Annotated in this window: 47 protein-coding genes and 3 pseudogenes; 28 read left to right on the forward strand and 22 right to left on the reverse strand. The window is 72.8% G+C overall.

All coding sequences use genetic code 11. From position 1 onward, the window contains the following. Nucleotides 1–202: 202 nt before the first annotated feature. Nucleotides 203–571, forward strand: coding sequence for a hypothetical protein (locus tag ACEPPI_RS19435; protein WP_371680567.1), 369 nt, complete (start codon nucleotides 203–205; stop codon nucleotides 569–571). A 51-nt stretch (nucleotides 572–622) separates the two neighbouring features. Here the strand turns inward: ACEPPI_RS19435 and ACEPPI_RS19440 are convergent, their stop codons facing one another. Beyond that, nucleotides 623–1,561, reverse strand: a complete 939-nt coding sequence (locus ACEPPI_RS19440) for a D-alanyl-D-alanine carboxypeptidase family protein (RefSeq protein WP_373916492.1) — start codon at nucleotides 1,559–1,561, stop codon at nucleotides 623–625. Between the two features lie 289 nt (nucleotides 1,562–1,850). Between ACEPPI_RS19440 and ACEPPI_RS19445 the strand changes: the two genes are divergently transcribed. Both ACEPPI_RS19445 and ACEPPI_RS19450 read left to right on the forward strand, forming a co-directional pair. Next, a complete protein-coding gene (locus ACEPPI_RS19445) occupies nucleotides 1,851–3,026 on the forward strand; it encodes a hypothetical protein (protein ID WP_373916493.1) in 1,176 nt (391 codons plus the stop codon). A 105-nt stretch (nucleotides 3,027–3,131) separates the two neighbouring features. Continuing rightward, nucleotides 3,132–4,223 (forward strand): hypothetical protein, encoded by a 1,092-nt coding sequence (locus tag ACEPPI_RS19450; protein WP_373916494.1) that lies wholly within the window; start codon nucleotides 3,132–3,134, stop codon nucleotides 4,221–4,223. 50 nt (nucleotides 4,224–4,273) lie between these two features. Here ACEPPI_RS19450 and thpR read toward each other — a convergent pair whose 3' ends face one another. Further along, nucleotides 4,274–4,894: an RNA 2',3'-cyclic phosphodiesterase gene (gene thpR / locus ACEPPI_RS19455; protein WP_373916495.1), complete on the reverse strand. Its 621-nt coding sequence runs from the start codon at nucleotides 4,892–4,894 to the stop codon at nucleotides 4,274–4,276. Nucleotides 4,895–5,111: 217 nt separating this feature from the next. Between thpR and ACEPPI_RS19460 the strand changes: the two genes are divergently transcribed. The 3 genes and pseudogenes from ACEPPI_RS19460 (at nucleotide 5,112) to ACEPPI_RS19470 (ending at nucleotide 7,284) form a co-directional block, all read left to right on the forward strand. Beyond that, nucleotides 5,112–6,050: a hypothetical protein gene (locus ACEPPI_RS19460; RefSeq protein WP_373916496.1), complete on the forward strand. Its 939-nt coding sequence runs from the start codon at nucleotides 5,112–5,114 to the stop codon at nucleotides 6,048–6,050. Between the two features lie 59 nt (nucleotides 6,051–6,109). Next, nucleotides 6,110–6,790, forward strand: a complete 681-nt coding sequence (locus tag ACEPPI_RS19465; RefSeq protein ID WP_373916497.1) for an HAD family hydrolase — start codon at nucleotides 6,110–6,112, stop codon at nucleotides 6,788–6,790. A gap of 102 nt (nucleotides 6,791–6,892) precedes the next feature. Further along, nucleotides 6,893–7,284, forward strand: a pseudogene (locus ACEPPI_RS19470) (amidase family protein). 47 nt (nucleotides 7,285–7,331) lie between these two features. Here the strand turns inward: ACEPPI_RS19470 and ACEPPI_RS19475 are convergent. Then, a complete protein-coding gene (locus tag ACEPPI_RS19475) occupies nucleotides 7,332–8,363 on the reverse strand; it encodes a trans-acting enoyl reductase family protein (protein WP_373916498.1) in 1,032 nt (343 codons plus the stop codon). 98 nt (nucleotides 8,364–8,461) lie between these two features. Here ACEPPI_RS19475 and ACEPPI_RS19480 point away from each other — a divergent pair, with 98 nt between their 5' ends. After that, nucleotides 8,462–9,418 (forward strand): helix-turn-helix domain-containing protein, encoded by a 957-nt coding sequence (locus ACEPPI_RS19480; protein WP_373916499.1) that lies wholly within the window; start codon nucleotides 8,462–8,464, stop codon nucleotides 9,416–9,418. A 313-nt stretch (nucleotides 9,419–9,731) separates the two neighbouring features. Beyond that, the gene (locus ACEPPI_RS19485; RefSeq protein ID WP_030230186.1) at nucleotides 9,732–9,935 is read left to right on the forward strand and encodes a cold-shock protein; all 204 of its coding nucleotides are present in this window, start codon (nucleotides 9,732–9,734) and stop codon (nucleotides 9,933–9,935) included. Nucleotides 9,936–10,001: 66 nt separating this feature from the next. Here ACEPPI_RS19485 and ACEPPI_RS19490 read toward each other — a convergent pair whose 3' ends face one another. Continuing rightward, nucleotides 10,002–11,216, reverse strand: a complete 1,215-nt coding sequence (locus ACEPPI_RS19490) for a cytochrome P450 (protein WP_373916500.1) — start codon at nucleotides 11,214–11,216, stop codon at nucleotides 10,002–10,004. A gap of 229 nt (nucleotides 11,217–11,445) precedes the next feature. Between ACEPPI_RS19490 and ACEPPI_RS19495 the strand changes: the two genes are divergently transcribed. Then, nucleotides 11,446–12,426, forward strand: coding sequence for a TAXI family TRAP transporter solute-binding subunit (locus ACEPPI_RS19495; protein WP_373916501.1), 981 nt, complete (start codon nucleotides 11,446–11,448; stop codon nucleotides 12,424–12,426). A gap of 4 nt (nucleotides 12,427–12,430) precedes the next feature. On the opposite strand, the gene ACEPPI_RS19500 is transcribed toward ACEPPI_RS19495, so the two are convergent. From ACEPPI_RS19500 to ACEPPI_RS19510, 3 genes are all read right to left on the reverse strand, one after another. Next, a complete protein-coding gene (locus ACEPPI_RS19500) occupies nucleotides 12,431–13,825 on the reverse strand; it encodes an ATP-binding protein (RefSeq protein WP_373916502.1) in 1,395 nt (464 codons plus the stop codon). Beyond that, nucleotides 13,822–14,637: a response regulator transcription factor gene (locus ACEPPI_RS19505; protein WP_373916503.1), complete on the reverse strand. Its 816-nt coding sequence runs from the start codon at nucleotides 14,635–14,637 to the stop codon at nucleotides 13,822–13,824. Before ACEPPI_RS19505 ends, ACEPPI_RS19500 begins: the two co-directional genes overlap by 4 nt. An 84-nt stretch (nucleotides 14,638–14,721) precedes the next feature. Next, complete coding sequence (locus tag ACEPPI_RS19510; RefSeq protein ID WP_373916504.1) at nucleotides 14,722–16,146, reverse strand: MFS transporter; 1,425 nt, start codon at nucleotides 16,144–16,146, stop codon at nucleotides 14,722–14,724. Between the two features lie 244 nt (nucleotides 16,147–16,390). Here ACEPPI_RS19510 and ACEPPI_RS19515 point away from each other — a divergent pair, with 244 nt between their 5' ends. The 4 genes from ACEPPI_RS19515 to ACEPPI_RS19530 all read left to right on the forward strand — a co-directional run bounded on the left by ACEPPI_RS19515 (nucleotide 16,391) and on the right by ACEPPI_RS19530 (nucleotide 20,106). Then, nucleotides 16,391–16,771, forward strand: coding sequence for a hypothetical protein (locus tag ACEPPI_RS19515; RefSeq protein ID WP_373916505.1), 381 nt, complete (start codon nucleotides 16,391–16,393; stop codon nucleotides 16,769–16,771). Nucleotides 16,772–16,832: 61 nt separating this feature from the next. Beyond that, entirely contained in the window at nucleotides 16,833–17,477 is a 645-nt protein-coding gene (locus ACEPPI_RS19520) for a TetR/AcrR family transcriptional regulator (protein WP_373916506.1), read from the forward strand. Beyond that, nucleotides 17,474–18,898: a carotenoid oxygenase family protein gene (locus ACEPPI_RS19525; protein WP_373916507.1), complete on the forward strand. Its 1,425-nt coding sequence runs from the start codon at nucleotides 17,474–17,476 to the stop codon at nucleotides 18,896–18,898. Before ACEPPI_RS19520 ends, ACEPPI_RS19525 begins: the two co-directional genes overlap by 4 nt. Before the next feature lie 83 nt (nucleotides 18,899–18,981). Then, nucleotides 18,982–20,106 (forward strand): PP2C family protein-serine/threonine phosphatase, encoded by a 1,125-nt coding sequence (locus ACEPPI_RS19530; RefSeq protein ID WP_373916508.1) that lies wholly within the window; start codon nucleotides 18,982–18,984, stop codon nucleotides 20,104–20,106. 134 nt (nucleotides 20,107–20,240) lie between these two features. On the opposite strand, the gene argG is transcribed toward ACEPPI_RS19530, so the two are convergent. Next, a complete protein-coding gene (gene argG / locus ACEPPI_RS19535; RefSeq protein WP_280916087.1) occupies nucleotides 20,241–21,689 on the reverse strand; it encodes an argininosuccinate synthase in 1,449 nt (482 codons plus the stop codon). 519 nt (nucleotides 21,690–22,208) lie between these two features. Here argG and ACEPPI_RS19540 point away from each other — a divergent pair. Then, nucleotides 22,209–22,685, forward strand: coding sequence for a hypothetical protein (locus tag ACEPPI_RS19540; RefSeq protein ID WP_373916509.1), 477 nt, complete (start codon nucleotides 22,209–22,211; stop codon nucleotides 22,683–22,685). 25 nt (nucleotides 22,686–22,710) lie between these two features. Here ACEPPI_RS19540 and ACEPPI_RS19545 read toward each other — a convergent pair whose 3' ends face one another. After that, entirely contained in the window at nucleotides 22,711–23,013 is a 303-nt protein-coding gene (locus ACEPPI_RS19545) for a muconolactone Delta-isomerase family protein (protein ID WP_373916510.1), read from the reverse strand. Nucleotides 23,014–23,390: 377 nt separating this feature from the next. On the opposite strand from ACEPPI_RS19545, the gene ACEPPI_RS19550 reads away from it, so the two are divergent. Both ACEPPI_RS19550 and ACEPPI_RS19555 read left to right on the forward strand, forming a co-directional pair. Then, complete coding sequence (locus tag ACEPPI_RS19550) at nucleotides 23,391–24,452, forward strand: chitinase (protein WP_373916511.1); 1,062 nt, start codon at nucleotides 23,391–23,393, stop codon at nucleotides 24,450–24,452. Between the two features lie 72 nt (nucleotides 24,453–24,524). After that, the gene (locus tag ACEPPI_RS19555; protein ID WP_373916512.1) at nucleotides 24,525–27,041 is read left to right on the forward strand and encodes an MFS transporter; all 2,517 of its coding nucleotides are present in this window, start codon (nucleotides 24,525–24,527) and stop codon (nucleotides 27,039–27,041) included. Between the two features lie 16 nt (nucleotides 27,042–27,057). Here ACEPPI_RS19555 and ACEPPI_RS19560 read toward each other — a convergent pair whose 3' ends face one another. Further along, entirely contained in the window at nucleotides 27,058–27,714 is a 657-nt protein-coding gene (locus ACEPPI_RS19560; RefSeq protein WP_373916513.1) for a TetR/AcrR family transcriptional regulator C-terminal domain-containing protein, read from the reverse strand. A 40-nt stretch (nucleotides 27,715–27,754) separates the two neighbouring features. Here ACEPPI_RS19560 and ACEPPI_RS19565 point away from each other — a divergent pair, with 40 nt between their 5' ends. The 3 genes from ACEPPI_RS19565 (at nucleotide 27,755) to ACEPPI_RS19575 (ending at nucleotide 32,277) form a co-directional block, all read left to right on the forward strand. After that, entirely contained in the window at nucleotides 27,755–29,218 is a 1,464-nt protein-coding gene (locus ACEPPI_RS19565; RefSeq protein WP_373916514.1) for an FAD-dependent oxidoreductase, read from the forward strand. 38 nt (nucleotides 29,219–29,256) lie between these two features. Further along, nucleotides 29,257–29,847 (forward strand): HAD family hydrolase, encoded by a 591-nt coding sequence (locus ACEPPI_RS19570; protein ID WP_373916515.1) that lies wholly within the window; start codon nucleotides 29,257–29,259, stop codon nucleotides 29,845–29,847. A 384-nt stretch (nucleotides 29,848–30,231) separates the two neighbouring features. Next, a complete protein-coding gene (locus ACEPPI_RS19575; RefSeq protein WP_373916516.1) occupies nucleotides 30,232–32,277 on the forward strand; it encodes a hypothetical protein in 2,046 nt (681 codons plus the stop codon). Nucleotides 32,278–32,656: 379 nt separating this feature from the next. Here ACEPPI_RS19575 and ACEPPI_RS19580 read toward each other — a convergent pair whose 3' ends face one another. From ACEPPI_RS19580 to ACEPPI_RS19590, 3 genes and pseudogenes are all read right to left on the reverse strand, one after another. Then, nucleotides 32,657–33,235: a YidB family protein gene (locus tag ACEPPI_RS19580; protein WP_373916517.1), complete on the reverse strand. Its 579-nt coding sequence runs from the start codon at nucleotides 33,233–33,235 to the stop codon at nucleotides 32,657–32,659. 2,778 nt (nucleotides 33,236–36,013) lie between these two features. Continuing rightward, nucleotides 36,014–36,343 (reverse strand): annotated as a pseudogene (locus tag ACEPPI_RS19585) (helix-turn-helix domain-containing protein); the annotation flags it as partial. A 4-nt stretch (nucleotides 36,344–36,347) separates the two neighbouring features. After that, nucleotides 36,348–36,872, reverse strand: coding sequence for a tyrosine-type recombinase/integrase (locus ACEPPI_RS19590; protein WP_373916518.1), 525 nt, complete (start codon nucleotides 36,870–36,872; stop codon nucleotides 36,348–36,350). Here ACEPPI_RS19590 and ACEPPI_RS19595 point away from each other — a divergent pair. Together ACEPPI_RS19595 and ACEPPI_RS19600 are read left to right on the forward strand one after the other, a co-directional pair. Next, a pseudogene (locus ACEPPI_RS19595) lies at nucleotides 36,753–37,130 on the forward strand (NUDIX hydrolase); the annotation flags it as partial. The gene ACEPPI_RS19590 and the pseudogene ACEPPI_RS19595 overlap by 120 nt on opposite strands. Before the next feature lie 141 nt (nucleotides 37,131–37,271). Further along, entirely contained in the window at nucleotides 37,272–37,676 is a 405-nt protein-coding gene (locus ACEPPI_RS19600) for a hypothetical protein (protein ID WP_373916535.1), read from the forward strand. A 90-nt stretch (nucleotides 37,677–37,766) separates the two neighbouring features. Here ACEPPI_RS19600 and ACEPPI_RS19605 read toward each other — a convergent pair whose 3' ends face one another. Then, a complete protein-coding gene (locus tag ACEPPI_RS19605; protein WP_373916519.1) occupies nucleotides 37,767–38,756 on the reverse strand; it encodes a hypothetical protein in 990 nt (329 codons plus the stop codon). 224 nt (nucleotides 38,757–38,980) lie between these two features. Here ACEPPI_RS19605 and ACEPPI_RS19610 point away from each other — a divergent pair, with 224 nt between their 5' ends. Next, nucleotides 38,981–39,190, forward strand: a complete 210-nt coding sequence (locus tag ACEPPI_RS19610) for a hypothetical protein (protein WP_373916520.1) — start codon at nucleotides 38,981–38,983, stop codon at nucleotides 39,188–39,190. 98 nt (nucleotides 39,191–39,288) lie between these two features. Here the strand turns inward: ACEPPI_RS19610 and ACEPPI_RS19615 are convergent, their stop codons facing one another. Next, the gene (locus tag ACEPPI_RS19615) at nucleotides 39,289–39,576 is read right to left on the reverse strand and encodes a hypothetical protein (protein WP_373916521.1); all 288 of its coding nucleotides are present in this window, start codon (nucleotides 39,574–39,576) and stop codon (nucleotides 39,289–39,291) included. Nucleotides 39,577–39,765: 189 nt separating this feature from the next. Between ACEPPI_RS19615 and ACEPPI_RS19620 the strand changes: the two genes are divergently transcribed. Then, nucleotides 39,766–40,236 (forward strand): DUF6328 family protein, encoded by a 471-nt coding sequence (locus tag ACEPPI_RS19620; protein ID WP_373916522.1) that lies wholly within the window; start codon nucleotides 39,766–39,768, stop codon nucleotides 40,234–40,236. Here the strand turns inward: ACEPPI_RS19620 and ACEPPI_RS19625 are convergent. Then, the gene (locus tag ACEPPI_RS19625; protein ID WP_373916523.1) at nucleotides 40,233–40,529 is read right to left on the reverse strand and encodes a hypothetical protein; all 297 of its coding nucleotides are present in this window, start codon (nucleotides 40,527–40,529) and stop codon (nucleotides 40,233–40,235) included. The two genes, ACEPPI_RS19620 and ACEPPI_RS19625, sit on opposite strands and share 4 nt — an antisense overlap. Nucleotides 40,530–40,705: 176 nt before the next feature. Between ACEPPI_RS19625 and ACEPPI_RS19630 the strand changes: the two genes are divergently transcribed. Then, nucleotides 40,706–42,322: a PQQ-binding-like beta-propeller repeat protein gene (locus tag ACEPPI_RS19630; RefSeq protein WP_373916524.1), complete on the forward strand. Its 1,617-nt coding sequence runs from the start codon at nucleotides 40,706–40,708 to the stop codon at nucleotides 42,320–42,322. Continuing rightward, nucleotides 42,319–43,365 (forward strand): alpha/beta hydrolase, encoded by a 1,047-nt coding sequence (locus tag ACEPPI_RS19635; RefSeq protein ID WP_373916525.1) that lies wholly within the window; start codon nucleotides 42,319–42,321, stop codon nucleotides 43,363–43,365. Before ACEPPI_RS19630 ends, ACEPPI_RS19635 begins: the two co-directional genes overlap by 4 nt. A gap of 82 nt (nucleotides 43,366–43,447) precedes the next feature. On the opposite strand, the gene ACEPPI_RS19640 is transcribed toward ACEPPI_RS19635, so the two are convergent. From ACEPPI_RS19640 to cseB, 5 genes are all read right to left on the reverse strand, one after another. Then, a complete protein-coding gene (locus ACEPPI_RS19640; RefSeq protein ID WP_373916526.1) occupies nucleotides 43,448–43,693 on the reverse strand; it encodes a hypothetical protein in 246 nt (81 codons plus the stop codon). A 170-nt stretch (nucleotides 43,694–43,863) separates the two neighbouring features. After that, nucleotides 43,864–46,413 carry an FtsX-like permease family protein gene (locus ACEPPI_RS19645; RefSeq protein ID WP_373916527.1) on the reverse strand — a complete coding sequence of 850 codons (2,550 nt, stop codon included), beginning with the start codon at nucleotides 46,411–46,413 and terminating at the stop codon, nucleotides 43,864–43,866. 73 nt (nucleotides 46,414–46,486) lie between these two features. Further along, on the reverse strand, nucleotides 46,487–47,293 hold the full coding sequence (locus ACEPPI_RS19650) for an ABC transporter ATP-binding protein (RefSeq protein ID WP_373916528.1): 807 nt from the start codon (nucleotides 47,291–47,293) through the stop codon (nucleotides 46,487–46,489). Nucleotides 47,294–47,442: 149 nt separating this feature from the next. Continuing rightward, a complete protein-coding gene (locus ACEPPI_RS19655; protein ID WP_373916529.1) occupies nucleotides 47,443–48,753 on the reverse strand; it encodes an ATP-binding protein in 1,311 nt (436 codons plus the stop codon). A gap of 5 nt (nucleotides 48,754–48,758) precedes the next feature. Beyond that, a complete protein-coding gene (gene cseB / locus ACEPPI_RS19660; RefSeq protein WP_373916530.1) occupies nucleotides 48,759–49,511 on the reverse strand; it encodes a two-component system response regulator CseB in 753 nt (250 codons plus the stop codon). Nucleotides 49,512–49,882: 371 nt separating this feature from the next. Here cseB and ACEPPI_RS19665 point away from each other — a divergent pair, with 371 nt between their 5' ends. Both ACEPPI_RS19665 and ACEPPI_RS19670 read left to right on the forward strand, forming a co-directional pair. Next, nucleotides 49,883–50,128: a hypothetical protein gene (locus tag ACEPPI_RS19665; RefSeq protein ID WP_373916531.1), complete on the forward strand. Its 246-nt coding sequence runs from the start codon at nucleotides 49,883–49,885 to the stop codon at nucleotides 50,126–50,128. Between the two features lie 152 nt (nucleotides 50,129–50,280). Continuing rightward, the gene (locus tag ACEPPI_RS19670) at nucleotides 50,281–51,081 is read left to right on the forward strand and encodes a RimK family alpha-L-glutamate ligase (RefSeq protein WP_373916532.1); all 801 of its coding nucleotides are present in this window, start codon (nucleotides 50,281–50,283) and stop codon (nucleotides 51,079–51,081) included. A gap of 36 nt (nucleotides 51,082–51,117) precedes the next feature. On the opposite strand, the gene ACEPPI_RS19675 is transcribed toward ACEPPI_RS19670, so the two are convergent. Further along, nucleotides 51,118–51,561, reverse strand: coding sequence for a MarR family winged helix-turn-helix transcriptional regulator (locus tag ACEPPI_RS19675; RefSeq protein ID WP_373916533.1), 444 nt, complete (start codon nucleotides 51,559–51,561; stop codon nucleotides 51,118–51,120). A gap of 125 nt (nucleotides 51,562–51,686) precedes the next feature. Between ACEPPI_RS19675 and ACEPPI_RS19680 the strand changes: the two genes are divergently transcribed. Continuing rightward, the gene (locus ACEPPI_RS19680; RefSeq protein ID WP_373916534.1) at nucleotides 51,687–53,294 is read left to right on the forward strand and encodes an MFS transporter; all 1,608 of its coding nucleotides are present in this window, start codon (nucleotides 51,687–51,689) and stop codon (nucleotides 53,292–53,294) included. The last annotated feature ends 142 nt before the right edge of the window (nucleotides 53,295–53,436 follow it).

Raw genomic sequence — 53,436 nt, forward strand, 5'->3', positions numbered from 1 at the left:
CGCGCTGACGCCGGCCGGCCGCTCGCGCGGCAGCGGGGCAGCGGGCGGCGCCGTCGTGGGCACGGCCGTACGTACGGTCGTCCGCGGCTGGATCGATGTGGTGCGTTGTGGGCTGGAAACCTCCTGTCGGGAACGGATGTTCGGGCCGTACTAATTGCTCCTGGCCCGACCGGCCGTCCACCACCCGAAGGAGTCACGACCCATGACCCGCCTCCGCACCACCGGCATGGCCCTGGCCGGCGCCGCAGCGATGTTCGCCCTGACCGCGGCCCCCGCCCAGGCGGCCCCCGGGGACGTCACCACCTCCTGCGCGAGCGTGGTCACGCCCACCGGCTACGTCGACGTGAGCTGGGGGTACAGCGCGAGCTGCGGCACGCAGAGCTTCAACCCGAACATCAAGCAGATCAAGCAGCTCACCGGCCTCCCCGTCGGGACGGTCGTCCAGGCCTGCGCCTCCACCTACCAGCCCGTCGGCTGGATCCAGACCGGCTCGTACTACAGCGGCAGCTGCGTGTACGCCGCGAACGGCGGCTTCAACAACAACGCCTGGACGTTGAAGCGCGTCTCCTGACCGCCGACGCGCGGGGCGGGCGCGGAGGGTGTCCGCTCCGCGCCGTCCCGGTCAGTCGCGGACGTCCGGGACCGGCTCCGAGCTGCTGCGCTGGAGCGCGGTCTTGGAACCGGCGGCCGGGCCGAGGGCCCAGTCGGAGAGGGCCATGGAGTCGGCGTAGCGTTCCTCGTCGTTCAGCAGGACGCCGATGACCGTCTTGCCGTTGCGGTTCACCGAGAAGACGAGGCACTTTCCCGCCGCCGTGCCGGTGCCGGTCTTGACTCCGATCGCACCCGGGTAGCCGTATCCGGTGGGGCGCGGCTGCACCAGGAGGTTGGTGTTGCTCCAGGTGCCGAGGGCGGAGGTGCCGCCGCTGCTGTACGAGGTGGTCTTCACCAGGGTCTGGAACAGGGTGTTGGTCATCGCGTACCGGGTGAGCGTCGCGAGGTCGCGCGGGGTGGTGCGGTTGTTCCCGGTCGGTGAGATGCCGTCGAAGGTGTCGTAGAGGGTGTTGGTCATACCCAGCGCCTTCGCCTTGGCGTTCATCTTCGCGATGAAGTCCGCCTTGCGGGCGGCGATGGTGGAGCCCGAGCCGAACGTGTCCGCGAGCGCGTAGGCCGCGTCGCAGCCCGAGGGCAGCATCATGGCGTAGAGCAGCTGACGGACCGTCGGGGTCGCACCCGCCTTGAGCTGGGCCGAACTCGCCCCCTCCCGGTAGACGTAATCGAGGTACTCCTGTTTGACGGTGACCCTCCGGTCGAGGTTGAGGCCGGGCAGGGTGGTCACCACCGCCGCCGTCATGATCTTCGTGGTGCTCGCCATCTGGCGCCTGGTGTCGGGGGCCTTGGAGGTGAGCGTGGCCCCGGTGGACGCGTCGAGGAGGAAGGCGCCGGCGGCGGTGAGGGGCGGCGCGGCGGCGGCGTGGGCCGGCACGGACACCGTGAGCAGGGCTCCGGCGGCGACGGTGACGGCGAGTGCCCCGCGTGCGCGGCGGAGCAGATGTGTGATCAAGTCGGCCCCCGTGGTGGGAGAAGAGATGGAGGGGCGGAGCGCCGCTGCGCCCGCGCCCACCGGGAGGGTACGCAGTCGGACGCGGCCTTGGGCATACCGCTGCACCCGCGGATCCGGATCGGGCCCCCGCGGAGGCCCGTTCGCCGAAAGGGCGACCGCTGTCCGCATGAACTTTCGGGATGTCCGGACCGGGATGCCAAGGGCCCGCGCGCGCGGCCGGTACCTCTGGTCCGTCGTGACGGTGGCTGCCCGGCAGCCGGTCCTGGAACCGAGGATGAGGGAACCGCACATGAAGAACCGACTCCTGCTCGCCGGATCCGCCGTGGTGGCGGGCGTCGGCCTGTGTGCCGCGACGGCCCCCGCCGCCGCGGCGCGGGCCCCGCTGGGCATCAGCGTGGCGTGCGGTGACACCGCGGGACTCGTCACCGCGGTCAACCGGGCGAACGCCCGGCCCGAAGGCGCCACGATCACCCTGGCGGAGAACTGCGCCTACCGTTTCGAGGACGGCTACGGGAACTCGGGCACCGCCCTGCCGGCCGTCACGGGCAGGATCTCCCTCATCGGCGAGCACACGACCCTGATCCGCTCCGTACGCGGGGGAGTGCCCCGCTTCCGGATCCTCGCGGTGAACGAGCGCGGCCGGCTCACCCTGAAGGGCGTCACCGTGACCGGCGGCCACACCGACGGCGACGGCGGCGGCATCGCCAACGAGGGAACGCTGTGGGTGGAGAACAGCAAGATCGTCGGCAACCGGGCCGGTGGGGACGGCGGCGGCATCTCCAACGAGGGCGGCCAGGTCACGCTCGTCCACAGCGAGGTGCTCACCAACGTGGCCACCTCCACCGCCACTTCCGCATCGTCCGGATCCGGCCACGGCGGCGGCCTCGACAACGGCGGCACCGGCCTGCTCACGCTCAGGAAGAGCATCGTCGCGGGCAACACGGCGGACGGGGACGGTGGCGGCATCCGGAACCGGGGCACGCTGATCGTCGAGTCCAGCCACTTCAAGCAGAACGAGGCCCGCGACGCCGGCGGCGCCATCGGCAACCTGGGCTCCGCCCGGATCGAGGACAGCAGGCTCCTGGAGAACCGTGCGGGCCTCGACGGCGGAGCTGTGGACAACGGCGGGATCGCGACGCTGGAAGTCCACGGGACGGCCTTCACCGACAACAAGGCGGGCAGGGACGGAGGCGCCATCGGCAACGAAGGCGCCGCGATGCTGAAGGAGAGCGAGGTCGAGGGGAACCAGGCCGGCCGGGACGGCGGAGGCATCCACAACGCGCAGGAAGAGGGCTCCGTGTCCGCGCGCCTGACGCTCGACCACACGAACGTCTCGGAGAACCGCGCCGCCCGCACCGGCGGCGGCACGCACAACTCGGCCGGGGCCGAGGTGGTCCTCACGGAGAGCGACATCACCGGGAACGCGCCGGCGAACTGCGCCGGCACGGTACCCGGCTGCTCCTGACGCCGGCCCGGGGCAACCGGCTCCTCCGGGGCCGCCGTTCCGGGGCCGCCGTGCCCCGGCGCGGAACGGCGGGTTAACGTATCCCTTCATTCGAGGGGGACAGTGATGTCGCACAACACGGGGTGGGAACACCACCACCCGGGACAGCCCGCACCGCAGTGGGGAGGCGGCTGGATGCCGCCTCCGCCGCAACCGGGCATCGTACCCCTGAGGCCGCTCGGGGCGGGCGACTTGCTCGGCGGAGCCTTCTCCGCCTTCCGCCGCTGCTGGAAGCCCCTGACCGGGGTCATCCTCGGCGTACAGGGCATCGGGATCCTGCTGGTGGCCGCCGCGATCGGGTTCGCCGCCCTCGGCGCGGGCACCCGGTTCGACGCCGTCTTCGACCTCGGACCGGACGAGCGGCCCGCGGGCGCCGACGTGATGGCCCTGCTGGTGTACTTCGTACCGGCCGTGGTGCTCATGCTGGTCACCATGATGCTGGGCATGGCGCTGATCGCAGCCTTGTGCCCCGCGCTGATCCAGGAGGCGGTGCTCGGCCGCCCCACGACCGTCCGCGCGATGTGGCGGCGGTCCTGGTCCCGACTGCCGTCCGTACTCGGCGTCGTCCTGCTCATCGGGCTGATCGCGGGCGGTCCGATCATCGTCCTCTATGCGATCTGCTTCCCCCTGATCATCATGGGCACGGACGGCTCCGGCCCACCGCCCGCCGTGTTCCTGCTGTTCCTCGGCGCGCTGCTCTGGACGCCCGTGTCGGTCTGGCTCACGATCCGGTTCAGCCTCGCGCCCGCCGTGGCCGTGTGCGAGGGGCTCGGCCCCGTCGCCGCGCTGCGCCGCTCCACCCGCCTCGTCAGCGGCGGCTGGTGGCGCGTGTTCGGAGTCTCGCTGCTCGCGTACCTCATGGCGACCGTCGTCGGCTACATCATCCAGCTGCCGTTCACCCTGATCGGCATGTTCGCGCTGTTCCCGGCCATGCTGGCGGCGGGCGACGAGGGCTCGGACGCCACCACGCTGATCATCGGCATCGTCGTGTACGCGCTCTTCGTGATGCTCGGCGTGGCGATCAGCGGGGTGTTCCAGTTCGGCTACCCCCAGTTGGTCCTGTCCCTGCTCTACGTGGACCAGCGGATGCGCAAGGAGAACCTCGCCGAAGGCCTCATCGCCTCGGTCCACGCGGCTCCGGAGCCCGGCCGGGGCTGACGCCGGGCACCGCTCGCCCGCCCGGGAACAACGGTCCCGGGCGGGCCGGTTCAGTCCTGCCCGTCGAAGCTCCAGGACTCGATGTCCCGGTAGTGGATCGGCCCCGGACCGCGCCCGATGTTGCTGCCGACCAGGTGCAGGCGTTCGGCCGGCCACGGGCGGCCGGTGAAACCGGTCAGCCCGGCGGCGGCCTCCACGGCGGAGGAGTGCGCGCCCCGCCGCGACCGGGCGAGCGTCAGGTGGGGACGCAGCGGCCGTTCCCGGAAGTCGATCCCGCACTCCCGGACCAGAGCCCGCACGTCGGTGGCGAGCCCGTGCAGTCCTTCGAGCTCCCCGTCGATCCCGGTCCACAGCACCCGCTCGTCGAAGTGCCCTCCGCCGCGCAGGGCCAGCCGCAACGGCCGTCGTGCGGCCGCCAGTGCGGCGAGCGCCGGCCGCAGGGGCGGCACGGCCGCCACCGGGAGCTCTCCCAGGAACGCCAGCGTGATGTGCCAGTCCTCGATCCGGTTCCACCTCATGCGCGGGTGGGCGTGGTAGGCCGGACCCAGTTCCCGCTCCAGCTCTTCCTTCGCCTCGTCGGGCGGGGCGAGGGCGATGAACACGCGGACGGTCGGGGCCGGCGCCCGTCCGTCCGCCGGGGACTGTGTCGCATGCTCGGGCGTTTCGGTCATCTTCTGTTCCGTACGTGCGGTGCGGCCGGGGCCGGGCAGCGCGGTGCCCCCGCGTCCCCAGGCGGGGAGCCTACCGGGGCCCCCGGACCCCGTACGTGCCGGGGCCGCCCGCCGGGGGGAGCGGAGCGGTGGCCGGGTCCCGCCGGTGCCCCTTCCGTCCTGGGACGCCGACGGCTATTGCTTGACGCGACACGGCGGCGGGGGAGGACGGTGCGCGATGACACGACCGGCGAACACCAGCGGGAACGGCATGCGGCACGGCGGAGAGGGAGGCCGGGAGGCGGACCGGGAGGAGGACCGGGAGAAGGCGCCGGACGGGCCCGCGATGACGTCGTTCGACGAGATCTACGACCGGCCGGACCCGAGGGACTTCTTCCGCGGCCTCGGCCGCTGGCGGTACCGGACCCCGCACCACGCGCAGGACGTCTTCCGCCGCCTGACCGCCGCACGCCGCCGGGCCGCCGCCTCCGGGCCCCCCGCCGTCCTGGACATCTGCTGCTCCTACGGGATCAACGCGGCCCTCCTCAACCACGACCTGACCCTGGACGACCTCTACGCCCACTACACCTCGCCGCGGGCGGCCGCGCTCACCACCGCGGAGCTGATCGAACGGGACCGCGCCTTCTACGCGGCCCGGCGGCGCCCCGACGCCGTGCCGGTGATCGGGCTCGACCCGGCCGCCGGCGCCATCGCCTACGCGTGCTCCGTCGGCCTGCTCGACGAGGGGTTCGCCGTGAACCTGGAAACGGAGCCTCCCGGCGCCCGCCTCCTGGCCGCCGTACGCCCGGTGGGGCTGATCACCATCACCGGCGGTGCGAGTTTCCTGTCCCCCCGCACCTTCCGGCCGCTCCTCGGCGCCGCGCGGGAGGAGGTGTGGGTCGCCGCGTTCGTCCTGCGCACCGGCTCGTACCGGACCATCGCCGACGGGCTGGCACCCTTCGGGCTGATCACCGAGAAAGTGGCGGAACCCACCTACCCGCAACGCCGGTTCACGAGCGCCACCGAGCAGCGGCACGCCGTCGACGCGGTGACCGCCCTCGGTGAAGACCCCCGCGGCAAGGAGGACGCCGGCTGGTTCCACACCGCCTTCCACCTCTCGCGGCCCTCACCGGACACCACGGCCGTCCCGCTCTCCACCTTCCTGCGCGACGTCTGACCCGGCGCCGGGCCCGCCGGCCCGCCTGCGCCCCGGACGGACGATGGCATGATCGGCCCGTGATCAACGAGCGCAACGGGCCCACCGGCCGCCGGACCCACGTCCTGTTCGACGTCGACGGCACACTCATCGACGCCCTGGACAACCAGCGCCGCGTCTGGCGGACGTGGGCAGAGCGCCACGGACTGGATCCCGACGAGGTCCACCGGGTCGCCCTGCGGACACGGCCCGTGGAGACCTTCGCTCAGGTCGCTCCGGACCGCGATCCGCGGGCGTGCCTGGCGGCCCTGCACGAACTGGAGGACGAGGACGTCCGGTCCGGCGCCTACACGGCGTTCGACGGTGCGGCCGAGCTGCTCTCCCGTCTGCCGTCCGGATCCTGGGCGTTGGTGACCTCGAACTACGAGCACCGGGTGCGCGGCCGCTTCGCCCGGACCGGCCTGCCCGTCCCGGCCCTGATCGTGGACGCGGCCGCCGTCGAGGAGGGCAAACCCTCTCCGGCCCCCTACCTCGGTGCCGCCGCCCGGCTGGGCGCGGACCCGGGGGACTGCCTGGTCGTCGAGGACGCGCAGTCGGGAGTGCTGTCGGGACTGCGTGCCGGGATGACGGTGTGGGGCGTCAACACCCCGGCCGCGGTGGAGGGGGCACACCGCCACTACCCGACCCTGCGCGAAGCCGTCCCCGACATCCTCGCGTTCGCCTCCGGAGCGCGCGGGCAGGCGCCGCGCCCCGCACGGTAGCCCGCCGGCCGCCCGCGGGGCGGCTCAGCCCGTGAAGAGGGCCGTGAGATGGGCGCCGTCCCCGTCGGGCACACCAACATCCCGACCCTGATCCTCCCCGGGATGCACACGCGCAGCGAGGTGTTCGGGGACACGGTCAACCCCTGGGACCCCGCCCGGCCCCCGGCGGAAGCAGCGGGGGCGAGGGGGTGACCGTCGCCACCGGCATGGCGACCCTCGGGCTCGGCAACGACTCCGGCGGATCGGTGCGCATCCCCGCCCGGTTCTGCGGGGTGGCCGCGCTGAAGCCGACCACCGGCGCTTCCCGGCCGACCGGCGCGTCCTCGGCCCGGACGACCCCGGTCCCGCCTCCCGGTTCCTGGTCACCGACGGCCCCCTGGCCCGCAGTGTCGCCGACCTGCGGCCGGCCTACGAGGTGCTGGCCGGCCCCGATCCGCGCGACCCGCAGGGTCAAGGAACGGCTCGGGAGCCCGGCCCCGATCGATCCGCGGTAGCGGCTCCCGGCGGAGGCCGCGCTCCTACGGGTACCGGCCCCGGCCGGTCAGTGCGGGAGGTCGACCGACACGTACGGCGCCAACGCCCGCAGGAAGTCCGCCGCGTCGAACACGGCGCCCGCCGAGGCCACGCCCGTGGTCCGCGTCCGGCCGCTCAGGAGGCGCTGGACGGCCTCCACCGCCAACGGGGCGGTGACCGCGTAGATGTCCTGCCCGCGGGCCGCGGCCCGCCGCTCGACGCCGTCCGCGCGGACCAGCACGTCGACGGCGAAGAGCTGGTCCGAGCGCCCCAGCGCGTCCACCGCCTCGGGGGCGGGCGTGTCCTGTGCGGCCAGGTCCCCGGCCGCCTCGACGCTCATGTACGTGCGCACGTCGGGCACCTCCAGGTGGCTCGGCACGGTGACGACATCGGCCATCGTGAACTCCGCGATCACCGACCGCCGCCCGAGCGGCTCCGGGAAGTCCCAGTCCACCACCCGCGGTTCGTCGTCGTGGTACCGCAGCGCGCCGTCCGCGAAGCGCACCCGACGGCCGGCGCGGCGCTCGTGCGACACCGCGCCGGCCGCCCGCGTGCCCTCCGTGGGGTGCCAGCTGCTCAACCCGTACGCCACGTGCACCTCGTCAGCAGCCGTCCGCCCTTCCAGGGCCGCGGTCACCAGGAGGTCGCCCAGACCGCCGTAGAACGCCATCGCCGGCACCACCGCCACCCCGGCCTTCCGGGCGGCCTCCGCGTGGTCGGCGAACGTGGCGGCGTTCGCCTCGATCTCCGCCGCCACGTCCAGGTACGGGATCCCCGCGCGCAGCGCCGCCTCCACCACCGGGCCGGCCGTCACCGCGAACGGCCCGGCGCAGTTGACGACCGCCGCCGCACCCGCCAGGGCCCGGTCCAGGGAGTCCGGATCGTCCACGGCGGCCGGCCGCACCACCACCCCGTCCCACTCGGCGGCCAGCTCCTCCAGGCGCGCCGCGTTCCGCCCCGAGACCACCGCGGCGAGGCCGCGCCTCAGGAGTTCGGCCACGACGAAACGCCCCGTGTGCCCGGTCGCCCCGTACACCACCACTGCCGCCGCTGTGCTCATGGTTCCCCCTGCTCTCGTTCTGCCGATGCGGTAAGTCTCGTCGCGGGGGGAGTCGGGGTGTGATGGTCCGGAACGACACCACCCGTACAATTTCGGACATGCCCACTGTCGCGCTGCTGGCCGCTGGTGACCTGCTCCACTTCGAACTGGGGGTTGCCTACGAGATCTTCGGGAATCCCCCGCGCGAGGCCACGGACGGCTGGTACGACGTACTGCTCTGCGGTCCGGGGCCGGTACGGGTCGGGCCGTTCCGGGTCGAGCCGGACCACGGGCTGGAGCGCCTGGCCGCCGCCGACACCGTGATCGTGCCCGCGTGCGCCGACATCGACGTCCCGCCGTCCCCGGAACTGGTCGAGGCCGTACGCGCGGCCCATCAGGCGGGTGCCCGGGTGGCCTCCCTGTGTACGGGGGCGTTCCTGCTCGGCGCCGCCGGCCTGCTGGACGGCCGCCGGGCCACGACCCACTGGGCGCACGCCGAGGAGCTGAGCGCACGTCATCCCCGGGCCGTGGTCGACCCGGACGTGCTGTACACGGACAACGGCAGCGTCCTCACGGCGGCGGGGAAGGCCGCCGCCGTCGACCTCTGCCTGCACCTGGTCCACCTCGACCACGGCGCGCTCGTCGCCAACTCCGTGGCCCGGCGCCTCGTCATGCCGCCCCACCGGCCGGGCGGGCAGGCCCAGTTCGTGGCCTCGCCGGTGCCGGTGAAGGGCGACCACGTGCTGGCCGGCCTGCTCGCCTGGGTCCTGGAGCGGCTGGACCGGCCGCTGACCGTGGCCGACATGGCCCGCGAGGTGAACACGAGCCCGCGCCACCTCGGCCGGCAGTTCCGGTCGGTGACCGGGCAGACGCCCCTGCAGTGGCTCCTGACCCAACGGGTGCGGCGTGCGCAGGAGTTGCTGGAGGCCACCGGCATGAGCGTCGAGTCGGTCGCCCTCGCCACCGGGATGGGTACCGCGACCACGCTCCGCCGCCAGTTCAAACGCACCGTCGGGGTCCCGCCGGACACCTACCGCCGCTCGTTCCGCAGCGCCAACCCCTCGCACACCCCATAGCCGCCCGTACACCGTGCTTCACGTGAAAGGGTGCAGAAGTGATGAGGTGATGAGAACGGCCGCAACGGGGGGCTTCCCGTGCCGAGATGGTCCATCCCGGGTACCTCGCCCCGGGCCGACACCCCGATTTCGTGACAGTGATCGTTGCTCTCTGGTGGGCGCCGGTTCCGACGTGTAGCGTCTGCGGCAGCTGTCGTGGTTCGCAGTACCTGCCCGCGCCCTGGCGTGGGCGTTTTGCTGTGCAGTGCAGGACCAGGGCGATCACCTCCGGGTCCGCGCGGTGCGGATCCGACATCGACTGAGAGGCACGGCCATGGCCAGCGGCATCGTGAAGTGGTTCAACTCCGAAAAGGGCTTCGGTTTCATCGCGCAGGACGGCGGCGGTCCGGACGTCTTCGCGCACTACTCCAACATCAACTCCACCGGCTACCGCGAGCTCCAGGAAGGCCAGGCCGTGACCTTCGACGTCACGCAGGGCCAGAAGGGCCCGCAGGCGGAGAACATCACCGTCGCCTGACCTCGGTCGCAGGCACACCCAGCCGCCCCGGAGCACCTGCTCCGGGGCGGTTTCGGTGCCGGGGTCCTACCGGAGCCCGGTGACCGGGAGCTCCCGCAGGGCGCGGAACCTGAAGGTGCTGTGCCAGCGGAGCCGGTCCGCCCGGCAGGCCGGCCGAAGGTCCGGGAAGCGGTCCACGACCGCCCCCAGGGCCAGCGTGAGCTGCAGCCGGGCCAGGGGCGCCCCCAGGCAGTGGTGCATTCCGTGTCCGAGCGCGAGGTGGGCCTTGTCGGCGCGGTCGATGTCGAAGCGGTCCGGGTCCGGGTAGCGGTCCGGGTCGCGATGGGCGGAGGCCAGGGCGAACAGCACGGTGTCCCCCGCCGGGATCCGTACGCCGCCGATCTCCACCGGCTCCGTGGGGAACCGGCGGATCGCCGTCTGGTTGGGGCTCGTGTACCGCAGGAGCTCCTCGACCGCGTCCGCCGTGCGCGCGGGTTCGGCCCGCAGGCGGGCCAGCTGCTCGGGGTGGTCGAGGAGGGCGAGCACGCCGGCGCTGATGACGTGCTGGACGTTCTCGCTGCCCGCCCCCAGGATCAGGAAGGCGAGCGAGACGAGTTCCTCCTCGGTGAGCCGGTCCCCCTCGTCGCGGGCCGTGATCAGGTCCGAGAGGAGGTCGTCGCCGGGGCGGGCGCGCCGCACGGCGACGAGGTCGACCAGGAAGCGGTGGACCTCGCCGATGGAGCGCACCAGTTCCTCGCGGGAGCCCGGGGAGAGCATCGCGGAGATCCAGCCGGAGAACCGTTCCCGGTCGTCGGACGGGACGTCGAGCAGGGAGCCGATGACCCGCAGTGGAAGCGGCCGGGCGAACTCCGCCACCAGGTCGGCCTCGCCGCCGCCGTCGAGCAGCCCGGCGAGGTGCGTGGTCCGCTCGTCGACGGCGGCCCGCACGGTGTCGCGCAGCCGGTCCACGTGCCGGGGGGTGAAACCGTGGGCCACCAGCCGGCGCAGGCGCAGGTGGTCCTCGGGTCCGACGTTCAGCAGGTTGCTGTCGAGCGCCGACGGCAGGGAGAAACCGCTGAAGCCCGTGGCCGAGTGCCTCTTGTCCACCGAGAGGCGCGGGTCGGACAGCCCCGCGCGGACGTCCGCCTCGCGGACCACCAGCCACACCTCGGAGCCGTCGGGCAGCGCCACCCGGTGCACCGGTCCTGCGGCGCGCAGGGCCGCGTAGACGGCGTGGGGGTCGCGTGCGAAGGGTTCTCCGAACGGCTGCGGCAGGGTGACGTCTTGCGATATCCGCGTCATGCGCGTTCCTTACGTGCCCGGGGCGGCCGGCCGCGGCCACCGGTCGGGGCCGCGGTCCGGGTGATCATGTCCATCATCGACGACGTATCCTCTTGACCGTCTCCCGCGGGGCGGGGGAGGAGCTGCGGCCCGCCGGAACGTTTTCGCGCGCGGGCCGGGACGAAGGTGCACCCGGTGACGGCCGGCACGGGCCGGGCCCGGTGCGTGACGACGGGGATGTGAACAAGACGTGGCCGCCGCGGGGGTGAGTCGTCGACGGGTGATGGGCGCCGGGTGCGGCGCGGTCGCGGCGGGGCTGGCCGGATGCTCCGGGGCGTCCGCCCCGGCACGGCGGCTGCGGTTCGCCACCGGACCCGAGGGCGGCCCGTACAACGCGTTCGGGCGGGCCCTGGCGAGGGCGGTCGCCGCGTACGGAGACCGTGGGGGCGGCCCGCCGATCCTCCCCGTGACCACCGCGGCGAGCGTGGACAACCTGCGGCTACTGGACGAGGGCACCGTCGATCTGGCCCTCGCGATGGCCGACGTGGCCGAGGACGCCGTCCTCGGCCGCGAGCCGTTCCCCCGGCCGGTCACCGGCCTGACGGCGCTGGCCCGGGTCTACGTGAACTACACGCACCTGCTGGTACCGGCGGACGGCCCGGTGCACGAGGCCGGAACCCTCGCGGGCCGGCCGGTCGCGACCGGCGCCGCCGGGTCGGGGGTGCAGGTGGTGGCGGGCCGGATCCTTGGGGCCGCCGGTCCGGACGCGGCCGCCGCGGCACCGCTCGAACGACCTCTGGGCCTGGCCGATTCCGTGCGCGCCCTGCGCGGCGGCGAGGTCGACGCGCTGTTCTGGTCCGGCGGCGTACCCACACCCGCCCTGACCGCGCTGGCACGCGAACTACCGCTCCGCTTCCTGTCGTTGGACGGCCATGTGGGGCCGCTCCGGGAACGCTACGGCCCCGTCTACACCGCCGTCACCCTTCCGGCCGGGGTGTACGGGCTCACGGAGCCGGTGGGCACCATCGGGGTCGGAAACTACCTCCTGGCCCGCGACGACGTACCGCGTGACACCGTCGAGGCGCTGCTGCGCGTGGTGTTCGACCGGTGGCGGGACCTGCTGCGCGAGGTCACGGCCGGGGTGCGGCTGGAGCCCCGGTTCGCGATCTCGACGGGAAGGGTGCCGCTGCACCCGGGCGCCGTCGCCCACTACCGTTCGGTGTACGGCTGACCGCTCACGGGGGTGGCAGCCGGAGCTCGACGGCCAGGCCGCGCGGCACGTTCGCGCCGACCGTCAGCCGGCCGCCGCCGGCCCGGGCGAGCTCGTCGGCGATGGCCAGCCCCAGCCCGCTGCCCCGCACGTTCTGGTGCTCCGGGGAACGCGCGAACCGGCCGAGCAGCGACGGCAGGTGCTCCGGCGCCACGCCGGGGCCGTCGTCGGCGACGCGTACGACGGCGTCCCCCGCGGCGGCCCGGCGGACGCTCACCTCCACGCGTCCGCCGACGGGCACGAACTTCACGGCGTTGTCGAGGAGGGCGTCCAGTACCCGGCCCACCGTGTCCGGCAGGGCCCGCACCCCCAGGGTGTCCGGGAGCCCGTGCGCCGTCAGCTCCAGTCCGGCGTCGCGGAACACCGGCCGCCAGGCCGCCACCCTGTCCCGTACCGCACGCGCGGCGTCCTGGTCGCGCAGCTCGGCCGTGCCGGACTCCACCCGGGCGAGGGCCAGCAGTCCGTCGAGCAGCTCCTCCAGGCGTTCCGCCTCGTCGAGGGCGCGCGCGTGCTCGGTGCGGCCGGGTCCGGGGGCGATGTACGGCTCGACGTTCTCCATCTGCAGTACCAGCGTGGCCAGGGGGTTGCGCAGCTGGTGGGAGGCGTCGGCGACGAAGTCGCGCTGGCGGCCGAGGGAATCGGCCAGGGCCTGCGCCATCGCGTTGAAGTGCCGCCTCAGGTGGCGCAGTTCGGGTGGCCCGGTGTCGGACACCGCCCGCGCGTGGAGGCGGCCCGCGGTCAGCCTGCCCACCGCCCGGTCGAGATCGCGGACCGGCCGCAGCAGCCAGCGCGCGATCCCGAACGCGACCAGGGCGGCCGCGGCGAAGGCGGCGAACGCCCCCACGGCGATGAGGGACCAGCGGACCGTCACGTCCCGGCGGGCCGCTCCGGTGGGCAGGGTCATCAGCACGGCTCCGCTCACCCGCTCGTCACGGCCCACCGGCTCCGCCACCACCACGGTCGCGGGCCCCCAGGGACGGATGGCCGGCAGCCGGTCGGTGGACCGGCCGGTGAGCGCGCGGGCCAGGGCGTCCGCCGCCGGCGAGGGCGTCCGGCCGGGACCACCCTCCGGGGCAGCGGCCGCACCGGCCCGCGCGACCGTCCCGCCGGCCGTGTCGACGACGGCCACCGAAGCCCCGTAGAGCTGCGCGTACCGGTCGATCTCGTCGGACAGCTCGCGGCGGTCGGCGGCGGTGCGCATCCGCTCGGCGAGATCCGCGAACCGTACGGCCTCCGAGCGGCGTTGCAGCAGCAGGTGTTCGGTCCGCCCGCGCGCGTAGGCGTCGGCGAGGGGCAGGCAGAGCAACAGGGTGGCCGCGCCCATGAGCACCAGCAGCACGGCCAGGAGCCGCCGCCTCACCGGGCGCGGTCCGCCTCGCCGTGGGCCGTGCCAGGGGCCCCGTCGCCCGCCGGGCTCCACGCTCCGTCCCGAGGGCCGCCGTCGCCGTCGCCGTCGCCGCCGCCGCCGCCGCCGGTGGCGGCAGCGGGGCGGCCGAGCCGGTACCCGTACCCGCGGACGGTGCGCACCAGTCCGGAGCGGCCGGTCTTGGCGCGGATGCCCGCCACGTGGACGTCCAGGGAGCGGGAGGCGCCGAGGAAGGCGTCCCCCCAGATCCGGTCCATGATCTCCTCGCGGGAGTGCACCTCGTCCGGGCGTCCGGCCAGGAAGGCCAGTACGTCGAACTCGCGCCGGGTCAGCCGGACCTCGACTCCCGCGACCGTCACCGTCCGGCCCGCCGGATCCACCTCGACGTCCCCGGCGCGCACGGGACGGTGGTGGTGGTCGCCGTGCCCGGCGTCGGCGTCCCGGCCGGTGCGCCGGTCCGTGCGGCGGCGCACGGTGTCGATGCGCGCCATCAGCTCGGCCATCCGGAACGGCTTGACGACGTAGTCGTCGGCGCCGGCCCGCAGTCCCTGCACGATGTCGCGCTCCCCGCAGCGCGCGGTCACCACGATCAGCGGGGCGTCGCACACGGTGCGCAGCCGCCGCAGGAGTTCGAGTCCGTCCAGGTCGGGCAGGCCGAGGTCGAGCAGGACGAACTCGGCCTCGCGCAGGTGCAGCAGGGCGTCCAGGGCCCGGCCCACCCGGCGGACGGTGTGGCCGCGCTGGGCGAGGGCGGTGCCGAGGGCCCGGGCCATCCGGTCGTCGTCCTCGACGAGAAGCGCGTGCATGGCCGGTTCCCCTCACCCGATGACCCGTGCCGTGGCCGGGGGCAGCAGCCTACGGGAGCGGCCGCCCCGGGTCACCGGCGCGGGTCAGCGTGCGGCCCCCACCGACGGGGCCCGGGACCCCCCGCTGTCCGGCCGGTCACGGGCATCGGCTTCGGCATCGGCCTCGACCTCGGCGCGGCTGAGTGCGGCACCGCGGGTGTCGGGCATCAGGAGGTAGGTGACCAGGGAGACCAGCGCGCACCCGGAGACGTACCAGAAGAACAGCTTCTCGTGGCCTGCGCTCTTGAACCACAGCGCCACGTACTCGGCCGTCCCGCCGAAGAGCGCGTTGGCGATGGCGTACGGCAGCGCCACACCGAGGGCCCGGACCCGGGTCGGGAACAGCTCGGCCTTGACCGCGGCGTTGATGGAGGTGTAGCCGGTGACGATCACCAGCGCCAGGAGGGACAGACCCAGGGCGGACCAGTACGAGGACGCCGACCCGAGGGCCGTCATGATCGGGTACGTGCCGACGGTGCAGCCCACGGCGAAGGTGATCAGCAGCGGGCGCCGCCCGATCCGGTCGGACAGCATTCCGGCGAAGGGCTGCAGTACGGCGAAGAGGGTGAGCGCGGTGAAGCTGACGAGGGTGGCGGTCGTCTTCGCCATGCCCGCGCTGCCGACCAGGTACTTGGTGAGGTAGGTGGTGTACGTGTAGTAGGCCACGGTCCCGCCGAGGGTGAGTGCCATGACCAGTCCGGCCTGCCGGCGGTGCTGCCACAGGACCTTGAGGGTGCCCCGCGTGCTGTCGTCCCCGGCGTCATCCCCCTGCGCCGCCTGCTCGGTGAAGGCGTCGGTCTCCTGGAGGCGCCGCCGGATCCAGAAGACGACGGCCGCGAACAAGGCGCCGAGGACGAAGGGGATCCGCCACCCCCAGCTCTCCAACTGGGCCGTGGTCAGCGTGTGCTGCATCGTGATGAGGATGCCCAGCCCGAGCAGCTGGCCGCAGGTCATCGACACGTACTGGAAGGAGGAGCCCAGGCCGCGCCGGTTCCGGGCGGAGGCCTCGGTGAGGTAGGTGGCGCTGGCGGCGTACTCGCCGCCGATGCTCATGCCCTGGAGCAGGCGCGCGAGCAGCAGCACCAGGGCGCCGAAGTAGCCGGCCTGTCCGTAGGTCGGGGCCACGGCGATGAGCAGGGCGGCCACCGACATCATGGTGACGGTGAGCGTGAGCGCGCTCTTGCGCCCGCGCCGGTCGGCGGCGCGGCCGAGGATCCACCCGCCGACGGGGCGCATGAGGAAGCCGACGGCGAAGATCCCGGCCGTGTTCATCAGCTGCGTGGTCGGGTTGTCGCCGGGGAAGAAGGAGTCGGCGAAGTAGATCGCGAAGCTGGCGTAGACGAACCAGTCGTACCACTCCACGAGGTTGCCGAGCGAGCCGCCGATCAGGGCCGTACGCCGCTTCCTGCGGAGGTCGGCGTCCTGCGGCAGCGGCGGGGGCGGTGCGGGTACCGCGGTGGACGAGGGCATGACGCCTCCAGTGAGAGGTCCCCGACAGGGGACGGGGGAGGGGCCCCGCCGGTGGGGAGTGTCCAGAGCATGCGTCCGCGGCCGCCCCCGTACAACGTCCGGCCCGCAGATCTAACGTCCCGCTAAGAAAGGAAGGCACGGAACGGCGCGGTGCGCGGGAGCGGACCCCTCGGCCTCACATTCGGTGGGCCTGCGTCGTCGGACCTCCGGGACACCGACGATGGATCTACGAGGGGACCGGGCCATGGCCACACAGATGACGACAGGACGACGCGGCCTCACGTTCGTGCGGACGGCGATCGCCCTGCAGACCTCGGCCGTCTTCTTCCAGGCGGCCACCGCCGGGCTGCTGCTCGCCACGTCGTACGGCGAGCTGCTGCACGGTGTCGGAGCACGCGTGATGTACGGCGCGTCGATGCTCTACCTGCTCGCCGCGATCCTGGCCTGGCGGCCCGGCGGCGGTCCGTTGCGCCCGGTCCTGCACGCGTCCGGATTCCTCGTCCTGGCCTCGGTGCAGGTGGTGCTCGGCATCGCGCACGTTCCGTCGGTCCATGTCCCCCTGGGCGTCCTGATGTTCGGCCTGAGCCTGCTGGACCTGGGCCGGGCCGTGCGGGCCCGTCCGTAGGCGCCGCGCGGAATCGGGAGGATGCTGGTAACGGCGTTACCTCTGGGTTATGTTGTTACCCATGACCACGCTCTACCAAGACGCCCTGCGGGCCGGTCAGGAAGCCGCACGGACCGCCGTTCTCGACCGCGCCATCGGATTGCTGGTCGAGGAGGGCACCGCCGCCCTGACCATCCGGCGGATCGCCACCGAGATCGGCACCTCGACCAAGGTCCTCTACACCATGTTCGGCGGGAAGGAGGGCCTGGCCGACGCCCTGTACCGGGAGGGCTTCGCACGGCTGCGCCGAGCCCAGGAACAAGTCCCGCCGACCGACGACCCGTTGGCCCACCTCGACAACCTCGGTACGGCCTACCGGGAGCACGCCCTGGCAGAGCCGGCCTACTACCGCGTCATGTTCGAACGGGCCATCCCCCACTACACCCCCGGCGCCGAGGCCCTCGCCATCGCCGGGACCGCCTTCGACACCTCGGCCGCGGCCGTCGCCGCCTGCATCGACTCCGGGGCGTTCCGGCCGGACGGCGACGCCCACGAGATCTCGAAACTGCTCTGGGCCGCCGCGCACGGCGCGGTGAGCCTCGAACTCGCCGGCCACTTCCCGCCCGACACCGCCGCCCACCGCTACACCACCCTCATGACCGCGCTCGGCCAGGCCTTCCTCGCCCCGCCGGCCCCGTCCACCGACCCGGAACGGACCCCCCGATGACACCCGCGACGACGCGTACGACGACCAACCGCTACCTCTCGGGGAACTTCGCGCCCGTCACCGAGGAGACCACCGCCCACGACCTGCCCGTCACCGGCCGCATACCCGACCACCTCAGTGGCCGCTACCTGCGCACCGGCCCCAACCCGCTGGGCATCGAGGACGCCGCCACGCACCTGTGGACCCTCGGGGAAGGCATGGTCCACGGCGTCCGCATCCGCGACGGCCGCGCCGAGTGGTACCGCAACCGCTGGGTCCGCTCCACCTCCGTCGCCGACCGGCTCGGCGAACCGCGCCGCGGCGCCCCCGTCGACCCGCGGACGGACTTCGCCCCGAACGTGCAGGTGGCAGGCCTGGCCGGCCGCACGTTCGCGCTCATCGAGGGCGGGTTACGCCCGTACGAACTCACCTACGACCTGGACACGCTCGGCCCCTGCGACCTCGGCGCGACCCCCGAGGGCTACAACGCCAACGCCCACTCCCTCTTCGACCCCCGCACCCGCGAGCTCCACTCGCTCGCCTTCCGCTACGGCTCCGAACACGTCCAGCACATCGTGATGGACGACACCGGCACCGTGCTGCGCGCCACCACCGTGCACACCCCCGGCAGCCCCTACATGCACGACTTCGCGCTCACCGACCACCACGTGATCCTCTTCGACGCCCCCGTGGTCTTCAGCGCGGCCCACCTCGCCACCGGGATCCCCTTCGTCTGGGACGACACCCATCCGGCGCGCGTGGGCGTGATGCCCCGCGCGGGCGGACCGGTGCGCTGGTTCCCCGTGGCCCCGAGCCTGGTCGGCCACACCCTCAACGCCCACGAGAACGGCACGGACGTCGTCGTCGACCTCGTCCGCCACCCCGAGGGCTTCGACATCCGCGACTTCGGCACCAGCCGCCCCACCCTCCACCGCTGGACCATCGACCTCGCCGCGGGAAAGGTCCGCGAGGAGCGGCTGGACGACCGCATCCAGGAGTTCCCCCGTGTCAACTCCCGCTTCACCGGGCTCCCGTACCGGTACGGCTACGCCGCCGCGGTCGAGCTGTACGCCCCGCCGGCCGGCCCCGGGGACCAGCGTCCCGACGCGGGCTTCAGCAACGCGCTCCTCAAACACGACCTGTCCCGGGGCACCACCGAGGCACACGAGTTCGGACGCTTCGCCGCGGTCGGCGAGGGAGTGTTCGTCCCCGCCGAGACGCCCGGGGCCGAGGACGACGGTTACGTGATGGCGTACGTCCACAGCCCGGAGCGCGGCGCCGCCGATCTGGTCATCCTCTCCGCCCGGGACTTCACGGGGGAACCGCTCGCCCGCATCCACCTGCCCGTACGCGTCCCCCTCGGCCTCCACGGAAACTGGGTCCCGGACGAGGATCCGGCCGCGCGGACCGCCGTCCGGCCGCCGGGGGCCGTGCGCGGCTGACGGCTGACCCAAAGGGCGGGCTCCCCGGCGCGCACTCCAGAGGTGCCACGCGGCCCCCGGCCGGGGCGGTGTATGCAGGAGGGATGGACCTTGGGCGCCCGCGTGCGAGCATTCATCCGGCAGGGGAGCAGGGCCACGCGCTCCTGGCGGTCCCGCTCGCGCTGATCACCATCGTGACCGTGGTCGACATCCTGGCCCCGCCCGAGGTGCACCTCGGGCCCTTCCTGGTGGCGGCCCCGGCCATCACCGCCTCGTTCGCCGGCCCCTGGACGACCGCGGCCGTCGGCGCCGTCGCCGTCGTCGCCCAGGCGGTGACGGCGACGGTGCGCAGCAGCCTGACCGACCTGAACCACACCTTCCAGATCATCGCCCTCATCCTCATCTCCGTGATCGTGACGCTCTTCGCCCACCTGCGCGAAGTCCACGAGAAGGAGCTGATCCAGTTGCGCTCGGTCGCCGAGACCGCGCAGCAGGTGGTGCTGAGGCCGCTCCCCGAGCGGATCGGCCCGCTGCGCCTGGCCTCCGTCTACCTCGCCGCCGAGGCCGAGGCCCAGATCGGGGGAGACCTGTACGCCGTCGCCCGTACGGCCCGCGGAACGCGACTGATCATCGGTGATGTCCGGGGCAAGGGGCTGGAAGCGGTCGGGGACGCCGCCCTCGTCCTCGGCGCGTTCCGCGCCTCCGCCCACCAGGAGGCGGACCTGTCCGGGCTGGTCGCCTACCTGGACGGATCCGTGGCCCCGGGCCCGGACGGGTCACGGGTGCCCGACGGCTCCCCGGACGACCCCGGCGAGGGGTTCGTCACCGCCGCCGTCCTGGACTTCCCCGACCACGAGCGGGCCCTGCACCTCATCAACTGCGGCCATCCGCCGCCGCTGCTGTTCCGCGGTTCCCGGGTCACCGCGCTGGAGGTGGACCATCCGGCACCGCCCCTGGGCCTGGCCGGGCTGGTGGACGCGCGGGCCACCGCGCAGACCTTCCCCCTGGCGTCCGGGGACATCGTCCTGCTCTACACGGACGGGGTCATGGAGGCCCGCGACCGGGACGGGACGTTCTACCCGCTGACGGAGCGGGCCGCGGCCTGGACCGGGGCGGACCCGCACGCCCTGCTCGAGTACCTGCGCGCCGACCTGCTCGGCCACGCGGCCGGCGGCGTCCTGGGGGACGACGCGGCCATGGTGGCCATCCAGCGGCTCGGACCGCCCTGAGGCGGACGGGCAACGGCCGCCGCCCCGGCGGAACGAAGTCCACCGGGGCAGCGGCCGCGGACGCGGTACGACGGGAGGCCGGCCGTACGGAGCCGGCCGGCCTCCCGTCGTCGGCCGGTCGGCCGGTCGGCCGGTCAGTCCGTGCCGGACTCCATCGCGGCGCGGTCCAGCATCGTCTCCTCGTCGGTGGCCTCGCCGCGGGAGGCGATCGCCTCGGCGCCGCCCTCGTCCATGGCCCCGATCAGCCCGGTCGCGGCCGCCTGCGCGGCACCGATCGGCGTCGGGTGGGGAGTGCCGACCAGGCCGAGCCCCACGTACTGCTCCAGGCGGGCGCGGGAGTCGGCGATGTCGAGGTTGCGCATGGTGAGCTGGCCGATCCGGTCCACCGGGCCGAACGCCGAGTCCTCGGTCCGCTCCATGGAGAGCTTGTCCGGGTGGTAGCTGAACGCCGGGCCCGTGGTGTCGAGGATCGAGTAGTCCTCGCCGCGCCGCAGCCGCAGCGTCACCTCGCCGGTGACGGCCGTGCCGACCCAGCGCTGCAGCGACTCGCGGATCATCAGCGCCTGCGGGTCCAGCCAGCGGCCCTCGTACATGAGGCGGCCGAGGCGCCGGCCCTCGTTGTGGTACGCGGCCAGGGTGTCCTCGTTGTGGATCGCGTTGACGAGGCGCTCGTAGACGATGTGCAGCAGCGCCATGCCGGGCGCCTCGTAGATGCCGCGGCTCTTGGCCTCGATGATCCGGTTCTCGATCTGGTCGGACATGCCCAGACCGTGCCGGCCGCCGATCGCGTTGGCCTCCATCACGAGGTCGACGGCGGAGGCGAACTCCTTGCCGTTGATGGTGACCGGGCGGCCCTGCTCGAACCCGACCGTCACGTCCTCCGTGGCGATCTCCACCGACGGGTCCCAGAACCGCACGCCCATGATCGGGTCGACGGTCTCGATGCCGGTGTCGAGGTGCTCCAGCGTCTTGGCCTCGTGCGTGGCGCCCCAGATGTTGGCGTCCGTGGAGTACGCCTTCTCCGTCGAGTCCCGGTACGGCAGCCCGTGCGCGAGCAGCCACTCGGACATCTCCTTGCGGCCGCCGAGCTCGGTGACGAAGTCGGCGTCCAGCCAGGGCTTGTAGATCCGCAGGTGGGGGTTGGCGAGCAGCCCGTACCGGTAGAACCGCTCGATGTCGTTGCCCTTGAAGGTGGAGCCGTCGCCCCAGATCTGCACCCCGTCTTCGAGCATCGCGCGCACCAGCAGCGTGCCGGTCACGGCACGTCCCAGCGGCGTGGTGTTGAAGTACGGGCGCCCGCCCGACCGGATGTGGAACGCGCCGCACGCGAGCGCCGCCAGGCCCTCCTCGACGAGGGCGGCACGGCAGTCGACGAGCCGGGTGATCTCGGCGCCGTACGCGGAGGCGCGGCTGGGCACGGAAGCGATGTCGGGCTCGTCGTACTGGCCGATGTCGGCGGTGTACGTGCAGGGGACGGCGCCCTTGTCGCGCATCCAGGCGACGGCGACCGAGGTGTCGAGCCCGCCGGAGAAGGCGATGCCGACGCGCTCGCCGGCGGGAAGGGACGTGAGGACTTTAGACATGGGAAGATTATGCAGCACCTCGCATGTTCATGCAACGCGGCGTCGGGGCGGACTTTCCGGAACCGGTCCGCGGGGGCCGCCGCGGACCCGTGCGTGCCTGGTCGGAGCCCCGGACGCACGGGCCCCTCGTACATGCGTCCCCGCGACCGGCGTGACGCGGCCGAACGCGGGCTCGACCACCTGGGCCGGTCCTACGGGACCAGGCTGGGCGCCGTGTATGCCGCCCGGTTCCCCGAGCGCACCGGCCGCATGCTGCTCGACGGGGTCGACACCCTCTCCGATCCCCTCGCCGACCAGGAACCGGAGACCGCGCGGCCGGCAGATCGCCTACGACGCCTTCCCCGACCGGTGCACCCGCCGGCCGGGCTGCGTGCACGAGGGCGACCCCGCGACCCCATACGCGGGGACCGAGGAGACGGCCCGGCTGCCCGGCCCGCGCGCCCCCACCATCGACGGGCCCCGCCGCCGGACGGGGGGCGGCCCCGCGCGGGCGCCCGGCGGGGGCTAGCGTGTGCGCACATGGCCGATGTCTTCGAACTCATGCTGGCGCTGGACCTGCGCGCCGACCTGCCGGAACCCGAACTCGCCGAACTCCGCTGGCACCTCGGTCTGGGCCCGGTACCGCAGGCGCTCCGCATCGTGACCGAGTTCCCCTGGGTGGTGGAGGACGACGAAGGGCGGCCCGTCGTCGAGGACCACCCCGAGCCCCTGCTCGCCCAGCGGGGCGAGGCGTACGCGATCGGTGGCGCCCTCGTCTCGCTGCTGCTCCCCCGGGAGCGCACCGGACGCGGCGCCTGGGCCCTGACCAGCCGCCAGGAGATCCACCCCGACGGATTCGAACGCACCGGTCAACTCCTCGCCTGGCTCGCCACCGCGGCGGCCGACGCCCACCGTCGCCAAGACGGCGGCGTCGGCCTGGGCTGGACCCGCTTCCACGAGGAGCATCAGCCCACCCCCCTGACGGTCCGGGACGGCGTGGTCGTCCGGCCCTCCTGAGCCGTGGCCCGGGGCGGGCCCGCGGTCACGACGCGGACGCGGGCCCGCCGGGGTCGTTGGGGTGGGACTCGACGGGGGTGACGACGTGGGTCATCCACGCCCGCAGCGGCAGTGTGCCGAGCACCTTCTCGCGCAGCGCGGCCTCGTCGGCGGCCCGCCACAGACCGATGCTCCGCAGCTCACCGACCGGGCGCCACAGTCGTACGAGGTGTCCCGCCGCGGCCAGCTCCCGAGCCCGCACCGCTTCGGCGGCGCGGCGCTCGTCCACGAGGGCAGGGTCGGTGCCCTCGGGGACGGTGGTGGTGATCTCGACCAGGAACTCGCGCATGCTCCCTCTTCCTCCGCAGGACCGCCGGCCAACAGGCTACGGCCGCCCCGGCCGGCGCGCGTGCCGACGGGTACCGGCCGTCCGGGGGAGAGCCTCGCGTCGCGACCGCCACCGCCCGTTGCCCGGCCCGCCTCCACTCCCGTCCGGGCCCGGCGGATCCGGTCGGTGCCGCACCTCTTGACGGATGGTCTGGACCAACTTTACGTTGTGGCGCACCGGGCCGTGCCCGCCGCCGGGCCCCGTCCCGCCGCCGACCGCTCTCGCGGCCCGCTCCGCATCCGGCCCACCCCCGCTCCTTCCCTCCCCCCACTCAGGTCCGTCCTCCCGCCGCGGGCACCCAGGGCGCCCGCGCGGAAGCGGCACGAAGGGAGCACTCCATGATCCGCCGGACCATCTGCCTGCTCGGCGCGGGACTCGCGGCCGCGCTCCTCGCGCAATTACCCGCCGCGGCGGCACCGCCACCCGCCGCGCCCGCCGCGGCCGACACCTGCCCGGTGAAGTCCAGGCCCACGGGCAAGGTCCTCCAGGGCTACTGGGAGAACTGGGACGGCTCGGCCAACGGGGTCCACCCGCCCCTGGGCTGGATACCGATCACCGACGCCCGTATCCGCGCCCACGGCTACAACGTCGTCAACGCGGCCTTCCCGGTCATCCGTTCCGACGGGACCGTCCTGTGGGAGGACGGCATGGACACCACCGTGAAGGTGCCCACCCCCGCCGAGATGTGCCAGGCCAAACAGGACGGCCTCACCGTGCTGATGTCCATCGGCGGCGCGGCGGCCGGCATCGACCTCGGCTCCAGTGCCGTCGCGGACCGGTTCGTGGCGACGATCGTGCCCATCCTGCAGAAGTACAACTTCGACGGCATCGACATCGACATCGAGACCGGCCTCGTCGGCTCCGGCTCCATCACGCAGCTCTCCGCGTCACAGGCCAACCTGATCCGCATCATCGACGGCGTGCTGGCCCGGATGCCGGCCGGCTTCGGCCTGACGATGGCACCCGAGACGGCGTACGTCACCGGCGGCAGCGTGGCCTACGGCTCGATCTGGGGTGCGTACCTCCCGATCGTCAAGAAGTACGCGGACAACGGCCGGCTGTGGTGGCTGAACATGCAGTACTACAACGGCAGCATGTACGGCTGCTCCGGGGACTCCTACTCCGCGGGTACCGTCGCCGGCTTCAAGGCGCAGACGGACTGCCTCGACCGCGGTCTGGTCGTCCAGAACACCACCGTCAAGGTGCCGTACGACAAGCAGGTGCCGGGGCTGCCCGCCCAGCCGGGCGCCGGCGGCGGATACATGTCGCCGAGCCTGGTCTCCCAGGCGTGGAACCCCTACGGCGGCCGGCTCAAGGGGCTGATGACCTGGTCGCTCAACTGGGACGGATCCAGGAACTGGACCTTCGGCGACAACGTCCGGGCGCTGCAAGGCCGTTGACCGCTCGCCCCTTCGGGCACGGAATCCGCCCGAGGGGGCCCCACCGTTGGAGAGCTGCACTATCTTACTTCCGTGGAGCAGCTGATCGCCGAAGATCCGGCGCGCATCGGTCCGTACCGTCTGATCGCCCGGCTGGGCGCGGGCGGGATGGGTCTGGTCTACCTCGGGCGTTCCGAAGCGGGACGCACCGTGGCCGTCAAGGTCGTGCAGGCCGAGTACGCCGGGCACCCGGAGTTCCGCCGGCGTTTCGCCCGCGAGGTGGCGGCGGCGCGCAGGGTCGGCGGAAGCTGGACGGCGGCGGTCCTCGACGCCGATCCCGAGGCCGCCGTGCCCTGGGTCGCGACGCAGTACGTGCCGGGACCCGACCTGCACACGGTGGTCGCCAGGGACTTCGGGCCGCTGCCCGAACACTCGGTCCACGTCCTCGCCAACCGGCTCGCCCTCGCCCTCGGGGCCGTGCACGGGGCGGGCCTGATCCACCGCGACCTGAAGCCGTCCAACGTCCTCGTCACCGTCGACGGCCCCCGCGTCATCGACTTCGGCATCGCCCGCGCGATGGACAGCCTGGGCGGGGACAGCCTGCACACGCGCACCGGCATGCTGATCGGCTCCCCGGGCTTCATGTCGCCGGAACAGGTCCGCGGTCTCGCGCTCACCCCCGCCAGTGACGTCTTCTGCCTGGGCGCCGTCCTCGTCTACGCCGCCACCGGCCGGTTCCTCTTCGGCGCCAGGGACACCGGCCTCAACGTCCACCTCTTCCGGGTGGCCGAGGAGGAGGCGGACCTGACCGGCGTACCGCAACCGCTGGCCGGACTCGTGGGCGCCTGCCTGGACAAGGACCCGGCCCGGCGGCCCACCCCGGCGGAGGTGGCCGCCCGTACGGCGACGGACCCGGCGACGGACCCGGCGACGGAGTGGCTGCCGGGCCCGGTGCTGGCCCAACTCGGCCGTCATGCGGCCCGGTTGCTGGACTACGCCCCCGCGCAGCGCACCGAGGCACCGGCCCCGGCCGCCGTCACCGCCCCGGCCGTCACCCCCGTCGCGCCGCCCGTGCCCCTGCAGGCCCCCGCTCCCGATCCGCGGTCCCCGCGCACACCTCCCGCGTACGCCCCGACCGTGCCGGTCCCGTCCGGCCACGCCCCCGGATTCGGCCCGGCACCGAGCCCGGCCGATGCCCCGGTGCGGGCCTCGACCCCCGCACCGGCCGCCCCCGCCGGAGGCCGCCGGAGCCTGGTGGTGGCCGTGTTGGCGCAGCTGGTGGTGGTGCTCGACGGAGTGATGTTCAGGTCGGCCTGGCCGATGGCCCAGGCAGACCTGGGTCTCTCCTCCGGCGGCACGTACCTGCTCTTCTGCCTGTACCTCCTCGCTTTCGGGGGGCTGCTCCCGCTCGGCGGCCGCGTCGCGGACCTCGTGGGCCGCAGGCGGGTCATGGTCGTCGCGCTGGCCTCGTTCGCCACGGCGGCCGTGCTGGGCGGGCTGTCCGAGGTGCCGGCCGTGCTGATCTGCGCCCGCGCCGGGCAGGGCGCGGCCGCCGCGTTCGTGCTGCCGACCGCGCTCTCCCTGGCGGTCACGGGCTTCACCGACCCGAAGGCGCGCCGCCGGGCCTTGGGGATCTACGCCGCGATCGTCGGCGGCGGTTCCGCGCTCGGGGTGCTGCTGGTAGGGGTGGTGACCGGGCACCTCCAGTGGCGTTGGTCCCTGTACGCCGGCGCACTGATCGCCGTGATCGCGGCCGTCACCGCGCTCGGTCTGCCGGCGGACCGTCCGGGCCGCCCCGGCGCCCGCCTCGACGTACCGGGCGCGCTGCTCGGCGCCGGCGGCCTCGTCTGCCTCACGCTCGGCTTCGGAGAACTGAGCCGCCTCCACGGGTTCGAGCCCCCCGTCACCGTCTCCCTCGTGCTCGGCGTCGTCCTGCTCGTGGTCTTCCTGATGCGGCAGACCCGGACGCCCGAGCCCCTCCTGCCGCCGTACTTCTTCAGGGTTCCGGGCCGCACGGGCTGCCTCGTGACCTCGGTCCTGGCCGGCGCGGGCCTCCTCGTCCTCGTCCCGGTGCTCCGCACCTGCCTGGGCCCCTACCTCGGCTACGGGCCGGAGGCGGTGGGGGTCCTCCTCCTGCCGCTGGTCGCGGCCGTGGCCATCGGCGCCACCCAGATCTCCGCCCGCCTGCTGGACCGCGTCGCGCCCCGCGTACTGATCGTCGGCGGTCTGCTGGCCACCGCCCTCGGCCTGTTCTTCTTCGTCAGGGCAACCGGCGCGGGGTACGTCGGCTGGGTGCTGCCCGGCATGCTCCTCGCCGGCTGCGGCGCCGGTGCGGCCCTCGTGCCGGTTCTCGCCGTCATGACCGAAGCCGTCCCCGAGGGGCACTCCGGCGCGGCCTCGGCGGCATTCGCCGCGGCTCAGCACACGGGCGTGGCGCTCGGCGTCATGCTGCTCGGCGGCCTCGCCTCCGCCGACGGGGACCAGGTGCTCCAATCCCCCCTGACCATCTGGTGGGCGTGCGGATTCCTGCTGCTGGCGGCCCTCGTCGCCGGGCTGACGATCAGGGTGAAGGCGCCCGGGGCGGCCGGGGGAGTGCCGATCCGCCCCTGACCCGCGGGGAGCGCGGTCAGCCGACGCCGTAGCGGGCCGCGATCCCGGCCAGAACCAGACCCAGACCCTCCTCGAAGCCCTCGTCGTAGTCCTGGAACAGCTCGGCGCCGGCGGTCGCGGCGAGCGGGTAGTCGGCCAGCCGGGCGGCGCGTTCGTCGATGTCGTAGCCCTCCCGGCGCTGCCCCGGCAGGGGCTCCACGCCCTGTTCCTCGGTGACGAAGCCCAGGGTGAAGAAGTAGGCCGTGGAGGTGGCGCGGACCGCCTGGGGGAGCGTGAAGCCGGCGTCGACCAGGGCGCGCAGGTTCGCCTCCATCTGGACCGCGTGCTCGGTGCCCGTGAAGCGGGAACCGCTGAAGACCTTCGCGCCGTCGCGGTACCCCAGCAGGGCCGCGCGCAGGCTCCGGTTGCCCGCCAGGAGCCGCTCCCGCCACGTGGCGCCGTGCGCGAGTCGCGCGTCGGCGTCCGCGGCCATCCGGCGGTACATCTCCGTGGCCATCTCGTCGAGCAGTTCCTGCTTGCCCTTGAAGTGCCAGTACAGGGCGGGTGCCTGGACGTTCAGCTCCTTGGCGATGGCGCGCAGGGTGAGGCCGTCGAGGCCGGTCTCGTTGAGGAGCCGCAGCGCGGTCTCCACGACCTGCTTCTTGTCGAGTCTGGGAGCTTTCCGGGTCGTCACGCTTGACAGCTTAACAGCGTTAAGGGAATGCTGTGCGGAGATGGAACTTAACGACGTTAAGGAGAGCGGTATGCGCAAGGACGGATGCGACGTACAGGACGTACTGGTCATCGGCGCGGGCCCCACCGGCCTCGCCCTCGCCCTGGACCTCGCGCGGCGCGGTGTACGGGCCCTCGTCGTGGAACGGGCCGAGGGCCTCTTCCCCGGTTCGCGCGGCAAGGGCGTCCAGCCCCGTACCCGGGAGGTCTTCGACGACCTGGGCGTGGGGGAGGCCATCGGCGCGGCCGGCGGTCCGTACCCGGTCGCGGCGATCTGGCGGGACGGCCTGCGCCAGGGCGAACACCCGATGTTCGACGACAGCCGGGAGACCGGGGACTCGCCGTACCGCGAGCCCTGGATGGTCCCGCAGTGGCGCACGCAGGAGATCCTCGCCGCCCGCCTCGCGGAACTGGGCGGTGAGGTCGCCTTCGGCCGCGAGCTGGTGGGCATCACCCAGGACGCGGAAGGCGTGGCGGCGGAGTTCGCCTCGGGCCCGCCGCTGCGCGCCCGCTACGCCGTCGCCGCCGACGGCGGCCGCTCCACCGTGCGGCGCGCGCTCGGCATCGGCATGGCCGGCGAGACCGTGGACCCGAACCCGGTACTGGTCGCCGACGTCCGCGTCGACGGCCTCGATCGCGAGAACTGGCACGTCTTCCCGCCCGCCGCCGAAGGAGGCGGGTTCCTCGCGCTCTGCCCGCTCGCCGGGACGCGGGACTTCCAGCTCACGGCCCAGTTCCCGGAAGGCGCGGACATCGACCTCACCCTCGAAGGGATCCGGGCCGTCGTCACCGCCCGCACCCACCTGGCCCCCGAAGCCGTGACGCAGGTGCGCTGGGCCTCGGACTTCCGGCCGCGCGCCGCACTGGCCGACGCCTTCCGGCAGGGGCGGATCTTCCTGGCGGGGGACGCCGCGCACGTCCACTCGCCCGCGGGCGGCCAGGGGCTCAACACCAGCGTCCAGGACGCGTACAACCTGGGCTGGAAGCTCGGTGCCGTCCTGGGCGGACGCGCGCCCGAGTCCCTTCTGGACACCTACGAGGAGGAACGGCGGCCCGTCGCCGCCGAGATGCTCGGCCTGTCCACCCGGATCCACCGGGGAGAGGCCCGGCGCGGTGCGGCCACGCGTCAACTGGGCCTGGGATACCGGGAGTCCTCCCTCGCGGTGGAGACCCGTACGGACCTGCCCGAGGACGCGGTGCGCGCGGGCGACCGCGCGCCGGACGGTGACGCCGGCGACGGCGGAAGGCTCTTCGAGGCGTTCCGGGGCCCGCACTGGACCCTGCTGGTCGTGGGCACCGCGCCGGGGACCGCCCTGCCGGCACTGCCCACCGTCCGCACGGTGCGGGTGCCGTCGCAGGCGGCCTACGGGGACGGCCTCTTCCTCGTCCGGCCCGACGGCTACGTCGGCTGGGCGGGCACCACGGCCGCGGGCGCCACCTGGTACGCGGCCCGGACCGGCCTGTAGACCGCCCCGGTCCCACCCGGGCGCCATATGCTGAACGGATGATCATCTCCCTGCCGCCCGGCGAGTTCCGTGCCTACCTGTTCGACTGCGACGGCACCATCGCCGACTCCATGCCCCTGCACTACCGGGCCTGGACGCAAGCCCTCGGCGAGTGGGACTGCACGTTCCCCGAGGACCTCTTCTACGCCTGGGGAGGCCGGCCGGTAGCGGACATCATCGCCTCGCTCAACGAGGCCCAAGGGCTGTCGATGCCGGTCGCGGCCGTCGCGGACCGCAGGGAACACCTCTACCGGGAACTCCTGCCCCGGCTCACGCCGGTCCCGGGAATCCTGGCGCACATCGAGGACTCCCGCGGGCGCATACCGACGGCCGTGGTGTCCGGCAGCACCCGCGATTCCGTCACGGCGTCGCTGACCGTCCTCGGCCTCCTCGACTCGTTCGACGTGCTGGTGTGCGCCGGCGACTACACGAGGGCCAAGCCCGACCCCGAGGCGTTCCTCCGGGCGGCCGCCCACCTCGGCGTCCTGCCGGAGCACTGCCTGGTCTTCGAGGACACCGACCTGGGCATCCAGGCCGCCACGGCGGCGGGCATGGCGTCCGTACGGGTCCCACAGCCCCGGCGCGGCTGAGCCGCCAGACCCGGGCCCAGGGGGCGTTGCGGTCCTCGCCGTACCCGCCGGAGCACCGCCGTACGCCGTACGCCGTCCCGACGCGGACCGCCGCCGGCACGGGCCCGGGGTGCGGGCATGCGGTGCCCGCTCCGGGGAAACCGACGAGTTCGCCGAATCTCAGAGGGCTCTGCCTTGGAACCGGCCGCGATTCGTCGCTCGGGCGTTGACCCTGGTGTGGGTTCGCCGGATGCCTGGCGGGGAACCCGGTTGCAATCAAGATGGCGTTTCCGGCCGTTTCCTGACCGATTAGGCACTTCGGTCCAGTCAGGCCGGTTTGGCCGCCCTACCGTGCACCTGTCCGTGATGAAACGGATACGGAAAGTGGCGGATCGGGAGGGCTCAATGGCGGACAGGGTGCGGGCGACAGAGCAGGAGCGGCTGGAGCGGCTGCGGGGGCTTCTGTCGGGACAGCGCACGCAAGACCGTGCGGCGCGGGCGCTGACGCTGGGACAGGGCGGGTCCGGCAACATGCTGCTGGGGGCGTTGCTGCACGGTGCGGACCGGCTGCGGCAGGGCCAGACGCCCACCGACCTGGAACAGATCCTGCTGAACGCAGTCGGTGCGCAGCTCTCCGGCGCGGAGACGCAGCAGTGGGGACGTGTGTACCGGGAACTGGTGGATGCTCAGGGGCGGGTGGCGCTGCTGCCGGAGAGGATCACGAGCCGTCCGGTGACCCAGGGCTACTCGATGGCGGACCTGCGCCAGGACCTTCCGCGCCTGCAGGCCGATGCGCTGGCGTGTCCGACGGTGCAGATCGTCTCGCCGGCCGTGGCAGCCTCGGGGCAGCCGGAGGATCCGGCCTTCATCGAAGCGATGGCCGAGACCGGGTTCGCTGTCACCGCCTTCGCTGACGTCACCGAACCCCTCACCGCCACCGGCGCAGCCGATGCCGGCATCGGGCAGAGCGGGGAGGCGCCGGCCGGTGGTGAGAGCGAGGACGGCTCCCGTGCGGCGACGACGTTCCGGATGAAGCTGGAGATGGAGAGCTTCTACGTCAACCGGGCGGTCGGCGACCAGGGGGGCGGCCGGGACGAGATCTACTGGACCGCCGCCACCAGCCGCGGCAACGCCACGGGGGCCACCTTCGTCTCGGAGGAGTTCGGAGCCGTCAAGAAGGGCGACAGGAGGCACTTCACCGCCGGCGAAGGAATCTTCTTCGACGGAACATCCGACGGCTACATCGGGACGACGATCTGCTGCTGGGAAGCCGATCAGAGCAACGACGAATGGTGGAACGCACTCAAGAAGGCCCTCAACGAAGCGGTCGACCGCATCGATGAAGCCCTGATGATCGGGGACTATCTGACGGGCTTCTCGGTCCCGACGTGGGTGGCGATCTCGTGGGAGATCGGGAAGCTCTTCGTCAGCATCATCGACTACTTCCGCAACTACGACGACCTCTCCAGCTGCCGCACCATCGGGATGAGCCGCCAGGATTTGGCCGTCCTGTCCCACCGCGGCCACACCAACTGGCACTTCAACGGTGACGGATACCACGAGCTGAGGGTGAAGTACACCGGCGAGAAGGTACCCTTCCCCGCCGGAACCCTCGAATACGTCACCTACACCGGGGACACCGCCAGTGCCCCGGTCCCCCTGCCCTTCAAGAGCATGAACTTCCCCGCGCTCGCGTCCTTCAAGGGAAAGCTGCACGCCCTCTTCCTGGACGCCAGCACCCAGGGGGTCATGTGGACGGTTCTGGACGGCCAGACCTGGTCGACGCCCGTCCGGGTCCACCGATGGAGGAGCTACTTCACGCCCGCCATGGCGGTCTACCGGGGCAAGCTGTACTGCGTCCTCGTCGCCGCGGACAACGAGAGCGGCATGGTGTGGAGCGTCAACGAAGACGGCACTTCGTGGGCCCAGACGACCAAGTCCCGCAACACCTACCTGAACAAGGCCCCCGCGCTGGCGGCCTGGCGCGACCAGCTGTGGATGGTGCACGTAGGCGAAGACGGAATGCTCTGGGAGAACTACTACGACGGGACCGACCCAGAGTGGAGTCGGTCCTCGCAGCACCACCCGTGGAGGACTGACAGCCCTGTCGGTTTCACCGCCCAGGGCAGCACCCTGTGGCAGGCCACTCGCGGAAAGGGCGACGACAGGCAGGACCGCGTGGACGTCACATATGCCGAATTCAGCGGCGGATGGAAGGACTTCTCCTCGCCTCCGGGCTGGCGTGTCTCCTGCGGGCCGACTCTGGCGACCCACAACAACAGGCTGTGGATCTTCCTGCGCAACACGAACGGCACCCTGGTCTCCTCCACCCATTCAGGCGGTGCCTGGAGCACCACGCAGCCGGTCGGCACCGGCACCGAGATCAAGCCGATGGACGAGGTCGCCGCGGCCACACACAGCAACAAGCTGTACGTGATGTACCACCGGTAGACCCACGCCACCAGCGCCTGCTGCTCCGGAGCCCAGCGCACTCTCCTGCCCGCGGTCCACGGAGAGCCAGGGGCAAGGACGTGGTTGTTGCCGATGGCTTTGTACACGAGTAGCGGCGTCGTTTTGACACGACACTGGGAGTCGCTCGCTCGCGCCAATAGGCGGTGTTCACGGGAAAGGGGAGGCACCTCGCGGGCTCTCCCGCCGGCCGGGTGGAGGGTGAGCGTCGGTTGGGTCGCGCCCCGCCGGGCTTCGGCGTCTTGGTGGCGCGGGACCGGGCGGCCAGGCCACCCTGGGGACTCCATTCCACGGCGTCGGCACTGCGTCACACACGGTGCCAACGCCGTGGCTGCGAGGAGGCGGGTTTTCGGTCTTGGGCCTACTGGGAGCGGGGCACAGCATCGAAGATCACGGTCATGTCGGCCGTGTAGAGCCCGTTCCGGGTGTCGAGCGGGCGTGCGGCGATGATCGTCATGTCGGCTTGGGTTCCGGAAGTGGAAGTCGCGTCGTCCACGACCTCTTGAGGGATTGCGGTCAGCGTCACGCCGTTGGACTTGGTGGTCAGTGCGATGGCGTCGGACCCGTTGTAGAGAGAGGCGGGTCCTCCTTCGATGTAGGCGTGGATGCTGCCTGCCGTTCGGGCCTGGATGGCGCCGGCTTCGTCCTGGGTGCGGGCCAATTCGACGTGGCCGTTGGGGGAGGCGGTGTCGATGAGGCCGGGGAGATCGGCGGCGAGGCTTGCGGCGAGGTCGCCGGGCTCGCGGCCCAGGGATTCGGCGGCTTGGGCGAGCCGGTCCTCCCCGATGGCCCGGGTGATCTGTTCGGCGGTCACGGGCTCGTTGGGTCCGGAGCTGATCCAGGACCGCAGCTGCGGTTCCAGACCGGCGTCCGAGAGGCTCTTCACCGAGATCGGCACGGTTGTCGGCGTGGCCACGCCGTCGTTCACAGGATCGGTCATGCGGGGATCTTTCCCGCCCCAGCGAGATCAAACGCAGGGTGGATCTGACCTCTGCAAGGTCCACTGCTACGAGACAGCCCCAGCAGGCCCAGGTGCTGTCCGAAACTCGTGAATATTGCGGCCAGGCTGCGACTCCCGAACCGGTGTCGAAGTGCTGCCCGTCCTCGGGTTCTGGCCCAACTTCTGTGGAACCGGGCCGTACATGCCCGTGCCCGCGTCGAACCAGAGCACTGACCTGCCGGTTCCCATCGTTCGGTGTCCCGGTGAACCGATCGTCGAGGCGTCTCCACGGAAGTTGAGCCAGAACCCGTCCTCGTGAACAAAGCCCTTGCCCACGTCCCCGCCGCCCTAGGGGGCGATCGGGCCATTCCTCCTATCCGGGTGAGCCGACAGGACGTAGCCGGTGGCGGAATGGTTGGACAGGCCGAAGAGCTCCATCAGCCGGACGGGGTCGGAGCTGTGGCGCGCCTCGTCGACGATTCGGTCCACGCGCAGGCGGCCGGCCGGTGGGCCGACTCGCTGGAAGAGCAACTGGACCACGCCGGCGCTGATGGGCGGGCCGGAGTCGTCGACGGCGGTGTTGCGGGTGACGAAGAAGTGGGGATTGGAGCTGTCGGGCCAGCGCTGGCGGCGCTGGAGCTCCCACGCTGCGGTCAGGCGCAGGGTGAAGGCGTCGAGGTAGATGACGTGGTCCATGCGGCCCGCCCGGCGCAGGCGCAGTTGGCCCTTGCTGCGGTCGAGGTCGGTTCCCCGGAGGTGGGTGAGCTGTCCAGCGAGGAGGGCGTAGCTGGCGACGAGGGCGACCATGAGGCGGTCGCGCGGGTCGTCGAGGCGGTCCAGGAGACCGGCGATGCGGTCGGAGGGCAGCGCGGTCGGCACGGATCGGCTGCTGGTGAGGGAGACGCTGCGGGCCGGGTCTCGGAAGACGAGGCGTTCGCGTTTGAGGGCCCTGAAGAAGGAGCGCAGTGCGGTGTGCAGGCGGCGGGCCTGGTCGCCGCGGAGCGGGTCCAGGACGTCCTCGATGTGCTTCCTGGTGATCTCACGGGGATCGATGAGCCCGTCGGCGATCCACGCTTCGAGGGTGCCCAGGATGGCGCCCACGTAGTTCTCGACGGTCTTGGAGCTGCGGGCCCGGCTGGAGGTGCTGCCCTGGCCAAGGAGTACGTCGATGAAGGTGTGCGCCGCGGTGGAGAAGGCCGGGCGGGCGATGGCAGTGGCGTGATGCCGGGAGCGGGCGATGCACGGATCGGTGGGCGGTTGCGCGGCGAGCAGGCCGCGCAGGCGGAGGTAGTTGATGACGCGGGCGCCCTGGAGGTCGGCTCTCATGGAGGCCAGGGCCCGGATGTCGCCCTCCTGGATGGGAGCCTCGGCGCCGAGGTGCCCGGTCACGATGCGCAGGGTTCGGATGCTGCCGTTGAAGAAGTCGGTGTTCCATCCGCGGCCCCGCATGTACGCGGTGAAGTCAGTGACCAGGCTGTCTGCTGCCGCGGTCAGGGCGGGCGGCATGCTGGTGTCCAGACGAGTCCGGTCCCGGGGCGGGGACGGGAACAGTCCCAGCTGGGCGGGGTCCACTAGGTACTCGGATAGTTGGCGTTCGGACTTGGCCCGGGCACGAGCGCGGCGTCGTTTGAGGGCGAAGCGACCTTGGGGCGCCGCAGTGCCAGTCAGGAAGCGCCCGACCGCCAGTCCGGCGGCATAGGGGCCGGTGAACCACAGCTGATCCCCGTTCTTCATCGCGATCTGGGCGGTGTCGACCTCGGTTTCGGCGACGACGATGCGGCACATGCGGCACATCCCGGCGCTGAGCATCAGCGTGCGGTGGCAGCGGCCGCACTCGGCCTCGTGGCCGCCGCGCTTGCGCATCTCGGAGCACCAGCTGGTGCACGGCACACACAGGACCCGGCGATCATTCGCCCAGGCCAGACAGTGGGCGCACTGCCCCCGCAGCTCAAGGTCGCGCTGTCCGCCCTGGCGGGTGGGACCGGTTCCGCGCGGCGGGACCATCCGGCGCGGGGGTGGCGGTGCGAGGAGGCCGGCTCGGTCCAGGGCCTGCCCGAGGATCGGGCCGTTGTAGAGGAGGTCCTTCAGGGCCTTGGTGGCGACCTGGTGCCGGTCGGGGTCACGGGCGGCCAGCGCCAGGCGGGCGAAGCCTTCGAGCCGCCAGATCCACACAGTCCGGGCGCGTACCCGGCGCTCGTCGGCCATCTGCTGCAGTTGCTCGGAGACGGCCTCGAAGCCGGGGATGTCGCGGTCGCCGATGCGGGCCGCGTGGGTGCGGGCGAACCGGCGGGCCGGGGTGGGGAAGAGCCCCAGTCGCCCGGGAACCTGGGGCGGGCAGATCCGGGGGTCGTCGTGGACCTGCTCGGGGAGACGAGCCCGTAACCACGAGGGGATGGCCGCTCGCCGCCCGGGCTTGGCTTGAGGCATGCGCAGCGGCCTCGCCTCGGGCAGGGCGACCCCGTCGATGTCCAGGGCGAGCTGACGCGGCCGGCCCGGGGACAGGGCTTCGTCGTGGAGCTCGCCCCAGGCCCAGGGGTCGTCCTCCCCAAGGCGGATAGCCAGCAGGCAGGGCGCGCAGACGCCCGCCCGCGTCACCGGCACGGTCCAGGCGCAGCGGCGGCACGACGCCTCGCTCCAGCCGTCCCGGCCCGAGGACACGCGGATCCACGCCCACGCACACCGCGGGCACATGGCCTTGCCGTTCACCGCTCCCCAGCTCGCGCACGTCCCGCACGACCCGAGCAGCCCAAACCCCCTGATCACCGGTCGCCCCGGTTGGTTCGGCGGCAGGGAACGCCGGGCTCCGCTGCTGCCCGGCCGCGGAATCGGGCGTGCGGGCCCGCTGTCGCCGACGGCGCGCTGCTCGGTCTCCAGGCGTCCCTCGGCCGCCGCTACCGGCTCGGCTTCCATCAGGTCCGCGACCGTGCACTTCAGGGCGGCGCAGATCATGTCCAGGTCCTCCAGCCGGACGGTGACCGGCTTGCCCGACCACAGCGCGGCCACCTTGCTCAGGGACGGGGTGAATCCCACCTCCCGGAAGGCCGCCTGCAGCTGGGTCGGGCGCCAAATGTCGCGCTTGGCCGCGGCCCAGCGCAGGTTCCACTTCAACGGATCATGCATCCGTGCTCAGCCGGCGAACCGCTCGCCGGGAAGACTCCGGGCTCGCCCGCTCCGGGTCGCCCTTCGCGGTCGCGAGGTAGCCGACCGTGGTGGATGCCCAGACATGTCCGAGCAAGACCTGCACGTCCCACAACGGCATCCCCGCCTCATAGTTGTGGGTCGCGCAGGCGTGCCTTGTGTCCGCAGAGGCCGCGTGCGGATGACTCCGTGTGGCGATTGAGCAGGTCCGATCGCAGAGGCGGCTTTCGCGACGCAGATGGTCGGCTGTGTTGTATTCCGCAGGACCTCCCGTGATGCAGGTCACTCTCTTTCGTGTTCCTGGGGCCTCGCTGTCAGTGGGGACTGAGATCGTGCCTCCGTGAGCGAATTGGTGGAGCATGTAGATGAGCAGGACCGCGTGTTGGGAGTCGTCGAACGAGGCGAGGCGGAGCGTCAGGACTGGCCGCATCGCATTGCGACGACGATCTGCCGTGATCGGGCAGGGCGGATCTTGGTGCTGCGACGGTCCGAGACGCATTCCCGGTTCCCTGGCTACTACGACGTGATGGTCGGTGGCGCTGTGAACGTGGGTGAGTCGTATGAGGAAGCCGCGGCCCGGGAACTGTCCGAAGAGCTGGGCGTTCGTGTGCCTGTGCGCTTCATGTTCAAGTTCCTTTGCCGGGAGGGGATCAGCCCCGTGTGGTTTGGGGTGCATGAGGCTGTCGTGACTGAACCCCTGATTCCGGACCCGGGCGAGATCGCCTGGCAGGGCTGGCTGACAGAGGCCGAATTGTGCGAGGCCGTCGATCAACGTCTCTTCGTTCCGGGAGGACGGAAAGCTCTGTGCCGATACCTGCAGTCCGAGTCCGGGCCGGCAGCTGAAGAGGCGTCTCCCCGGCGATCCGCCGATGTCAGTGGCGACTGCGATGCCGTCGGCCTGATCCCTTGGAACCTGCTGGTCATCGACAAGGCTCTGCGGGCCAGTTGGGCCGCTGACACCTGTTCCCCGGACGACCTCGTCCGCGCCGGCTGGCAGCCCGGCAACCCGGCGTGGGGTCACTGTGACATCACCGCTTTGATAGTGAACGACATCTTCGGTGGCGACCTCATGGTCGGGGAGGTCCACTGCGGTGGGGAACAGCACGGATTTCACTGGTGGAATCGGTTGCCCAGCGGTGTGGACCTCGACCTGACGCACGAGCAGTTCCGGGATGGCCAGACCGTCACCGCAGCCCGGGTCGTCAAACGTCCACCTGGGCCGCTTCCTCGGCGCTGGGAGGAGTATCTCCTTCTGCGCGAGCGCGTCATCGAGCACCTCGGTCACCTCCCCGAGCCTGCCTGACCCGCGGAGATCGTGCTTCAACTGCACGTCCCGATCACGGTGGTTCGTGGTGTGGGAAGGCGGCTGACCCGGCTGGCCCCGGCGGCGGCATCACGGAGCCGGACGATCTCCTCGTGCTGTGCGGCGAGCCGGGCCAGGGCCTGGGTGCGGAAGTCCGCGAGCTCGTCGATCATCTGTTCCGACTTGGCCAGTCGCTCCCTGAGCTTGGCATTCTCCGCCTTGAGGCGGGTGATCTGGGCTTCGCGGGGGTCGGTACTTGATCGTCACATGCGGCTTCGGGGTGCGGCGGACCGCCAGGTTCACCTTCACCTCCCGACCGGTCCCGGCGAACAGGGCCCGCGCGGCGCGGTAGGTGAACGGCTCGGCCGTTGCGTACTCCTCGTGCATCGCCCACCGGTAGAACAGCGACAGGATGCTCGTGTGCTGGCCCCACGGCGTCGCCGCGAACCGGGCCTTCAACGGACCCGCCGCCCGGTGCTCGGCGTACCGGCTCAGCCCCGCCTTCAACCGCTCCCGCGAGTCGAACGGCCCCACCCCGTGCTCGGCCAGGAACTCCATCCACTCCTTGACCACCCGCGCGTAGTTCTCCCACGAACTCGGCGCCGGCGCCCCACTGGCCGGGAGCTCACGCAACCACCGGTTCACCACCGCCGTCGGACGCGGCGCGGCCGGGCCGTCCTCGAAGCGCAGGTCGTCGTCGACGTGCACGGGCATCCCCTCGGAGATCAACGGCCGATGCTCGATGTCCCAGGACTCCCAGCCCCGGGACGAGAAGAAACTCAAGATCATGGGCGCTGACAGTAGAAACACCACACGGCTCAACGCAAAGCCCAAACACCCAGGCCACCGGCCCAGTTGGAGCCAATCGCCACACAGAAACCAAGCAGAGACAACGTGCCGCAGGAGATGCGGAAAGAGCTCGCTGACCGGGCCCCGCAGATACTCGTGCGAGGCCATCTTCAGCGCGCGCCGGAACGTGTCGGGCACCACCGGCGGGGCGAGCAGTCCGTCTATGCCGGCGAGCGATTTCGCCAGCCGCTCGGAGGGGAACAGCGGCGCTCGGGGGGTCAGAGGGGTCATCGGGAAACTCGCCCCGCACCTCCTCGACGTACCACCACAGGAGCGCGCGGCCCTCTTCGAAGAGGAAGGCTTCGCGGTCCCTCGGGCCGGAGCCGCCGGCGCCCTTGCCGTGGACCAGGAACCGGCCCCACTGCCCGTTCTCCCAGTGCACGTCACCGAGCTGCACCTGGCAGAGCTCCGCTGCCCGGACCCCGGAGATGTACGTCAGCTTCGACATCACGTAGTTGCGGACTGCCACCGGGTACTTCCGGGCCTGCGGCAGCGCCTCCCGCCACGCGGCGAAGAACTCCTTCGTCGCCCGCGCCGACGGCGGGATCCGAAGCCCGAAGTCCCCGCGGTGCACCGGCCTGTTGAACGCATCGACCGGCGACTGGACCACCGCGCCGAAGCGGCGGTGGATCTCGCCGGCGTACCGCTGTTCAAGGAAGGCGTAGTAGAGGTCGATCCGGTTGATCTTCGATCGGACCGTCGTGTGCCGCGGCCGCTTGCCCGGGCCCGCGAAGTACTTGTCCAGTTGCCGCGAGGTCAGGTGTCACGGCATGACGTCGTAGTACGCGCAGATCTCCAGCACCGGCTGGACCAATGACTCCAGCGTGCGCGGTGACAGGCCCGCGACGTCCCGGGCCCATACGTACTCGGCGAGGGAGTCCTGGAAGAGCGCGCGCTCGGCTTCCACGGACACGGTCGCCGCGGTCTGTCGCTGGAGCGTCAGGACGTCAGCCAGGCCCGGCTCCGGCCGCACTTGCTCGCCGGGCCGGTCCTTCACAGCTACGTCGCCGCCCGTGATGAGGGAGAAGCGACGAGTCCCGGAATCCGTCACAAGGAAGCAAATTACAGAGAGAACTCCTGGAATCTGCCAGTAATCGTCAGATCCCCACACGATCGAGTGAAGCGTCTACCCGCGCCTCCGACCTGCATGAACAGCCACAAGTCCCGCACGGAGCGCCGGAGCGAACCCGTCGGCGCTCCAGTTGTAGGCGCGCAGCGACGGGCGTCCCAGGGAGGCGTCATGCCGCACGACACCAGCGCCGGGCGGAACGAGACCGTGGAAGAGCGCGCGGACCGGCAGTGGCAGGACCTCCTCCAGGAAATCCGCGTCGCCCAGACCGGCGTCCAGATCCTCTTCGGCTTCCTGCTCACGGTCGCCTTCACCCCTGTCTTCGCGGGGCTCGCACAGACCGAGAAGACGATCTACATCATCACCGTGGTATTGGGGTCGCTGGCGACCGGCGCGCTCATCGGCCCGGTGGCGTTCCACGGCCTCGTCACCGGCCGGCGGATCAAACCCGAGGCGGTCGTGTGGGCCGGGCGCCTGATCGCCACGGGCCTGGTCCTGCTCCTCGCCACCTGCACGGCGGCGCTCCTGCTCGTCCTGCGGGTCGCCACCCACAACGCGCTCGTGCCCTGGATCGTGGGCGGCGTGCTGGCCTGGTACCTGCTGTGCTGGTTCGCACTGCCCATGTGGGCGCGGATCCGCTAGACGTCCGAGCGGTGAGTGCGGCCGTATGCGGCGTCCGCGTCCGTGACGTCCAGGAACACCTGGTCCAGCTCGGGCCAGCGCCCGCGCGCCTCACTCCGGATCCGTACCATCGCGTCCTCGACGGTCTCGCTGTCGTACCCGGGCGTCTGGCCGTCCCGGCCGACCGCGTCCGGCGTCGCCACCCGGCGCGACGTCCCGGTGTCGTCCGCCTGCCCGGTCGCGCACACCGGCCCGGCGGCGTCCGGACCGGTTCCGGGTCCTGCCCGTGGCTTCCCGCTGCGGATGTGCGCCATACAGGGCGGCTGCTCGGTGGCGGCGCTCGCAAACCTCCGGACCCCCGGGAGGCTGCGGTGCAGGGCCGCGGGCGGGCGCCGGACGCGTCGGCAGCGGCCCCCGCCGAAACCGTTGGCGGTCCGTCCCGGCCGCGGGGATCATGGACGACCGTGCGCCACCCCGGGGAGGACCCTGCATGACCCTTGAGCCGTTCGTCCGCCGAGTCCTCGGCGACCGTCCGTTCGCCGGGATCGGAGAACCGGCCCTGGCCCTCGTCCACGCGAGCTCGCGGCTGGTCGCCGTCGGCGGGGACGTGGGCTCCGTCCAGTGGAGCGGCGGTGCGACCGCGGACTCCGGCTGGACGGGACACAGGGTCGGCGTCTACGAGCGGGACGGCCTGCGCTGCCGTCACCTCGCGCGGTCCCGCTACCCCGTGCGCGCGCTCGCCTTCCACCCCGTCCTCCCCCTCCTGGCCGTCGGAACGGGACGCTACGACGGCGGCTACTCCTTCGAGGGCGAACTGCTGCTGCTCGACACCGGCACCGGCGACGTGGTGTCCGCGCTGCGCCACGGGCGGGAAGTGCTCGGCGCGTCGTGGCTGAGCGGGACGGCGCTGCGCCTGGTGGTGGCACCCCACGACGACTGGGAGAACCCCCTCGCGCACGAGCAGGGGCACGTGGCCGTCGTCGACCGCGCCGACTGGTCCGCGGTGGGGAAGGGGTCGATCGGCTCCGGGGAGCTGGACGCCCCGGCGGAGCCCGCGGCCCGGACCGACCGCGGCGGCGAGGCCCGAAGGCTCCTGACGGACCTCGCGACGGCGACCGGCCGGACCTGGTCCGTACGCCGTCGGGTGTGGGCCGTCGAAGCCCTGGAGGACGGCCGCGCCCTGGCGGCCCTGGACGGAGTCCGCGCGGAGTCGTGGCTTCCGTCGGGGGAGCGGCAATGGGCGGTCCTGGACGAGGTGGGCGGGCGGCAGCTCCTGCCGGCCTCCGACGGCACCTCCCTGTGGACCAACGTCGAACGCGGCCGCCCGTGCGCGGGACGAGGGGAGCAGCCGTCCCCGGGGACCGCCCGGATCACCCGCATCGCGCTGGACACGGGGCAGGTGCTGGAAACCGTGGTCCCGGACGCGCCGGCGGTCCTGCTCTCGGGGGGCTCCCGGACGGTCCTGCGGACGGTGGACGGCCCCCGGAAGCCCCCCGCACGGCTGGTGATGCTGGATCCGGCCGGTCCGGTGGCCGGGCCGGAGGTCGGCGCGTTCGACGTGTTCAACCATCCGTTCCCGGTCCGCCGCGCGAGAGGCACCTATGCCCTGGTGGGAACGGACCCGGACGAGCCGCACCGCGACAAGTGGGTCGTGGCGGTGAGCACCGACGGGACACCGCGCCGGCTCTTCCCGCACTCGTGGGTTCCGCGGGAACACCACTTCGGCGGGCCCGCGGCCGAGATCGGCCCGTCCCTGGTGTACGCGGGCGAGGTCCACCACGGCCACGGTCCGCAACCCGGAGGGGCCTACGTCGTGCGGCGGTCCCTGAACGGAGACGTGCGGTGGCAGTACCGCACCGACAGCCCCGCGACCGCGCTCGACACCGACGGGGAGACGGTCTACGCGGCCTACAACTGCGGCACCCTGGTGGCACTGGACGCCGGCGACGGCTCCGTGCGGTGGCGCCGGGAGCTGGAGGTCGACGGCGTGCCCACCGTGGCGCTGTCCCTCGTCGTGGCACCGCAGGGCCACTTGCTCGTCGGGACCGTCGACGGCCGCCTCCTGGAGTGCGACGGTTCCCCCGCGGGACGGCAGGGCGCGTCGTGAGCGCCGTCGGCAGCCCGTACGAGCCCGGACCGGGCCCGGGAACGGATCCGGCCCCGCCGCCCTTCGACCCGGAACTGGGCAGCGCCCTCGCCGCGTTGGGTGACGCCGTGCGGGAGCCGTTCACGCCCGGGAACCTCGTGGCCCGGCAGGAACGGGACGCCGCCGCCCGGCCCAGGCCCTCGCTGCGGGACCTGCGGGCCGACGGCCGCTTCGAGGTGGACGAACTGCGCGTGCCGGGAGCGGCGGGAGAGCCCGACGTGACGCTCGTGAGCGCCCGCCCGGCCGGGACCACGGGCCCCCTGCCCCTGCTGTACTACATGCACGGCGGCGGAATGATCATGGGGAACGCGTGGTCCGTGCTCCCGCAACTGCTGCGCGCGTGGGCCCTCCCGCTGGAGCTGGCCGTCATCTCCGTCGAGTACCGGCTCGCACCGCGGGCGCGCTACCCCGGACCGCTGGAGGACTGCTACGCGGGCCTCGTCTGGGCGGCCGGGCACGCCGCCGAGCTGGGCATCGACGCCGACCGCATCGTGATCGGCGGAAAGAGCGCCGGGGGCGGACTCGCCGCGGCGCTCGCCCTCCTCACCCGGGACCGGGGCGGACCCGTCCCGATCGGGCAGCTGCTCCTGTGCCCCATGCTCGACGACCGCGACCGGACCTTCTCCAGCCACCAGATGGCCGGCGTCGACACCTGGGACCGCACCTCCAACGCGACCGCCTGGCAGGCGCTGCTGGGCGACCGGAAGGGCGTCGCCGACCTCCCGCCCTACGCCGCTCCCGCCCGGGCCACGGACCTCTCCGGGCTGCCGCCGGCCTATGTCGAGGTCGGCTCGGCCGAGACCTTCAGGGACGAGGACGTGGCCTACGCCAATGCGATCTGGCAGGCCGGCGGTCACGCCGAACTGCACGTGTGGCCGGGGGCCTTCCACGGCTTCGACACCCTCGCACCCCGGGCGGCCCTCAGCCGGGACGCCCGCGAGGCCCGGACCCGCTGGCTGCGCCGCATCCTGGCGCAGCACCCGCCGGCGCCCGGAAGACCGTAGACCGAGGCCGGGCCCGGCGGGACCGCACGCCGCAGGGGCGGCCGACGTGGTGGTCGGCCGCCCCCTTGGTGGTGCCTGGGTGTCAGTGGGCGCCGAGGTGGGCGAAGTCGGCCCACTCCTTCTCGCCCTCCTTCGCGCAGGACGAGGTGTAGACAGGGCCGAACGCGGCCGGGATGGCGGCGGCCGACGAGCAGGTGGACGCGAAGGCGGCGTGGCCGCCGGAGAACTGCTCCAGGTCGACGCCGTCGTTCGCCAGGGCGGCGCCGGCCCCGCCCAGCAGGATGCCGGCGGCCAGGACAGAGGCGGTCAGGGCGGAACGCATACGCATGACTACTCCTACAAGAGCTCTGGATGACGCGCCTGAAAGGTGGCGCGTCGGCCGTTCAACATCGGCGGGGGGCGACGGGAAACGGCATGTCACTCCAATGCCGGGCACACCCGGCACGCCGCCGCGTCCGGGGCGGCCGTCCGAGACCTTGCGGGCGTTGGGGCGAATGGTTACTGCGCCGCCGTCGCGGCCGGAATGTCGATCCGGGCGGCCCTTCGGGCCGGCCAGAGCGAGGCGAGCAGCGCGCCCGCCAGCGCGACGAGCACGCCGACGGCCAGGCGACCCCAGGGGAGGACCAGCGCGTAGCCCGCCACGCTCTCCTGGAGCGTGCGCCCGAGCGCCCACCCCAGGAAGACGCCCAGGGCCGTGCCGAGCGTCGCGCCGAGTCCGCCGAGGAGCAGCGCCTCCAGGCGGATCATGCGGCTCACCCCGGAGCGGTCCACGCCGAGGGCGCGCAGGGTGCCGATCTCCTTGTGACGTTCGAGGACGGACATCGCGAGGGTGTTCGCGATGCCCAGCGCGGCGATCGCCAGGGCCATGCTCAGCAGCGCGTAGAACACGTTGAGCTGGTCGCCGATGTCCCCGCTGTCCCGGGCGCGGACGGCGGCCCGGTCGAGGACGGCCAGCGCGGGGTTGTCGCCGAGGGCGCGGGTGATCCCGACCAGCGACGCCCGGCCCGCCCCGCCGGGCGTGGCGACGAGGACGCCGGCGGTGCTCGGGGTGGAGTCGTACCGGGCCACGAGGGAGTCGGGCGCGGTGATGCTGGGCAGCAGGTTGCTCTGCTCGTCGGCCCGGTAGACGGCGCCGATGGTGACGCTGCCGCTCCGGCCGTCCCGCTCCAGGGGAAGGGTCTGGCCGACGCGCCAGCCGGCCGGACCGGCCTTGAAGTCGGCCACGGCGATCCGGCCCTCGGCGAGCGAGTCCAGGGATCCCTCGATCACGTCGTACCGCAGGAGCCCGCCGATGGTGGCCGGGTCCACGCCGGTCAGGACGGAGGAGACACCGCCCAGGCGGTAACCGGTGGACTGGTCGAGCGGGCTGAACCGGGTGCCCGGGAGCTTCCCCAGGGGCGCCGCGGTGTCCGGGGTCATCCGCATGCCGCCCTCGGCGGGCTTCACCAGGTAGTCGGCGGTGAAGTCGTGGGTGGTCGCGCGGTCGAGGTACCGGGTGGCGGAGGCGCCGAGGACGGACAGGCCCGAGGCGAGGGTGAGCGCGATGGCGAGCGCCGCCGCCGTGGCACCCGTACGCCGGGGGGCGCGCAGGGTGTTGCGGGCCGCGAGGGTGCCGTGCACCGGGTGCAGGCGGGTCAGCAGCGGCCGTACGAGGGCCACGAACGGCCGGGCCAGCAAGGGGATCAGGCCGATCGCGCCGGTCAGCGCGAGGGCCGCGCCGACGCCGATGACGGTCCGGGCGTCCCGCCCCGGGTCGAGGGCCCCGTACACGGCGGCGCCGACACCGGCGAGCAGCAGCGCGGCGCACAGGCCGGTGCGCGGGGAGCCGGTCCGCGCGGGCTCCGCGGGCTCGGCCGCGCCGAGCGCCGCGACGGGCGGGATCGCCATCGCCCGGCGGATCGGGAGCCACGCGGCGGCCATGGGCAGGACGGTTCCCACCAGCAGGGACGTGAGCACGGTGCCCGGGGTGAGGACCAGCGGGGCGGCCGGGGCGTCATCGGCGGCGAAGACCGTCTGCAGCAAGGCCGCGACCCCGGTGCCGACGGCGAGGCCGGCCGCCGAGGCGAGCGCGCCGACGACGAGCGACTCGGTCAGCAGCACGCGGCGCACCTGGCGGCGCGAGGCGCCGACGGCCCGCATCAGGGCCAGTTCCCTGGTGCGCCGGGAGACCAGCATGGTGAAGGTGTTGGAGATGAGGAAGGTGGCGACGAACAGGGCGACGGCGGCGAAACCCACCAGGATCTGGCTCATGGTGTCGCTGTCGTTGGTGGCGAGGTTCGCCTGGATCCCGGCGAGCCGGGCTCCGGTGGCCGCGCCGGTTCCCGGGGGCAGCGCCGACTCGACCCGCCCGACGAGTTCCCGTACGTCGGTGCCGGGCGACGCCGTGACGTCCGCGTTCCTGTAGCGGCCGGGCTGCAGGAAGAGCCGCTGGGCGGTGGCGTCGGTGAACAGCGTCAGGCTGCCCCCGGCGGGCCGTGTGGTCCCGTCGGTGCGGAAGATCCCGCTGAGCGTGTACGAGGCGGCGCCCCGGTTCGTACCGACGCGCACGGTGTCCCCGACGCGATAGCCGCCCTTCGCGGCCGTGGTCTCGTCGAGGGCGATCCCGTCGTCGCGCGTCGGGCCGGAACCACGGGTGAACCGGTAGGCCGGGTCCTTGCCGTCGGCGCCGGGTGCGAAGTTGCCGCCCTTGTGGGACGGGCCGTGGCCGAGGAGGCGCCCGTCGCGGTCGGCGACGGCGGCGAAGCCGTCTACCCGTCCCGTGGCGGCGGCGACGCCCGCGACCTTGGCCAGGGCGGCCACGGTGGCGGCGTCCACTCCGGGCGGCCCACCGCCGTCGGCCCCGGGTCCGACGCCGCGGGAGTCGTCGGGGAAGACGCTGACGGCGATGCGCTCGTAGCCGGCGGTCGCACGGGCGGTGGCGGCGCGGTTCGTGCTGTCGCCGTAGATCAGACTGCCGGAGACGAAGGTGACGCCGAGCATGACCGCGAACGCGGTCATCAGCAGGCGGGCCCTGTGCGCGGACACGTTGCGCAAGGCGGTACGGAACATGGGTGCGGATCCTGGTGGGGGCGGGCTCGGCGGACGCGAGCGGGTGGCTGGTGCGGAGCGGGGAGGAGGCGGATCAGCCGGCGTGCGTACGGGTGTCGAACGCCTTCATCCGGTCCAGGACGCGCTCGGGGGAGGGACGGGCCATCTCGTCGACCAGGCGGCCGTCGGAGAGGAAGACCACGCGGTCGGCGTACCCGGCGGCGACCGGGTCGTGGGTGACCATGACCACCGTCTGGCCCAGCTCCCGCACCGAATCCCGCAGGAAGCCCAGGACCTCCGCCCCGGCCCGGGAGTCGAGGTTCCCGGTGGGCTCGTCACCGAAGACGATGGCGGGGCGGGAAACCAGCGCCCTGGCCACGGCGACGCGTTGCTGCTGGCCGCCGGACAGCTGCCCGGGGCGGTGGCCCAGGCGCTGGGAGAGGCCGACCATCGACACCACGCGGTCCAGCCACTGCCGGTCGGGCCGTCGTCCGGCGACGGTCAGCGGCAGCGTGATGTTCTCCAGCGCGGTCAGGGTCGGCAGCAGGTTGAACGCCTGGAAGACGAATCCGACGCGGTCGCGCCGCAGTCGCGTGAGCCGACCGTCGTCCAGGTTCCCCAGTTCGGTCGTGCCGATGCGGACGGAGCCGGAGCTGAAGGAGTCGAGCCCGGCCGCGCAGTGCATCAGGGTGGACTTGCCGCAGCCGGACGGACCCATGATCGCGGTGAACTCGCCCTCCCGGAAGGAGACGCTGACGCGGTCCAGGGCGACGACGCGGGTGTCGCCGCTGCCGTAGACCTTCGACAGGTCGGTGGTGGCGGCCGCGACGGCGGCCCCGGTCGTCGGGCGCGGGCCGAGCGGGGCGAGCGGGTCGGACGGGAAACGGGGGACGGCGGTCACGGTGACTCCTCTTCGGGTGCGCTGCGGTGCGCTTCGAAGGGTGTCCGGCGAACGTATCGGCGCCAGGGCGGCCGTGTACGGGCCGCCGCTCCGCTGTGTATCGGTCGTGTAGCGGCCCCGGCGGGCCGGGTGCCGGGGCCGGCAGGGTGTCAGGACGGCAGGAGCAACGTGGCGACGGCGCCGCCGTCCGGGGCGTTCTCCAGCCGCAGTCCGGCACCCAGGAGCCGCGCCTGGCCCAGGGCGATCGTCAGGCCCAGGCCGTGCCCGGATCCGCGCTCGGCCGCACCCGTGTGGAAGCGGCGGGGGCCGTCCAGGAGGAGGTCCCGGGGGAAACCGGGGCCGTGGTCGCGCACGACGACGGTACGGCCCTCGACCGTGACCTCGACCGGGGCGGCGCCGTGCCGGTGGGCGTTGATGACGAGGTTGCCGACGATCCGTTCGAGGCGGCGCGGATCGGTCTCCACCGTCTCCACCGTCTCCACCACCTCCACCGTCTCCGCGGTCTCCGTCGTCCCGGCCGTACGGGCGGCCGCCCCGGGGCCGGTGACGGTGACCCGGGTGTCGAGGCCGGTGCGTGCCACGGCTTCCGAGACGACCGCCCCGAGCGGCACGTGGGCGCGCACCGGTCGTTCGGCGCCGGCGTCCAGCCGGGAGATCTCCAGCAGGTCCTCGACCAGTCCGCGCAGGTCGCGCACCCGGGCCCGGAGCAGATCCTCCGTCTCGCCGGGCGGGAGCAGGTCGACGGCCGCCAGCAGGCCGCCGACCGGGGTGCGCAGTTCGTGTGCCACGTCCGCGGTGAACCGGCGCTCGGTGCGCAGGCGTCGGCTGAGGCTGTCGGCCATGAGGTCGACGGTGGCGGCGATGTCGGCCACCTCGTCGCGGCCCTTGGTGGGCCCCGTCCGGGCGTCGAGGTCACCGGCGGAGATCCGCCCCGCCGTCTCGGAGACCCGCCGCAGCCGGCGGGCGAGCAGCCCGGCTCCGTAGAACGCCACGGGCATGGCGGCCGCGAGGGCGGCCAGCGAGGCCACCGCCATGGTCACATCGAGGCGTTGCAGGTCGTGGAGCTCCGGGCCCATGTTCACCTGGACGGCCAGTACCCGGCCGTCTGCGCCGTCGGTCCCTACGGCGGCCCAGACGCTCGGGCCCAGATTGCCGTCGACGCGCCCGTCGTACGCCGTGTGCCGGGTGGTGTCGGTGAGGTGGCGCAGGGAGGAGGGAAGCCCCTCCGGATCGAGGGTGGCGCCGTTCGTGAGGGTTCCGGTGCGCCGGTGGACGTCCATGGCGGCGTAGAGCGAGTTGAGGGCCTGCGCCTCGGCCCGGCCGCGGATGTCCCGCGCGGTCCACACGTGCACGATCGCGCCCACCGCGGCGACGACCAGGCAGGCGGTGGCCGCGGCCAGCGCGGCGATCTTCCAGCGCAGGGGTACGCGGTCCGGCCGTCGCCGGGGGAACCGTCGCACCGTTCTCAGCGCCTGAACTTGTAGCCGAAGCCGCGCACCGTCTCGATCCGGTCCCGGCCCACCTTGCCCCGCAGGCGCTGCACGCAGAGGTCCACGACGCGGCTGTCGCCGTCCCAGCCGTAGTCCCAGACCTCGCGCAGGAGGGTGTGGCGGTCCAGCACGATGCCCGGATGGGCGGCGAACTCCAGCAGCAGCTTCAGTTCGGTCGGGGTCAGCGCCACCGGGCTTCCGGAGAGGGAGACCTCCAGGCCGCCGGTGTCGATGGTCAGGTCCCCGAAGACGAGCGACCGTCCGTCGGAGGCCGGCGCCCCGGTGTCCGGGGCCGGCGCGGGCCGGGGCGCGGGCGGCGGCGCCGGCGCGTAGGTCGCCCGTCGCAGGAGTGAACGGATGCGCGCCACGAGCACGTAGGTGTCCACGGGCTTGACCACGTAGTCGTCCGCCCCGGCCTCCAGACCGGCGACGACGTCCAGTCCGTCACCGCGGGCGGACATCATCAGGACCGGTACCAGGCTGGTCTCCCGGACCCTGCGGCAGAGCCCGATCCCGTCGAGACCGGGCAGCATCACGTCCAGGATCAGCAGGTCGAAGTCCTCGTCGCGGAAGAGCTCCAGGGCGCTCAGCCCGTCGGCGGCGGTCCGCATCCGGTAGCCGTAGCGTTCCAGGGCGACGGCGAAGGACCGGCGCATGAGCTCGTCGTCCTCCACCAGCAGCACGCGCACGGGAGGCGCGGGCGCCGGAGCGGGGGTGGACACGGACACGGGCTGACGGCTCCTGTCGGGACGGATGCGGTCGGCGACCGGGAGCGGGCGACCTGAAGGGAACGATAGGGCAGACACCGGACGCGGTCCGCGCATCGCACGGCGGGCGCTCCGATTCGATGGACGACCAAGCGTTTCCCGATACACGCCCGATACAAAACGGGCCGGGCGTGCGCGGCCCTTCGCCGGAACGGCGTCGCCGGATACGCGCGGTCAAACTCCCTTCGCCGCCCACGCGGTGGCTCCACCCCGGGGACCGGTGAGGACGGGCCGGCGGGTCCGCGCGACCGTGCCCGCCCGGAGTTGCGGGGCCGGGAGGGAGGCATAGGCTGGATGTGAATGGCCAACTTGTGCTATGGGGAGTGAGGGTGATGGCGAAAATCAAACTCGGCGAGCCCGTGGACAAGGAGCGGTTGGACAGGAATCCTCCCCCGGTCGTCATAGAATGCCAGCCCGACTCGTTCGTCCGGCTGGAAACGCCGGAGGAACTCCGCGTATGGGAAACCCTCGTCCGGCAGACGACCGGTCTTGAGATGTCCGCCAGCGATCTGCGGGCCGTCGGTACCGAGGGCTGCTCCTGCGGCTGCTCCGACAAGTGTGATGTCTGTCCCGAATGATTGTCACCATTTCGCTCAAGGACGACATTCACGCACTCGCGGTCCGGAACGAGGCGCGCAGACGTGGATACCGGGATTTCCACATAGTCGAATGCGATCGACTCAGTGGGAGGCGAAGCCTCTCCTGGGATTCCCACGGGAACTCCCCGACCATGCTGCGCACCTCGGACGGGCGGGAAATCGTACTGGAAGAGACCTCGTTGATCTGGTGGCGAAGGGTGCGAGCCGCTCAGAAGGCCGCGGAGGGCAACGCGGACGCATTCGAGCGGAACCTCATCAACAACGATTGCCGCGGGGCCCTCACGGGAATTCTCACCACGGCCTTCCAGGGGAAGTGGATCTCCCACCCCGAGGCGACCGACCGGGCTTCGGACAAGCTGTACCAGATGGCTGTCGCCCAGCGGTCGGGATTTCGGGTCCCGAGAACCCTGGTCACGCAGTCGCGCGACGAGGTGGCGGATTTCCTGGGACAGGTCGGTCGCGTCATCGTGAAACCCGTGGTGGGTACGTCGGGGCCGTTGCTCTTCACCCAGTACCTCGAAGACCCGGCCTCGATCGCGATGGAATCCTTCGAGGCGTGCCCCGCGATCTACCAGGAATACATCGAAGGGGACGAACACGTACGTCTGAACTGTTTCGGTGACCGCATGTACGCGGCTCTCCTGAAGACCGAGAAACTCGACTGGCGCGCCGACCTCACCATCCCGATCTCCGTGTGGCCCGTTCCCGACGAGACGGCGGAGAGGGTGCTGGCGGTCCTGCGGGTGCTCGGCCTGCGCATGGGTGCCATCGACATCAAGCTGACCCCGAGCGGGGAGCCGGTCTGGCTCGAAGTGAATCCGCAGGGCCAGTTCCTCTTCCTGGAGCCGCTCCTGCGCATACCGCTGGCCGAGTACTTCCTGGACTTCCTGCTCGACGAGGCGCGTGCCCACGCGTGGTCCGGGAGTCCGTGACCCCGGCAACCCCGGCCACCCGCTCCACCCCGCGGGTCACTTCTGCGCGGGCTCCTGGCAGGCGGCCGAGACGGCCGCCAACCAGGCGTGGGCGGCGTCGCGCTGATCGGCGGTCAGCGCCGCCTCCAGTTCGGCCTCGCGCCGTACGACGGCCGGGAGGGCCTCCTCGTAGCGCCTGCCGCCGAGGGCCGTCAGGTGCACCTGGTGCGTCCGGCGGTCGGTCGGGTGGGGGGCGCGGGTGATGAGCCCGTCGCGTTCCAGCGCCGCGAGCATCTCGTTGGCGGCCTGCCGGGTGCTCCCGACCGAGCGGGCCAGCTGGGCCACCGACATGCCGGGGGACGCCCCGACCATCATCAGCGTGGCGAACTGCGGCACCGTGAGCCCGAATTCCTCCAGCTCGGTGCCGATGGCGGCCCGCATGCTGAGCCAGGCGTGCCGGACCATGAAGCTCACCACCCGACCGTGACCCTGCTCGCCCATGGGGTGTCCTCCCGGATGTGATTGACAGGAACTTGACGAGTTGCCACGATGGGCGAACCGTCAGGAACTTGACGAGTCTACGCTGCGGCCGAGCCGGAACCCTCCTGAACCGAAGGCAGTCACGCATGTCCTCCGCCACACCACCGATGCCGTTACGCCCGTCCACGCCACCACCGGCCCGCCGCCGGCTCATCCTCGGCGTCCTCGTCTTCGCCCAACTCCTCATATGGCTCGACGGCACCATCCTCACCACCGCCTTCGAGACCCTGTCCGACCCCGTCCTCGGCTTGGGGGCCACCCCCGGCCAGCTCCAGTGGGCCACCGGCGCCTACACGCTGGCCTTCGCCGGCCTGATGTTCTCCGGGGGCGCGCTCGGTGACCGGTTCGGGCACCGCAACACCCTGCTGGCGGGCATGGCCCTGTTCGGCCTCGCCTCGGCCTTCGCCGCCTGTGCCACCACCCCCGGCCAACTCGTCCTCTGGCGCGCGGTGATGGGGGCCGGAGCGGCACTCCTCGTACCGGCCACCATGGCGGTGGTCGGCTGGACGTTCGAGCCCGCACAGCGGCCGGCGGCCTTCGCCGCGCTCTCGTCCTTCGCCGGTGCCGGGATCGCCGCCGGGCCGATCCTGGCGGGGGTGCTGCTCGCCGCGTTCTGGTGGGGCTCGGTGTTCCTCGTCAACGTGCCCGTGGCCCTCCTCGGCCTCGGCTTCATCGCCCGGTACGTGCCCAACTCCCGCAGCCCCGAGGTCCGTCGGCTCGACCCGGCCGGGCTGCTCCTGTCGACGGGCGGCCTCGGCCTCCTCGCGTACGGCCTGATCCGCGCCGGCCAGGACGCCTCCTTCGGCCGGCCGGCCGTCTGGGGGAGCGTCGCCGCGGGCATCGCGCTGATCACGGCCTTCGTCGTCGTGGAGCTGCGGATCGCGCACCCCAGTTTCGATCCCCGACTGCTGGCGCGGCGCCGTTTCGCCACCGGGAACCTCACCCTCATGATGGTCTTCCTGGCCCTGACGGCCGCATCCTTCTACCTCGCCTTCTACCTCCAAGGCGCGCGCGGGTACTCGGCGTTGCAGGCCTCGCTCCTCGGCCTCCCGGGAGCGCTCGGAGTGGTCGTCGGCTCGCCGGTCGGCGTCCGGCTCGCAGGCCGGACCTCCGTCCGGCTCGTCTCCTCGGTCTCGCTGGCCGTCGCGGCCCTGGCGATGGGGTCCGTGTCCCTGTTCGACGCGACCACACCGATCGTCTGGTACTCGGCGGTCATGCTCGTCCAGGGCGCCGCGATCGGCATGGTGATCGCCCCGGTCACGGGCGCGGTCCTGGGCTCCCTGCCGCTGGAGCGCTCCGGCGCGGGCAGTGCGGTCAACAGCACCCTGCGCCAGACGGGGAGCGTGCTGGGCATCGCGGCCGGCGGCACGATCACCTCGATCGCCTACCGGCGTTCGATCGACGGTTCGCTGAGCGGCCTCCCGGAGCCGGTACGGCAGCAGGCGCGCGTCTCGGCCGAGCTCGCCCGGCACGCGGCGGCCCTCACGCACGACACCCGGCTCGCCGCCGCGGCCGACGGTGCCTTCCTCCACGCCATGCACGTCGGCGCGCTCTGGACGGCGGGATTCGCGCTCGCCGGCTCGGCGGCCCTCGCCCTCGGCTTCCGGCCCGGCCGTCGTGGTGGCGGGCCGGTGCGGGGCGAGGGCGGGGCAGCGTGGTCGACGCCCGCCCCGGCCCCGGCCCCCGCTCCCTGACCGCCGCGGGCCTGTGGGCGAGAACGGAAGCGGGGGGGGGGGGGGGGGGGGGGGGGGGGGGGGGGCGGGGGGGGGGGGGGGGGGGGGCGGGGGGCCCCGGCGGGGGGGGGGGGGGGGGGGGGGGGGGGGGGGGGGGGGGGGG

The sequence above is a fragment of the Streptomyces sp. AB3(2024) genome (genome assembly GCF_041862025.1).
Taxonomy (GTDB): domain Bacteria; phylum Actinomycetota; class Actinomycetes; order Streptomycetales; family Streptomycetaceae; genus Streptomyces.

What these genes read in the sequence shown, in the direction of transcription:
- ACEPPI_RS19435 (WP_371680567.1), top strand. Translation starts at nt 203, where the DNA reads ATGACCCGCCTCCGCACCACCGGCATGGCCCTGGCCGGCGCCGCAGCG.
- ACEPPI_RS19445 (WP_373916493.1), top strand. Translation starts at nt 1,851, where the DNA reads ATGAAGAACCGACTCCTGCTCGCCGGATCCGCCGTGGTGGCGGGCGTC.
- ACEPPI_RS19450 (WP_373916494.1), top strand. Translation starts at nt 3,132, where the DNA reads ATGTCGCACAACACGGGGTGGGAACACCACCACCCGGGACAGCCCGCA.
- thpR (WP_373916495.1), bottom strand. Translation starts at nt 4,894, where the DNA reads ATGACCGAAACGCCCGAGCATGCGACACAGTCCCCGGCGGACGGACGG.
- ACEPPI_RS19460 (WP_373916496.1), top strand. Translation starts at nt 5,112, where the DNA reads ATGACACGACCGGCGAACACCAGCGGGAACGGCATGCGGCACGGCGGA.
- ACEPPI_RS19475 (WP_373916498.1), bottom strand. Translation starts at nt 8,363, where the DNA reads ATGAGCACAGCGGCGGCAGTGGTGGTGTACGGGGCGACCGGGCACACG.
- ACEPPI_RS19480 (WP_373916499.1), top strand. Translation starts at nt 8,462, where the DNA reads ATGCCCACTGTCGCGCTGCTGGCCGCTGGTGACCTGCTCCACTTCGAA.
- ACEPPI_RS19485 (WP_030230186.1), top strand. Translation starts at nt 9,732, where the DNA reads ATGGCCAGCGGCATCGTGAAGTGGTTCAACTCCGAAAAGGGCTTCGGT.
- ACEPPI_RS19490 (WP_373916500.1), bottom strand. Translation starts at nt 11,216, where the DNA reads ATGACGCGGATATCGCAAGACGTCACCCTGCCGCAGCCGTTCGGAGAA.
- ACEPPI_RS19505 (WP_373916503.1), bottom strand. Translation starts at nt 14,637, where the DNA reads ATGCACGCGCTTCTCGTCGAGGACGACGACCGGATGGCCCGGGCCCTC.
- ACEPPI_RS19510 (WP_373916504.1), bottom strand. Translation starts at nt 16,146, where the DNA reads ATGCCCTCGTCCACCGCGGTACCCGCACCGCCCCCGCCGCTGCCGCAG.
- ACEPPI_RS19515 (WP_373916505.1), top strand. Translation starts at nt 16,391, where the DNA reads ATGGCCACACAGATGACGACAGGACGACGCGGCCTCACGTTCGTGCGG.
- ACEPPI_RS19520 (WP_373916506.1), top strand. Translation starts at nt 16,833, where the DNA reads ATGACCACGCTCTACCAAGACGCCCTGCGGGCCGGTCAGGAAGCCGCA.
- ACEPPI_RS19525 (WP_373916507.1), top strand. Translation starts at nt 17,474, where the DNA reads ATGACACCCGCGACGACGCGTACGACGACCAACCGCTACCTCTCGGGG.
- ACEPPI_RS19530 (WP_373916508.1), top strand. Translation starts at nt 18,982, where the DNA reads ATGGACCTTGGGCGCCCGCGTGCGAGCATTCATCCGGCAGGGGAGCAG.
- argG (WP_280916087.1), bottom strand. Translation starts at nt 21,689, where the DNA reads ATGTCTAAAGTCCTCACGTCCCTTCCCGCCGGCGAGCGCGTCGGCATC.
- ACEPPI_RS19540 (WP_373916509.1), top strand. Translation starts at nt 22,209, where the DNA reads ATGGCCGATGTCTTCGAACTCATGCTGGCGCTGGACCTGCGCGCCGAC.
- ACEPPI_RS19545 (WP_373916510.1), bottom strand. Translation starts at nt 23,013, where the DNA reads ATGCGCGAGTTCCTGGTCGAGATCACCACCACCGTCCCCGAGGGCACC.
- ACEPPI_RS19550 (WP_373916511.1), top strand. Translation starts at nt 23,391, where the DNA reads ATGATCCGCCGGACCATCTGCCTGCTCGGCGCGGGACTCGCGGCCGCG.
- ACEPPI_RS19565 (WP_373916514.1), top strand. Translation starts at nt 27,755, where the DNA reads ATGGAACTTAACGACGTTAAGGAGAGCGGTATGCGCAAGGACGGATGC.
- ACEPPI_RS19570 (WP_373916515.1), top strand. Translation starts at nt 29,257, where the DNA reads ATGATCATCTCCCTGCCGCCCGGCGAGTTCCGTGCCTACCTGTTCGAC.
- ACEPPI_RS19575 (WP_373916516.1), top strand. Translation starts at nt 30,232, where the DNA reads ATGGCGGACAGGGTGCGGGCGACAGAGCAGGAGCGGCTGGAGCGGCTG.
- ACEPPI_RS19580 (WP_373916517.1), bottom strand. Translation starts at nt 33,235, where the DNA reads ATGACCGATCCTGTGAACGACGGCGTGGCCACGCCGACAACCGTGCCG.
- ACEPPI_RS19590 (WP_373916518.1), bottom strand. Translation starts at nt 36,872, where the DNA reads ATGCGTCTCGGACCGTCGCAGCACCAAGATCCGCCCTGCCCGATCACG.
- ACEPPI_RS19605 (WP_373916519.1), bottom strand. Translation starts at nt 38,756, where the DNA reads ATGACCCCTCTGACCCCCCGAGCGCCGCTGTTCCCCTCCGAGCGGCTG.
- ACEPPI_RS19620 (WP_373916522.1), top strand. Translation starts at nt 39,766, where the DNA reads ATGCCGCACGACACCAGCGCCGGGCGGAACGAGACCGTGGAAGAGCGC.
- ACEPPI_RS19625 (WP_373916523.1), bottom strand. Translation starts at nt 40,529, where the DNA reads ATGGCGCACATCCGCAGCGGGAAGCCACGGGCAGGACCCGGAACCGGT.
- ACEPPI_RS19630 (WP_373916524.1), top strand. Translation starts at nt 40,706, where the DNA reads ATGACCCTTGAGCCGTTCGTCCGCCGAGTCCTCGGCGACCGTCCGTTC.
- ACEPPI_RS19640 (WP_373916526.1), bottom strand. Translation starts at nt 43,693, where the DNA reads ATGCGTATGCGTTCCGCCCTGACCGCCTCTGTCCTGGCCGCCGGCATC.
- ACEPPI_RS19645 (WP_373916527.1), bottom strand. Translation starts at nt 46,413, where the DNA reads ATGTTCCGTACCGCCTTGCGCAACGTGTCCGCGCACAGGGCCCGCCTG.
- ACEPPI_RS19665 (WP_373916531.1), top strand. Translation starts at nt 49,883, where the DNA reads ATGGCGAAAATCAAACTCGGCGAGCCCGTGGACAAGGAGCGGTTGGAC.
- ACEPPI_RS19670 (WP_373916532.1), top strand. Translation starts at nt 50,281, where the DNA reads ATGCTGCGCACCTCGGACGGGCGGGAAATCGTACTGGAAGAGACCTCG.
- ACEPPI_RS19675 (WP_373916533.1), bottom strand. Translation starts at nt 51,561, where the DNA reads ATGGGCGAGCAGGGTCACGGTCGGGTGGTGAGCTTCATGGTCCGGCAC.
- ACEPPI_RS19680 (WP_373916534.1), top strand. Translation starts at nt 51,687, where the DNA reads ATGTCCTCCGCCACACCACCGATGCCGTTACGCCCGTCCACGCCACCA.